The 57671-nt window shown below is 33.7% G+C and carries 56 protein-coding genes and 6 tRNA genes (1 of these 62 running past the window's edge); 17 read left to right on the top strand and 45 right to left on the bottom strand.

The window, feature by feature from the left end; all coding sequences use genetic code 11:
* From KO515_RS09740 to KO515_RS09710, 7 genes are all read left to right on the top strand, one after another.
* Window positions 1-194 carry the final stretch of an alpha/beta hydrolase family protein gene (locus KO515_RS09740; protein ID WP_215936172.1) on the top strand. The gene continues 733 nt to the left of window position 1, outside the view, so 194 of the gene's 927 nt are visible here — the last part of the coding sequence; its start codon lies off the left edge, out of view; it ends in the stop codon at window positions 192-194.
* 359 nt (window positions 195-553) lie between these two features.
* Window positions 554-1414, top strand: a complete 861-nt coding sequence (locus tag KO515_RS09735) for an SPFH domain-containing protein (protein ID WP_215936171.1) — start codon at window positions 554-556, stop codon at window positions 1412-1414.
* A gap of 3 nt (window positions 1415-1417) precedes the next feature.
* Window positions 1418-1576 carry a DUF4177 domain-containing protein gene (locus KO515_RS09730; RefSeq protein WP_215936170.1) on the top strand — a complete coding sequence of 53 codons (159 nt, stop codon included), beginning with the start codon at window positions 1418-1420 and terminating at the stop codon, window positions 1574-1576.
* Window positions 1576-2076 carry a hypothetical protein gene (locus KO515_RS09725; RefSeq protein WP_215936169.1) on the top strand — a complete coding sequence of 167 codons (501 nt, stop codon included), beginning with the start codon at window positions 1576-1578 and terminating at the stop codon, window positions 2074-2076. The genes KO515_RS09730 and KO515_RS09725 overlap by 1 nt, the downstream gene beginning before the upstream one ends.
* 10 nt (window positions 2077-2086) lie before the next feature.
* A complete protein-coding gene (locus KO515_RS09720) occupies window positions 2087-2266 on the top strand; it encodes an Arc family DNA-binding protein (protein WP_215936168.1) in 180 nt (59 codons plus the stop codon).
* Window positions 2267-2330: 64 nt separating this feature from the next.
* Complete coding sequence (locus tag KO515_RS09715) at window positions 2331-3641, top strand: DUF819 family protein (RefSeq protein ID WP_215936167.1); 1311 nt, start codon at window positions 2331-2333, stop codon at window positions 3639-3641.
* Window positions 3642-3692: 51 nt separating this feature from the next.
* Window positions 3693-4403 (top strand): DUF4369 domain-containing protein, encoded by a 711-nt coding sequence (locus tag KO515_RS09710; RefSeq protein ID WP_215936166.1) that lies wholly within the window; start codon window positions 3693-3695, stop codon window positions 4401-4403.
* Window positions 4404-4613: 210 nt separating this feature from the next.
* On the opposite strand, the gene KO515_RS09705 is transcribed toward KO515_RS09710, so the two are convergent.
* The 5 genes from KO515_RS09705 to idi all read right to left on the bottom strand — a co-directional run bounded on the left by KO515_RS09705 (window position 4614) and on the right by idi (window position 7021).
* Window positions 4614-4687: transfer RNA gene (locus KO515_RS09705), tRNA-Thr, on the bottom strand.
* Between the two features lie 71 nt (window positions 4688-4758).
* Window positions 4759-5028, bottom strand: a complete 270-nt coding sequence (locus tag KO515_RS09700; protein ID WP_215936165.1) for a hypothetical protein — start codon at window positions 5026-5028, stop codon at window positions 4759-4761.
* Window positions 5029-5110: 82 nt separating this feature from the next.
* Window positions 5111-6073 (bottom strand): type I phosphomannose isomerase catalytic subunit, encoded by a 963-nt coding sequence (locus KO515_RS09695; protein ID WP_215936164.1) that lies wholly within the window; start codon window positions 6071-6073, stop codon window positions 5111-5113.
* Window positions 6074-6083: 10 nt separating this feature from the next.
* Window positions 6084-6494 carry a 6-pyruvoyl trahydropterin synthase family protein gene (locus tag KO515_RS09690; RefSeq protein WP_215936163.1) on the bottom strand — a complete coding sequence of 137 codons (411 nt, stop codon included), beginning with the start codon at window positions 6492-6494 and terminating at the stop codon, window positions 6084-6086.
* Window positions 6494-7021, bottom strand: coding sequence for an isopentenyl-diphosphate Delta-isomerase (idi, locus tag KO515_RS09685; RefSeq protein WP_215936162.1), 528 nt, complete (start codon window positions 7019-7021; stop codon window positions 6494-6496). Before idi ends, KO515_RS09690 begins: the two co-directional genes overlap by 1 nt.
* 304 nt (window positions 7022-7325) lie before the next feature.
* On the opposite strand from idi, the gene KO515_RS09680 reads away from it, so the two are divergent.
* Entirely contained in the window at window positions 7326-8915 is a 1590-nt protein-coding gene (locus KO515_RS09680; protein ID WP_215936161.1) for a peptide chain release factor 3, read from the top strand.
* A 141-nt stretch (window positions 8916-9056) separates the two neighbouring features.
* Window positions 9057-9287: a (4Fe-4S)-binding protein gene (locus tag KO515_RS09675; RefSeq protein ID WP_215936160.1), complete on the top strand. Its 231-nt coding sequence runs from the start codon at window positions 9057-9059 to the stop codon at window positions 9285-9287.
* A gap of 306 nt (window positions 9288-9593) precedes the next feature.
* Here KO515_RS09675 and KO515_RS09670 read toward each other — a convergent pair whose 3' ends face one another.
* From KO515_RS09670 to KO515_RS09540, 27 genes are all read right to left on the bottom strand, one after another.
* Window positions 9594-9917, bottom strand: a complete 324-nt coding sequence (locus KO515_RS09670) for a DUF3467 domain-containing protein (protein WP_178984588.1) — start codon at window positions 9915-9917, stop codon at window positions 9594-9596.
* Window positions 9918-10044: 127 nt separating this feature from the next.
* Entirely contained in the window at window positions 10045-14346 is a 4302-nt protein-coding gene (rpoC, locus tag KO515_RS09665) for a DNA-directed RNA polymerase subunit beta' (RefSeq protein WP_215936159.1), read from the bottom strand.
* 103 nt (window positions 14347-14449) lie between these two features.
* Window positions 14450-18262 (bottom strand): DNA-directed RNA polymerase subunit beta, encoded by a 3813-nt coding sequence (rpoB, locus tag KO515_RS09660; RefSeq protein WP_215936158.1) that lies wholly within the window; start codon window positions 18260-18262, stop codon window positions 14450-14452.
* Between the two features lie 122 nt (window positions 18263-18384).
* On the bottom strand, window positions 18385-18759 hold the full coding sequence (gene rplL / locus KO515_RS09655) for a 50S ribosomal protein L7/L12 (protein ID WP_215936157.1): 375 nt from the start codon (window positions 18757-18759) through the stop codon (window positions 18385-18387).
* A 58-nt stretch (window positions 18760-18817) separates the two neighbouring features.
* Complete coding sequence (gene rplJ, locus KO515_RS09650) at window positions 18818-19339, bottom strand: 50S ribosomal protein L10 (protein WP_092469063.1); 522 nt, start codon at window positions 19337-19339, stop codon at window positions 18818-18820.
* Window positions 19340-19358: 19 nt separating this feature from the next.
* Complete coding sequence (gene rplA, locus KO515_RS09645; protein ID WP_215936156.1) at window positions 19359-20048, bottom strand: 50S ribosomal protein L1; 690 nt, start codon at window positions 20046-20048, stop codon at window positions 19359-19361.
* 10 nt (window positions 20049-20058) lie between these two features.
* On the bottom strand, window positions 20059-20499 hold the full coding sequence (gene rplK / locus KO515_RS09640) for a 50S ribosomal protein L11 (RefSeq protein ID WP_178984582.1): 441 nt from the start codon (window positions 20497-20499) through the stop codon (window positions 20059-20061).
* A 66-nt stretch (window positions 20500-20565) separates the two neighbouring features.
* Complete coding sequence (gene nusG / locus KO515_RS09635) at window positions 20566-21111, bottom strand: transcription termination/antitermination protein NusG (protein ID WP_215936155.1); 546 nt, start codon at window positions 21109-21111, stop codon at window positions 20566-20568.
* Between the two features lie 23 nt (window positions 21112-21134).
* The gene (gene secE / locus KO515_RS09630) at window positions 21135-21329 is read right to left on the bottom strand and encodes a preprotein translocase subunit SecE (protein WP_215936154.1); all 195 of its coding nucleotides are present in this window, start codon (window positions 21327-21329) and stop codon (window positions 21135-21137) included.
* 52 nt (window positions 21330-21381) lie between these two features.
* Window positions 21382-21454, bottom strand: a tRNA-Trp gene (locus KO515_RS09625).
* Window positions 21455-21571: 117 nt separating this feature from the next.
* Window positions 21572-22759, bottom strand: a complete 1188-nt coding sequence (gene tuf, locus KO515_RS09620) for an elongation factor Tu (RefSeq protein ID WP_215936153.1) — start codon at window positions 22757-22759, stop codon at window positions 21572-21574.
* A 72-nt stretch (window positions 22760-22831) separates the two neighbouring features.
* Window positions 22832-22903 (bottom strand) — tRNA-Thr (locus KO515_RS09615).
* Between the two features lie 71 nt (window positions 22904-22974).
* Window positions 22975-23047, bottom strand: a tRNA-Gly gene (locus KO515_RS09610).
* Between the two features lie 147 nt (window positions 23048-23194).
* Window positions 23195-23276 (bottom strand) — tRNA-Tyr (locus tag KO515_RS09605).
* A gap of 66 nt (window positions 23277-23342) precedes the next feature.
* A tRNA-Thr gene (locus tag KO515_RS09600) sits at window positions 23343-23416 on the bottom strand.
* 112 nt (window positions 23417-23528) lie between these two features.
* On the bottom strand, window positions 23529-23831 hold the full coding sequence (hpf, locus tag KO515_RS09595) for a ribosome hibernation-promoting factor, HPF/YfiA family (RefSeq protein WP_215936152.1): 303 nt from the start codon (window positions 23829-23831) through the stop codon (window positions 23529-23531).
* 74 nt (window positions 23832-23905) lie between these two features.
* The gene (locus KO515_RS09590; RefSeq protein ID WP_215936151.1) at window positions 23906-24796 is read right to left on the bottom strand and encodes a tyrosine-type recombinase/integrase; all 891 of its coding nucleotides are present in this window, start codon (window positions 24794-24796) and stop codon (window positions 23906-23908) included.
* A 127-nt stretch (window positions 24797-24923) separates the two neighbouring features.
* A complete protein-coding gene (locus KO515_RS09585; RefSeq protein ID WP_215936150.1) occupies window positions 24924-26090 on the bottom strand; it encodes an acyl-CoA dehydrogenase family protein in 1167 nt (388 codons plus the stop codon).
* A 10-nt stretch (window positions 26091-26100) separates the two neighbouring features.
* Window positions 26101-26991: a ComEA family DNA-binding protein gene (locus tag KO515_RS09580; RefSeq protein ID WP_215936149.1), complete on the bottom strand. Its 891-nt coding sequence runs from the start codon at window positions 26989-26991 to the stop codon at window positions 26101-26103.
* A gap of 16 nt (window positions 26992-27007) precedes the next feature.
* The gene (locus KO515_RS09575; RefSeq protein ID WP_215936148.1) at window positions 27008-28633 is read right to left on the bottom strand and encodes an alanine/glycine:cation symporter family protein; all 1626 of its coding nucleotides are present in this window, start codon (window positions 28631-28633) and stop codon (window positions 27008-27010) included.
* Between the two features lie 110 nt (window positions 28634-28743).
* Window positions 28744-29766: a potassium channel family protein gene (locus KO515_RS09570; RefSeq protein WP_215936147.1), complete on the bottom strand. Its 1023-nt coding sequence runs from the start codon at window positions 29764-29766 to the stop codon at window positions 28744-28746.
* Window positions 29767-29781: 15 nt separating this feature from the next.
* The gene (locus KO515_RS09565) at window positions 29782-30009 is read right to left on the bottom strand and encodes a PspC domain-containing protein (protein WP_215936146.1); all 228 of its coding nucleotides are present in this window, start codon (window positions 30007-30009) and stop codon (window positions 29782-29784) included.
* A 99-nt stretch (window positions 30010-30108) separates the two neighbouring features.
* Complete coding sequence (locus tag KO515_RS09560) at window positions 30109-31383, bottom strand: DUF2851 family protein (protein ID WP_215936145.1); 1275 nt, start codon at window positions 31381-31383, stop codon at window positions 30109-30111.
* Between the two features lie 33 nt (window positions 31384-31416).
* Window positions 31417-33147, bottom strand: a complete 1731-nt coding sequence (locus KO515_RS09555; protein ID WP_215936144.1) for a PAS domain-containing hybrid sensor histidine kinase/response regulator — start codon at window positions 33145-33147, stop codon at window positions 31417-31419.
* On the bottom strand, window positions 33141-34268 hold the full coding sequence (locus tag KO515_RS09550) for an FIST signal transduction protein (RefSeq protein WP_215936143.1): 1128 nt from the start codon (window positions 34266-34268) through the stop codon (window positions 33141-33143). Before KO515_RS09550 ends, KO515_RS09555 begins: the two co-directional genes overlap by 7 nt.
* A 398-nt stretch (window positions 34269-34666) precedes the next feature.
* Window positions 34667-35647, bottom strand: a complete 981-nt coding sequence (locus KO515_RS09545) for a PLP-dependent cysteine synthase family protein (RefSeq protein WP_215936142.1) — start codon at window positions 35645-35647, stop codon at window positions 34667-34669.
* 516 nt (window positions 35648-36163) lie between these two features.
* On the bottom strand, window positions 36164-37396 hold the full coding sequence (locus KO515_RS09540) for an ABC transporter permease (RefSeq protein WP_215936141.1): 1233 nt from the start codon (window positions 37394-37396) through the stop codon (window positions 36164-36166).
* A gap of 8 nt (window positions 37397-37404) precedes the next feature.
* On the opposite strand from KO515_RS09540, the gene KO515_RS09535 reads away from it, so the two are divergent.
* Window positions 37405-38682 (top strand): exo-beta-N-acetylmuramidase NamZ family protein, encoded by a 1278-nt coding sequence (locus KO515_RS09535; RefSeq protein ID WP_215936140.1) that lies wholly within the window; start codon window positions 37405-37407, stop codon window positions 38680-38682.
* Between the two features lie 3 nt (window positions 38683-38685).
* Here KO515_RS09535 and KO515_RS09530 read toward each other — a convergent pair whose 3' ends face one another.
* From KO515_RS09530 to KO515_RS09510, 5 genes are read right to left on the bottom strand one after another with little or no spacing between them, the layout of a single operon-like run.
* Window positions 38686-39579: a glycerophosphodiester phosphodiesterase gene (locus tag KO515_RS09530; protein ID WP_252723832.1), complete on the bottom strand. Its 894-nt coding sequence runs from the start codon at window positions 39577-39579 to the stop codon at window positions 38686-38688.
* A complete protein-coding gene (locus tag KO515_RS09525) occupies window positions 39542-40384 on the bottom strand; it encodes a sterol desaturase family protein (RefSeq protein ID WP_215936139.1) in 843 nt (280 codons plus the stop codon). Before KO515_RS09525 ends, KO515_RS09530 begins: the two co-directional genes overlap by 38 nt.
* A gap of 2 nt (window positions 40385-40386) precedes the next feature.
* Window positions 40387-40830 (bottom strand): hypothetical protein, encoded by a 444-nt coding sequence (locus KO515_RS09520; protein ID WP_215936138.1) that lies wholly within the window; start codon window positions 40828-40830, stop codon window positions 40387-40389.
* An 11-nt stretch (window positions 40831-40841) separates the two neighbouring features.
* Window positions 40842-41744, bottom strand: coding sequence for a hypothetical protein (locus KO515_RS09515; protein WP_215936137.1), 903 nt, complete (start codon window positions 41742-41744; stop codon window positions 40842-40844).
* 52 nt (window positions 41745-41796) lie between these two features.
* A complete protein-coding gene (locus KO515_RS09510; RefSeq protein WP_215936136.1) occupies window positions 41797-42291 on the bottom strand; it encodes a YkgJ family cysteine cluster protein in 495 nt (164 codons plus the stop codon).
* Window positions 42292-42362: 71 nt separating this feature from the next.
* Here KO515_RS09510 and KO515_RS09505 point away from each other — a divergent pair, with 71 nt between their 5' ends.
* Window positions 42363-43061 (top strand): class I SAM-dependent methyltransferase, encoded by a 699-nt coding sequence (locus tag KO515_RS09505; RefSeq protein WP_215936135.1) that lies wholly within the window; start codon window positions 42363-42365, stop codon window positions 43059-43061.
* Between the two features lie 282 nt (window positions 43062-43343).
* On the opposite strand, the gene KO515_RS09500 is transcribed toward KO515_RS09505, so the two are convergent.
* The 5 genes from KO515_RS09500 to KO515_RS09480 all read right to left on the bottom strand — a co-directional run bounded on the left by KO515_RS09500 (window position 43344) and on the right by KO515_RS09480 (window position 51577).
* Entirely contained in the window at window positions 43344-44099 is a 756-nt protein-coding gene (locus KO515_RS09500; protein WP_215936134.1) for a hypothetical protein, read from the bottom strand.
* A 260-nt stretch (window positions 44100-44359) separates the two neighbouring features.
* Complete coding sequence (locus tag KO515_RS09495) at window positions 44360-46024, bottom strand: amidohydrolase (RefSeq protein ID WP_252723831.1); 1665 nt, start codon at window positions 46022-46024, stop codon at window positions 44360-44362.
* Between the two features lie 168 nt (window positions 46025-46192).
* Window positions 46193-47917 (bottom strand): TonB-dependent receptor, encoded by a 1725-nt coding sequence (locus tag KO515_RS09490; RefSeq protein ID WP_215936133.1) that lies wholly within the window; start codon window positions 47915-47917, stop codon window positions 46193-46195.
* Window positions 47918-47952: 35 nt separating this feature from the next.
* Window positions 47953-48498 carry a gliding motility-associated C-terminal domain-containing protein gene (locus KO515_RS09485; RefSeq protein WP_215936132.1) on the bottom strand — a complete coding sequence of 182 codons (546 nt, stop codon included), beginning with the start codon at window positions 48496-48498 and terminating at the stop codon, window positions 47953-47955.
* A gap of 55 nt (window positions 48499-48553) precedes the next feature.
* Window positions 48554-51577, bottom strand: a complete 3024-nt coding sequence (locus KO515_RS09480; RefSeq protein ID WP_215936131.1) for a tetratricopeptide repeat protein — start codon at window positions 51575-51577, stop codon at window positions 48554-48556.
* A 281-nt stretch (window positions 51578-51858) separates the two neighbouring features.
* On the opposite strand from KO515_RS09480, the gene trpA reads away from it, so the two are divergent.
* From trpA to KO515_RS09455, 5 genes are all read left to right on the top strand, one after another.
* Entirely contained in the window at window positions 51859-52629 is a 771-nt protein-coding gene (gene trpA / locus KO515_RS09475) for a tryptophan synthase subunit alpha (protein ID WP_215936130.1), read from the top strand.
* A gap of 100 nt (window positions 52630-52729) precedes the next feature.
* Window positions 52730-52873 (top strand): hypothetical protein, encoded by a 144-nt coding sequence (locus tag KO515_RS09470; protein WP_215936129.1) that lies wholly within the window; start codon window positions 52730-52732, stop codon window positions 52871-52873.
* A 59-nt stretch (window positions 52874-52932) separates the two neighbouring features.
* Window positions 52933-53157: a hypothetical protein gene (locus tag KO515_RS09465; protein WP_215936261.1), complete on the top strand. Its 225-nt coding sequence runs from the start codon at window positions 52933-52935 to the stop codon at window positions 53155-53157.
* A complete protein-coding gene (locus KO515_RS09460) occupies window positions 53147-53605 on the top strand; it encodes a tRNA (cytidine(34)-2'-O)-methyltransferase (protein ID WP_215936128.1) in 459 nt (152 codons plus the stop codon). The genes KO515_RS09465 and KO515_RS09460 overlap by 11 nt, the downstream gene beginning before the upstream one ends.
* Before the next feature lie 100 nt (window positions 53606-53705).
* Window positions 53706-54596 (top strand): YitT family protein, encoded by an 891-nt coding sequence (locus KO515_RS09455; protein ID WP_215936127.1) that lies wholly within the window; start codon window positions 53706-53708, stop codon window positions 54594-54596.
* Window positions 54597-54636: 40 nt separating this feature from the next.
* On the opposite strand, the gene KO515_RS09450 is transcribed toward KO515_RS09455, so the two are convergent.
* The 3 genes from KO515_RS09450 to KO515_RS09440 form a co-directional block, all read right to left on the bottom strand.
* Window positions 54637-54864 (bottom strand): VF530 family DNA-binding protein, encoded by a 228-nt coding sequence (locus KO515_RS09450; protein ID WP_215936126.1) that lies wholly within the window; start codon window positions 54862-54864, stop codon window positions 54637-54639.
* 79 nt (window positions 54865-54943) lie between these two features.
* Entirely contained in the window at window positions 54944-55156 is a 213-nt protein-coding gene (locus KO515_RS09445) for a DUF6500 family protein (RefSeq protein WP_215936125.1), read from the bottom strand.
* Between the two features lie 3 nt (window positions 55157-55159).
* Window positions 55160-56452, bottom strand: a complete 1293-nt coding sequence (locus tag KO515_RS09440; RefSeq protein ID WP_215936124.1) for a DEAD/DEAH box helicase — start codon at window positions 56450-56452, stop codon at window positions 55160-55162.
* A 491-nt stretch (window positions 56453-56943) separates the two neighbouring features.
* On the opposite strand from KO515_RS09440, the gene KO515_RS09435 reads away from it, so the two are divergent.
* Complete coding sequence (locus KO515_RS09435) at window positions 56944-57642, top strand: hypothetical protein (RefSeq protein WP_215936123.1); 699 nt, start codon at window positions 56944-56946, stop codon at window positions 57640-57642.
* Window positions 57643-57671: the final 29 nt, after the last annotated feature.

Below are 57671 nucleotides of genomic sequence, written 5' to 3'. Positions count from 1 at the left end.
AAGTTTCAGTTAGTGAAGCTGAAGTTTTAAATGAAGCCCATACGGAAGCAGAACTATTAATCATTGAGAACATGAATCACGTTCTCTTTGAAATTGAAGGTGATGATTTAGAAAATTCAAAATCATACAACGAATCTTTTCGACCTATTTCTCCACAACTCATATCTGGTATTACAGCTTTTATTAAGTCTTAACGTTATAAATTCACATCATATAAAAAAGCATCTCTACTGATAACTATCAGACGTGAGATGCTTTTTCCACTTAACCAACTAATAAAATGAAAAGCATCCCAACCACGAGATGCTTTTTCTAACTAACCAACCAACGTAATGTTAAACTTTGTAGTTCTGTTACGAGATTGTAACAGGTGTTATAATCATTACAATTAGTAATATGCAAACCCTGTGCCAAACTTTATATATTATTTCTTTTTGAAAAATTGTAACAAAAAAATTTATTTGGATACTAATGAATTAAACAATATCTTTATGATATCATTTTAATATCATATTGAATTTTAAAACTGATAAACCAATTAAATTTAAAACTTATGAAAGAAGAAAAAATCATCGTCCCAGCAAATGGTTACCTCATGCTCTTTTTATTTACATTACTATTCTTTGGAAGTATTGCGCTCATACCTATTACTAAAACAGGCTGGCCTATTTTTGGAATTGTAGCATCATTAATATTAGCCTTTGGGTTTTTAATGGTACAACCTAACGGATCTAGAGTTTTACTTTTATTTGGAAAATATGTTGGTACGGTTAAAAAGAACGGATTCTATTGGGTTAATCCATTTTATACTAAAAAGAAAATTTCATTGAGAGCGAGTAATTTTGATAGCGAACGTTTAAAAGTGAATGATAAATTAGGAAACCCTATTATGATCAGCACCATTCTAGTTTGGCGTGTTCACAACACCTACAAAGCCGCTTTTGATGTTGATAATTATGAAAACTTTGTCCGCGTACAGACCGATGCCGCTGTTCGTAAATTAGCAAGTATGTATCCTTATGATAACTTTGCAGATGAAGGCGTTGATGAAGATATTACGTTACGTTCTAGTGTTAATGAAGTTAGTAACGCTTTAGAAAAAGAAATAGACGAGCGTTTATCTATTGCAGGTATCGAAGTTTTAGAAGCACGTATTGGGTATTTAGCCTATGCGCAAGAAATCGCGAATGCTATGTTAAAGCGCCAGCAAGCCACTGCAATTGTTGCTGCTCGTCATAAAATCGTAGAAGGAGCTGTGAGTATGGTAGAAATGGCTATCGAACAACTCAGCAAAAAAAATGTGGTAGATTTAGATGAAGAACGTAAAGCGGCTATGGTCAGTAACCTCATGGTGGTATTATGTGGAGACAAGGACGCTTCACCTGTTTTAAACACAGGAACTTTAAGCCATTAAACGATGAAAGAATATAAAGTAGTACAACCTAAACTCGGGTTTAGAAATCGTATTCAAAATTTTGAAGATCTGCTGAATCAGTACGCAAGAGAAGGTTGGGTTGTTAAGGATATTGGAGTTAATTGGTCGTCGGTAGTTTTTGAACGTAATAAAAACAGATAATGAAAATTTTTAAAGAAGAACAACGGTTTAATCAGTTATGGTTAATTGTAATTTTGCTCGTGTCGGCAATAGTTCCCATTTCGATTTATGTCAAGGAATATTTAGAAGATCCATCAAAAAATTCAACTTTAGAATTGTTTTCTTTAATACTCATCGTATTATTTGCTACCGGATTCATTTTTTTCTTTAAACTTACAACACGTATTGATGATAAAGGGATTCATTATAAGTTTTTTCCGTTTCATTGGAATTTAAAAAGTATTCAGTGGAACGAAATTGATAAGGCTTATGTAAGAACATATGATCCACTAGGTGAATACGGAGGTTGGGGACTAAAAGGTGGTATCCTTTGGAATAAAGCCAAAGGAAAAGCCATAAATGTTTCTGGCGATATCGGCATTCAACTTCTATTGAAAAATGGTAAAAAACTTTTAATAGGTACGCAAAAAGAAAATGAAGCTAAACACGTATTAACGACCTATTCAACGAAAATCAATTAATGTAATTAAAATGTCTAAAAAGAAAGCCTTTGCATTACGAATGAATGAAGATATGCTAAAAGCCATTGAAAAATGGGCTTCGGATGAGTTTCGTAGCACCAATGGTCAGATAGAATGGATGCTAATGCAATATCTCAAAGAACATAATAGGCAACCTAAACAAAAAGATAATTCTAAAGATAAAAAGTGATCGGAAACGGTCACTTTTTTAGTTTTTAATTTTTGTATTTTGCATTTTCTAAACTAACGCAACTATGGATAACACTCCTATTTTTACTGACGACACTATTGTATTTGGACTTTTAATGCTAGCCTTAGGATTTGTATTCATTACAGAATCAATCAAAACAGGATTTTGGGCCAAGTTTTATAAAATTGTACCAGGACTATTTATGGCCTATATGGTTCCTGCCGTTTTAACCACCACAGGTTTAATCTCACCTGAGTGGACCACCGTTTCCGATGAAGGTGTGGTAACAGAACACAGTTCTAATCTTTATTATGTTTCTAGTCGCTACTTATTACCTGCAGCTTTGGTATTAATGACATTAAGTATCGATTTAAAAGCTGTATTCAATCTCGGTTGGAAAGCATTAGTCATGTTTTTTACAGGTACATTAGGCATCGTAATCGGTGGACCTATTGCTATTTTATTAATTGCAACCGTTTCCCCTGATACTGTTGGAGGCGTTGGACCAGATGCTGTATGGAGAGGACTTTCAACATTAGCAGGAAGCTGGATTGGTGGAGGTGCCAACCAAACGGCTATGCTAGAAATTTATGGATATAACCAGGCTAAATACGGAGGAATGGTATTTGTAGATATTGTGGTTGCAAATATTTGGATGGCTATTATCTTAATCGGAATTGGAAAACGAAACCGCATCAATAAATGGTTAAATGCAGATACTTCGTCAATCGAAGAATTAAAGGAAAAAATGTCTAATTTTTCTGAAAAGGTCAAACGAAATCCTTCTCTTACAGATATAATGATTATTTGTGCCATTGCATTTGGAACTGTAAGTATAGCGCATTTAAGTGCTAATTATTTAGCACCACTTTTTGAAGCTATTGTTGCAGGAATTGAATCACCAACCACTCGAAATATATTTACATTCTTAGGCTCTAAATTTTTCTGGATGATTAGTGTGGCAACTATAATCGCTATTTTATTATCCAATACAAAAGCTAAAAATTATGAAGGTGCAGGAGCGAGTAAATTTGGAAGTGTTTTTATTTATATCCTTGTAGCAAGTATCGGGATGAAAATGGATTTAACTATGATTTTTGACAATCTTGGTCTTATTGCTATTGGTATTGTTTGGATGACTATACATGCCATACTCCTAATTATTGTTGCAAAACTAATTAAAGCACCTTATTTCTTTTTAGCCGTTGGTAGCCAAGCCAATGTTGGTGGTGCCGCCTCTGCTCCTATTGTCGCTTCTGCATTTCATCCTTCTTTAGCCACTGTAGGTGTGTTGCTCGCTGTTTTTGGTTATGCCGTTGGAACTATAGCCGCTATTGGCTGTACAATTTTAATGGAATTAGCGGCTGTTAGTTAGTAATATTAAAACTATTATAAGATATTTGCGCACCTAATTATTTAGCAAAACATGACAACATTAAACAAAGTATTAAGTCTCATAATTTTAGCAACCTTAGCCGTTTCATGCGGAAAAGATAACGATACCAACTTTACTCTTAAAGGACATATTAAAGGACTAAAAAAGGGAGTTGTCTATCTTCAGAAAGATGGAGATTCTAGTATTGTAGATTTAGATTCTATGTCTATAACTGGTGAATCAGAATTTGCAATGCACACTAACTTAGAAGAGCCTATTCTACTCTACTTAAAATTATTTAAAAATGATGGTGAAGAACATTATATTCCATTTTTTGCGGATAAAGGTGTTACAGAAATTACAACAACACTAAAAACCTTTAATTATGATTATGAAATAAAAGGGTCTAATCAACAACTCCTTTTAGAGGACTATTTAGGAGTGATGTCAAAATATAACGATAGAAACTTAGACATAATTGAAGCCAGTTTTATGGCTCAAAATAAAAATGACAGTATTGCTTTAGACTCTTTGAATAAAGTAGCTGACAACCTTATAAAGCGAAAATATGCATACACGATTCAGTATGCTATAAACAACAATGATAGTGAGATTGCTCCTTATTTAGCATTATATGAAGCACGTAATGCCAATCCGGTGTACATCGATTCTATTTATAATAATCTAAGTCCAAAAATTAAAAATTCACTTTACGGGAAACAATTAGGTGAATTTATAGCCAATAGAACTCCGGCGGAATAAATCATAGGCAACAGTCGTCTTAGGTACATTCAATCGTACTGCGCTTAAATAAAATTAAAAAAATCCAATCATAAATTATGATTGGATTTTTTTGTTTTAACGATTGAAGAATAGTCTTATTTCAATTTAGTTGAGCATCAACCTTCTGGTCCTATTTAAATTAAATAAAAAAACTCTAACTACTTTTACATAGTTAGAGTTTTAATGAAGAGCCGATGGAGGGACTCGAACCCACGACCTGCTGATTACAAATCAGCTGCTCTAGCCAGCTGAGCTACATCGGCAAAAAAATGCTTACCTTATATTCGGTAAGCGAGCGCAAATTTAAAATAGATTTTCAAATCTGCAAATCAATTTACTTTAATTTATTGATTTTTTCTATAAGACCTCTACCTTTTGTTTCAAGATCATTGTTAATTGCTTTAAAATGTGCTTTCTTATTCTCAACACTTCTATCATTTACACGAGCAATTAACTCATCAAATGTAGCGATTGCTTCATCTATAACAGCTTCACTTTCTTTTGTTGGCTTCTCAGCATTCGCAAGTTCCCAAACGTAAACTGCTTCTATAATATCTCCTAGTACGTAGTTGATATCTTTTTTTAATTCTCTCTTATTTGCCATAATAATTATTTTTAATAATAACCGCAAAAATACTAAATCCTTTTAGTTATTCGTTTGTCAATGTTACTTTTTATCTGAAGTTTTAAACGTAAACTTCTAGGAGTTTTGCGTAATTCGATTTTAATTTAAAATTTTTAATATCTGCGGGCATCAAAATCGTTTCACCCTTAGGGATTCGTTCACTAAAACCCGCTGCTGAAACTTCAACGTCTCCATCTACACACATGTAAATCATAAAAGAATCGTGTGTGTTTTCTATGTCAATTTCAGAGGTTAACTCTATAAAATTGGTTGTAAAGAAAGGACAACTTACCATGCCATTAGATACATTCTTTTCTTTTGGATAGTCGATCCTAAAATCATTCTCCATATCAAAATCAAAAGCATCTATAGCAATATCATTATGCAACTCACGTGCATTGCCTTCATCATCCACACGATCCCAATCGTACACACGATACGTCACATCACTAGTTTGTTGAATCTCTGCTAACAATACACCAGCTCCTATAGCATGAACTCGTCCGGCTTCAATAAAATAGGTGTCACCCTCTTTTACAGTATCAAAATTTAAGATTTCGGTAAGTGTATTATTTTCTAAGTGCTTTAAATACGTTGCTTTGTCAACCTCACCTTTAAATCCAACAATTAAATTCGCATCCTTATCGGCTTGCATCACATACCACATCTCGGTTTTACCAAACGAATTGTGGCGCTTTTTTGCTAATTCATCATTTGGGTGTAGCTGAATACTCAAATCCTCTTTAGCATCGATAAATTTAATAAGCAAAGGGAATGCATTACCAAAACGCTTCCAATTTTTTTCACCTAAAAAATCAGATTTATAGGTATTAACTAATTGTTGAAGTGATTGTCCTTTTAATTCACCGTTATCAACAACAGAAACATCATTAGGCACCGTACTAATCTCCCAACTTTCTCCTAGGTCTTTAGAATTAGAATCTTTATTAAAATATTGATTTAGTTTTTCACCACCCCAAATTTTATCTTTTAGGATAGGTTGGAATTTCAACGGATATAACATGTCGCTTTAATTAATTTCCCGAATAGGTTACAAAGTTACGAGGTGTTTCATACAACGTAATTTCGAGATGAAATTTCGGGTTAAGTTTTGGTTTAATTTTATGGTAAATCACCACTGCGATATTTTCTGCAGTAGGGTTGAGATCTTTAAATTCAGGCACTTCAACATTTAAGTTCTTATGATCAAAAGCGTCTTCAACTTCTGATTTAATAATATCTTTTAAAATTTTCACGTCAATAACAAAACCTGTTTCAGGATCAATTTCACCCGTGACACTGGCTATTAATTCATAGTTGTGCCCGTGAAAGTTTGGGTTATTACATAGACCAAACACGGCGTCATTCTTTTCAAAAGTCCAGTCCTTTCTATACAGCCTATGTGCTGCATTAAAATGTGCTTTTCTATGTACAGTAACCTTCATTATTGTTTATTGATATTTATGAATTCATAGAATTTTTCAAATATAATTTTGAACCAAGCTGTGTAAAGTTGTGGGTGTTCCGCAATATCTGCTTTTACAGACTCAAGTGACATCCATTTCCAATTGGCCACTTCCTCTGGATTGATGTTTGGATTATCATTATAATATCCAACCATAATATGATCGTACTCATGCTCTGTTAATCCATTGTCAAAGGGTGCTTTATAGATAAACGACGTTTTTTCTTCTAAGCTGGTCACAAACCCCATTTCTTCTTGTAAACGTCGTTCGCCAGCTTGTAAATTACTCTCACCGTCCCGTTGATGACTGCAACAAGTGTTGGTCCACAACCCAGGAGTATGATATTTATGCAAAGCACGCTGCTGAAGCATCAATTCATTTTTATCATTAAATATAAATACGGAAAATGCACGATGTAAAAGTGCTTTTTCATGCGCTTCCATTTTTGGCATTAATCCAATTTTATTATCATTTTCATCTACTAAGATGACTTGCTCTTCTATCATGCCGTAAAAATACCAAGTAAAACTTTAAAAATACATTAATGTTTTCATAAAAACTATAGAGAAGATGTTGTGAACCTTATTTAAATTTTATTCATTAATATAGTATCAATAAATCATATTTAACACTTCCTTCCTGTGTTATCATACTATTTACATTCAAAATTGAGTAAATTATTTTCAGGAATATTCTCCTTATATCAACTAAAATTTAAAACATAAATTCAATTGTTTCTTCAATATCCTTTATATCATCTATTCTAATTATCCTTAATAATAGTATCTTCGCAGTCATTTTAAATTTATTATGAGTTTTATAACAGAAATAAACAGACGACGCACCTTCGGAATCATTTCACACCCAGATGCTGGTAAAACAACATTAACGGAAAAACTACTTCTTTTTGGTGGAGCCATACAAGAAGCTGGTGCCGTAAAGAGTAATAAGATAAAAAAAGGAGCTACAAGTGATTTTATGGAAATTGAACGCCAGCGTGGAATTTCTGTAGCGACCTCTGTTTTAGCTTTTGAATATAATGGTATAAAAATAAATATTCTTGATACGCCTGGTCACAAAGATTTCGCTGAAGATACCTTTAGAACTTTAACCGCTGTAGATAGTGTTATAGTCGTAATTGATGTTGCTAAAGGGGTTGAGGAACAAACTGAAAAGTTAGTCGAAGTTTGTAGGATGCGGAACATTCCTATGATTGTCTTTATAAATAAGATGGATAGAGAAGGTAAAGACGCTTTTGATTTATTAGATGAAATTGAACAAAAACTAGGTTTAAAAGTAGTCCCTTTAAGTTTCCCGATTGGAATGGGGTACGACTTTAAAGGGATTTACAACATCTGGGAAAAGAACATTAATTTATTTTCTGGAGACAATCGAAAGGATATTGAGGAAACTATTGAGATTTCAGATTTAGCGTCACCAGAATTAGACACATTAGTGGGTGAACAAGCCGCAAATACATTACGAGAGGAAATAGAGCTGGTAGATGGCATTTATCCGCACTTCAATAAAGAAGACTATTTAAATGGTGAGCAACAACCTGTCTTTTTTGGATCGGCGTTAAACAATTTTGGTGTAAGAGAATTATTAGATTGTTTTGTAGATATTGCACCAAAACCTAGACCTAAGCATAGTGAAGAACGTTTAGTAAAACCTGAGGAAGATAAATTTACTGGTTTCGTGTTTAAAATTCATGCTAACATGGATCCTAATCACAGAAATAGATTAGCATTTATAAAAATTGTTTCAGGAGAATTTAAACGGAATACACCGTATCTTCATGTAAGACATAATAAAAAATTAAAATTTTCTAGCCCAAATGCCTTTTTTGCTGAAAAGAAAGAGATCGTAGACATTTCATATCCAGGGGATATTGTTGGATTACAGGACACAGGAAGTTTTAAAATTGGAGATACTTTAACTGAAGGCGAAATATTAAACTATAAAGGAGTTCCTAGTTTTTCACCGGAACACTTTAGATACATTAATAATGCAGACCCAATGAAAGCCAAACAGCTTTATAAAGGTATTGATCAATTGATGGACGAAGGAGTTGCCCAATTATTTACGTTAGATTTAAACGGTCGAAAAGTAATTGGTACCGTAGGAGCCTTACAATATGAAGTTATTCAATACAGATTAGAGCATGAGTATGGAGCCAAGTGCACGTACGAAAACCTAAATGTACACAAAGCATGTTGGGTTGAAACTAAAGACCAAAAGAGTGATGAGTATAAAGAATTCCTTCGTGTGAAGCAGCGTTTCCTAGCTAGAGATAAACAAAATCAATTGGTATTTTTAGCTGATTCAATGTTTTCTCTGCAGATGACACAACAAAAATACCCAAGTATTACATTCCACATGACCTCTGAATTTGAATAAGAGGTGTCGTAATTTTAATTGTAAACGTTAAAATACAGTGCGCTTTATCGAAGATTTTTGTATTTTAATCGAATATTATTTAAGTTTACTAGACTAGTAAGAGTATAAAAATAAGATTAACCCCAAACTAATCTACTTATTATGGATAATAACGAAAACGTTTTCAGTAACAGTAAGATTACTGTAACCTATGCACCTCGCTGCTGTACAAATGCAGGATTCTGTGCGAAACAATTATCAAGTGTTTTCAGAAACTCTGTGATTCCTTGGATTGATTTAGAAGGTGCCCAAACTGATGTCATTATCAATCAGATTAACAAATGCCCTTCCGGAGCTTTAAAATATCATTTAAATAAAAAAGAAGTCGCATAAATTTAAGAACTAATCATAAAAAAAGACCTTTGAACGTTTATGTATTCAAAGGTCTTTTTTGTGTCTTAATACCAATAAGAAAAGCCTATTAAGCTTGTCCTGTGGGTCCAAAATTTAATGGTATTAGATGTTGCTCGAAGAAACGTTTCGAGCAACATCCATTTTATTTTTAATACAGCAAATAAGCAGTTAAAAATTTAAGCTTGTCCTGTGGGTCCAAAATTTAATGGTATTGGAGGTTGCTCGAAGAAACGTTTCGAGCAACATCCATTTTATTTTTAATACAGAAATTAAGCAGTTAAAATTTTAAGCTTGTCCTGTGGGTCCAAAATTTAATGGTATTGGAGGTTGCTCGTAATCTTTGATTTCACCATGAGCGTTTTCAAAACGTGTGACGTTCTCACCTAAGGCTTTTAATAAACGTTTAGCATGCTGTGGTGTTAATATAATTCTAGACTTTACTTTGCTCTTTGGAGTTCCAGGCATAATGCTCACAAAATCTACTACAAATTCTGAAACAGAATGGTTGATTATTGCCAAGTTAGAATAAATCCCTTCGGCTATTTTCTCGTCTAACTCAATATTAATTTGTCCTTTTTTATTATTTGGATTGTTTTTTTCGTCTGCCATCGCAAATGTATTTACGCTTCCTTGATGAAGGAAGTCTGATTAATTATTTTTAAAAATATAAAAGCCTTCATGTAAAAATACAAGAAGGCTTTTAATTCATTTATTATTTTGAAAGAAAACTATAAAATTAGTTAAAATTCATTTCTTCTTTAGCTTTCATCATTTCATTAAACTCTTCTCTAGAACCTACGATGATATTTTCGTATTCTCTAACACCTGTACCTGCCGGAATTCTATGTCCAACAATTACATTTTCTTTAAGTCCTTCTAATGAATCTACTTTACCATTTACAGCTGCTTCGTTAAGAACCTTAGTCGTTTCTTGGAACGATGCTGCAGAAATAAATGACTTCGTTTGTAATGACGCTCTCGTAATACCTTGTAATATTGGAGTTGCAGTCGCAGGACTAGCATCTCTTGCAGTTACAAGATTCTTATCTTCTCTACGTAAGCTAGAGTTCTCATCTCTTAAATCTCTAACAGTCACAATTTGACCTGATTTTAAATTCTCTGAATCACCAGCATCTTCAATCACTTTCATTCCGAAAATCTTATCGTTTTCTTCAATGAAATCTGATTTATGAACTAATTGATTTTCTAAGAAAATAGTATCACCAGAATCAATAATTCTAACTTTACGCATCATTTGTCTTACAACAACTTCGAAGTGCTTATCATTAATTTTCACACCTTGTAAACGATATACTTCTTGTACCTCGTTAACTAAGTATTGTTGAACTGCAGAAGGGCCTTTAATATTAAGAATATCGTTTGGTGTAATTGAACCATCAGATAAAGGCATACCAGCTTTTACATAATCATTTTCTTGTACAAGAATTTGACTAGATAACTTCACTAAATATTTCTTAACCTCTCCTAATTTAGACTCAATTATAATTTCACGGTTACCACGTTTAATTTTACCGAATGAAACAACACCATCAATCGCACTTACAACAGCAGGATTAGAAGGGTTACGTGCTTCAAACAATTCTGTTACACGAGGAAGACCACCTGTAATATCACCCGCTTTAGATGATTTACGAGGTATCTTAACTAAAATCTTACCGATTTCAATTTTATCACCATCATCAATCATAATATGAGCTCCAACTGGTAAGTTGTAAGAACGGATCGTTTCACCTTTAGAATCTTCAATCAATAATGTTGGAATCAACTTCTTGTTTCTAGATTCTGAAATAACCTTCTCTTGGAAACCAGTTTGTTCATCAATTTCAACTTGATAGGTAACCCCTTGTTCGATGTTTTCATACTTCACTTTACCAGCAAATTCTGAAATAATTACACCGTTATATGGATCCCATTCACAAATGACATCACCTTTCTTAAGTTTACTTCCATTATCAACATAAATGAAAGAACCATAAGGAATATTATTTGTACTTAAAATGATTCCTGTTTTAGCATCAACCAATTTCAATTCTGAAGTTCTTGAGATCACTACATCTACCTCATTCCCTTCTTTATCTTTAGACTTAACCGTTTTTAAATCTTCAATTTCAGCAACACCGTCAAACTTCACAGTTAATTTATTCTCTTCTGAAATATTTCCTGCAATACCACCTACGTGGAATGTACGTAATGTTAACTGTGTACCAGGTTCACCAATAGATTGAGCCGCGACAACACCAACAGCTTCACCTCGTTGTACCATTTTACCAGTAGCAAGGTTACGACCGTAACATTTCACACATATACCTTTCTTAGCTTCACAAGTTAATGGTGAACGCACTTCTATAGCATCAATTGGAGACTCTCCAATTTTCTTAGCTACAGCATCATCAATATGACCACCTGCTTCTACTAATAACTCTTCAGTTAATGGGTTATATACATCATTAAGTGATGTTCTACCAACAATTCTAGCCGCTAAATTTTCAACAATTTCTTCGTTTTTCTTAAGCGCAGAAACTTCGATACCTCTTAATGTACCACAATCCTCTTCGTATACGATAACATCTTGGGAAACATCTACTAAACGACGAGTTAAGTAACCTGCATCGGCAGTTTTAAGAGCCGTATCCGCAAGACCTTTACGTGCACCGTGAGTAGAGATAAAGTATTCTAAAATTGAAAGTCCTTCCTTAAAGTTCGAAAGAATTGGATTTTCAATAATTTCTCCACCAGCAGCTGTAGATTTTTTAGGCTTAGCCATTAATCCACGCATACCTGTTAACTGACGAATTTGTTCTTTAGACCCCCTTGCACCAGAATCAAGCATCATAAACACCGAGTTAAATCCTTGCTGATCTTCACGAATACGTTTCATTGACAATTCTGTCAATTCAGCATTTGTAGATGTCCAGATATCAATAACCTGATTATAACGTTCGTTGTTGGTAATAAGTCCCATATTATAGTTACCCATAATACCATCAACTTGCTTGTTAGCTGCATCAATCATTCCTTGCTTTTCAGCTGGAATAATAATATCACCTAAACTAAATGATAATCCACCTTGGAAAGCGAATTTGTATCCTAAAGTTTTAATCTCATCTAAGAAATCAGCTGTTTCAGGAACACTTGTCTTTTTAAGAATTCCATGAATAATTTCTCTTAAAGACTTTTTAGTTAATACTTCATTTATATAACCTGCTGCTGCTGGTACTTTTTCGTTGAAAAGTACACGACCAACAGTAGTTTCAATAATTTGCTTTGTTAACTCACCTTCTTCATTAAAGTCAAAAGTTCTAACTTTAATTCCTGCATTTAAATCAACACGCTTTTCGTTATAAGCAATATTTACTTCTTCAGGAGAATAGAATGTTAAGCCTTCACCTTTTACAGTGTAGCTTTCATCCGTCTTACGTAACTTAGTCATATAATATAAACCAAGTACCATATCCTGAGAAGGTACAGTAACTGGAGAACCATTTGCTGGATTCAAAATATTATGTGAAGCCAACATTAACAGCTGACATTCTAAAATTGCTTCTGGTCCTAATGGTAAATGTACAGCCATTTGGTCACCATCAAAATCGGCATTAAAGGCCGTACACACTAATGGGTGTAATTGAATAGCTTTACCTTCAATAAGCTTAGGTTGGAACGCCTGAATACCAAGTCTGTGTAACGTAGGAGCACGGTTTAAAAGCACTGGATGTCCTTTTAAAACATTCTCTAAGATATCCCAAACTACAGGTTCTTTTCTATCGATTATTTTCTTTGCAGATTTTACAGTTTTTACAATACCTCTTTCAATTAATTTTCTAATAACAAAAGGTTTGTATAGCTCTGCAGCCATATCTTTTGGTAAACCACATTCGAATAATTTCAATTCTGGTCCAACAACAATTACAGAACGTGCAGAATAATCAACACGCTTACCTAGTAAGTTTTGACGGAAACGTCCTTGCTTACCTTTAAGTGAATCTGATAATGATTTTAATGGTCTATTAGAATCTGTTTTTACTGCAGATGATTTACGTGTGTTATCGAACAATGAATCTACTGATTCTTGTAACATACGTTTTTCATTACGTAATATAACTTCTGGTGCTTTTATCTCAACTAATCTTTTAAGACGGTTGTTACGGATAATTACACGACGGTACAAGTCATTTAAATCTGAAGTCGCAAAACGACCACCATCTAAAGGCACTAAAGGTCTTAATTCTGGTGGAATTACAGGAACAGCCTTCATGATCATCCATTCTGGTCTGTTTTCTCTGTTTAAATTTGAATCTCTAAACGCTTCAACAACTTGCAAACGTTTTAAGGCTTCAGTTTTACGTTGCTTAGATGTTTCGTTATTAGCTTTATGTCTTAAATCATAAGATAACTGATCTAAATCTATACGGGCTAATAAATCGATAAGACACTCAGCACCCATCTTAGCGATGAATTTGTTAGGGTCTGTATCATCTAGGTATTGGTTTTCTTGAGGTATTGTTTCTAAAATATTTAGATACTCTTCTTCTGTTAAGAAATCCATTTTTTGAATTGGCTCCCCTTCTGCATTCATAGCAATACCTGGTTGAATAACCACATAACGCTCGTAGTAGATTATCATATCTAATTTCTTAGATGGTAATCCAAGAAGGTAACCTATTTTATTTGGTAACGAACGGAAATACCAGATATGAGCAACTGGCACAACTAAGTTGATGTGACCTACTCTATCTCTACGTACTTTCTTTTCTGTTACTTCTACACCACAACGGTCACAAACAATACCCTTGTAACGTATTCTTTTATATTTACCACAAGCACATTCAAAATCCTTTACAGGACCAAAAATACGCTCACAGAACAAACCATCTCTTTCTGGTTTGTGTGTTCGATAATTAATAGTTTCTGGCTTTAATACCTCACCTCGAGATGCTCCTAAAACAGATTCAGGTGACGCCAAACCGATAGAAATTTTGTTAAATTTCTGCACTGTATTTTTATCTTGTCTTCTTGCCATGTTATTTTTGTTACGTTTGGGCAGCTTTTACAAACTGCCCTTAATTTTTGCGATTGTTGTACGGACACTCGCGAGTTGTCCCTACGAAATAATTTCTAATAAATTATTCCTCCAATCTAATATCTAATCCTAAACCTTTCAATTCGTGCATAAGTACGTTGAACGATTCTGGAAGTCCTGGTTCTGGCATTGGCTCTCCCTTAACGATAGCTTCGTAAGTTTTAGCTCTACCAATAACGTCATCTGATTTTACAGTAAGGATCTCACGTAAAGTACTTGATGCTCCATAAGCCTCAAGTGCCCAAACTTCCATCTCACCAAAACGTTGACCACCAAATTGTGCTTTACCACCTAATGGTTGTTGTGTAATTAATGAGTATGGTCCTATAGAACGTGCGTGCATTTTATCATCAATCATGTGACCAAGCTTAATCATATAGATCACACCAACTGTTGCTGGCTGATCAAAACGATCACCTGTACCACCATCATATAAATATGTATGTCCAAATCTTGGAATACCCGCTTCATCTGTGTAGGCATTAATTTGATCTAAAGTTGCACCATCAAAAATTGGAGTGGCATACTTTTTACCTAAATCTTTACCTGCCCATCCTAAAACGGTTTCATAAATCTGACCAATGTTCATACGAGACGGTACACCAAGTGGATTTAATACAATATCAACTGGAGTTCCATCTTCTAAGAACGGCATATCTTCTTGACGCACGATACGAGCAACAATACCTTTGTTACCGTGACGACCCGCCATTTTATCACCAACTTTAAGTTTACGTTTCTTAGCGATATAAACTTTAGCTAGTTTAATGATACCTGCAGGTAATTCATCACCAACAGAGATTGTAAACTTCTCACGTCTTAATGATCCTTGTAAATCATTTTCCTTAATCTTATAATTGTGGATTAGATCCGCAACAAGTTCATTTGTATGGTCGTCAGTAGTCCATTTTCCTGAAGTTAAATGTGTATAATCATCTACAGCATTTAACATCTTTAATGTATACTTTTTACCTTTAGGAATAATTTCTTCTCCTAAATCATTATAAATACCCTGAGCTGTTTTACCATTAACGATGTTGAATAATTTGTCAACAAGAACATTCTTAAGATCATCGAATCTGTTATCGTAAGCATCTTCTAACTTCTCGATATCTTCTTTATCTTGTGCTCTCTTACGTTTATCTTTTACGGCTCTAGCAAATAATTTTTTATCAATAACAACACCATTAAGTGATGGAGACGCTTTTAAAGAAGCATCTTTAACATCACCAGCTTTATCACCGAAAATAGCTCTTAAAAGTTTTTCTTCTGGTGTAGGATCTGATTCTCCTTTAGGTGTAATTTTACCAATTAAGATGTCTCCTGGCTTGATTTCCGCACCGATGCGAATCATACCATTTTCATCTAAATCTTTAGTTGCTTCTTCAGAAACGTTAGGAATATCATTAGTTAACTCTTCGTTACCTAGTTTAGTATCTCTAACTTCTAATGAATACTCATCAATATGAATCGATGTAAATACATCTTCTCTAACTACTTTTTCAGAAATTACAATCGCATCCTCAAAGTTATACCCTTTCCAAGGCATAAAGGCTACTTTCATATTTCTACCAAGTGCTAATTCACCATTTTCAGTTGCATAACCTTCACAAAGTACTTGTCCTCTTTCAACTTTATCACCTTTCTCAACGATTGGCTTTAAGTTAATAGACGTACCTTGGTTTGTTTTTCTGAACTTTACTAAAGGATATGTCTTCGTATCACTGTCAAAGCTAACCATTGCAGCTTCTTCAGTACGTTCGTATCTAATCGTAATTTTCTGAGCATCTACATATTCTACAGTACCAGCTCCTTCAGCATTTATTAATACTCTAGAATCTGATGCTACTTGACGCTCTAAACCAGTACCTACGATTGGTGCTTCAGGACGTAATAAAGGTACAGCCTGACGCATCATGTTAGATCCCATCAATGCACGGTTGGCATCATCATGTTCCAAGAATGGAATTAATGAAGCTGAAATCGATGCAATTTGATTTGGTGCAACATCAGTATAGTTGACACTTGATGGTTCAATAACAGGGAAATCACCTTCTTGACGAGAGATAATTTTATCTGCTAATATTTTACCGCTATCATCAACTTTAATAGTTGCTTGTGCGATTAACATATCTTCTTCCTCTTCAGCACTTAGATATGTCGGTGTATTTTGAATATCTACAACACCATCTTCAACTTTACGGTATGGAGTTTCGATGAATCCCATAGCGTTCACTTTCGCGAAACAAGATAAAGAAGAAATTAAACCAATGTTTGGTCCTTCTGGTGTTTCAATAGGACATAAACGCCCATAGTGTGTATAGTGAACATCACGTACTTCGAAACCTGCTCTTTCTCTAGATAAACCACCTGGTCCTAATGCTGAAAGACGACGCTTATGCGTAATCTCTGCAAGAGGATTCGTTTGATCCATAAATTGAGATAACTGATTTGTTCCAAAGAACGAATTAATTACAGACGATAAGGTCTTAGCATTAATTAAATCAATTGGAGTAAACACTTCATTATCACGAACGTTCATACGCTCACGAATAGTACGTGCCATACGTGCTAAACCAACACCAAACTGAGACGATAATTGCTCACCTACTGTACGTACACGACGGTTAGATAAGTGGTCAATATCATCAATCTCTGCTTTAGAGTTGATAAGCTCAATTAAATATTTTATGATCGTTATGATATCTTCTTTAGTAAGCACTTGCTTATCCATTCCGATATCTAACTGTAATTTCTTATTCATTCTGTAACGCCCAACTTCACCTAAAGAGTAACGTTGGTCAGAGAAGAATAATTTATCAATAATACCACGCGCCGTTTCTTCATCTGGCGGCTCAGCATTACGTAATTGACGGTAGATGTGCTCAACAGCTTCCTTTTCAGAGTTTGTTGGATCTTTCTGTAATGTATTGTGAATAATTGCGTAATCTCCTTGTTGCGCACTTTCTTTGTGTAAAAGAATCGTTTTTACTTCCGCTTCAAGAATTTCTTCAATATTGTCTTTGTCTATGATGGTGTCACGATCTAATACAATTTCGTTACGCTCAATAGATACAACTTCACCTGTATCTTCATCAACGAAATCTTCGTGCCATGTATTCAATACACGTGCAGCTAACTTACGACCGATAACTTTCTTTAATCCAGATTTTGAAACCTTTACTTCTTCTGCAAGGTCAAAAATCTCTAAAATATCTTTATCACGCTCAAAACCGATAGCACGGAAAAGCGTTGTAACAGGTAATTTTTTCTTTCTATCAATATAAGCATACATTACTTGATTGATATCAGTTGCAAATTCTATCCATGATCCTTTGAAAGGAATTACACGAGCAGAATACAATTTCGTTCCATTAGCATGGAAAGACTGGCTAAAGAATACACCAGGTGATCTATGTAATTGAGAAACTACAACACGTTCTGCACCATTGATACAGAATGTACCACTCGGAGTCATATAAGGAATTGTACCTAAATATACATCTTGTACAATTGTTTCGAAATCCTCATGTTCTGGATCCGTACAGTACAACTTCAATCTTGCTTTTAAAGGCACACTGTATGTTAATCCTCTTTCGATACATTCTTCTATTGAGTATCTTGGTGGATCTATAAAGTAATCTAAAAATTCTAATACGAATTGATTACGCGTGTCTGTTATTGGGAAGTTCTCCATAAAGGTGTTGTACAAACCTTCAGTACCTCTTTCTTCTGACTTTGTTTCTAATTGGAAAAAATCCTGGAAGGATTTAATTTGGATATCCAAAAAGTCTGGGTAATCTGTCCTATTTACAATAGAAGAGAAATTAATTCTTTCAGCCTTTTTTGCTAACATTGATGAACGAGATTTTATTAAAATAAAAACTAAAAAATGTATATAACGTTTATATACACAAAAGGGTTTAGGTCTTAGAGTACGACTCTAGACCTAAACCTTGTATTGTTGAATGAGTAAGCTTATTTAAGCTCAACCTCAGCTCCAGCGTCTTCTAATTGAGATTTTAAAGCTTCTGCTTCATCTTTAGAAACACCTTCTTTGATTGCACTTGGTGCATCATCAACTAAACCTTTAGCTTCTTTTAAACCTAAACCAGTTAATTCTTTAACTAATTTTACTACAGCTAGTTTAGAACCACCTGCCGCTTTTAAAATAACATCAAATTCAGTTTGCTCTTCAGCAGCTTCTCCACCACCTGCAGCTGGACCTGCCATAGCTACTGCAGCAGCAGCAGGCTCGATACCGTACTCATCTTTTAATATTGTTGCTAATTCGTTAACTTCTTTTACTGTTAAGTTAACTAATTGTTCTGCGAAATCTTTTAAATCTGCCATTTTTCTATTGTTTAATAATGTGTGTTATAATATAATTTTCTATTGTGTAATACTAGTATTATCCTTCTCTTTCGGATAATGTTTTAACGATACCTGCGATTTTTCCACCACTAGATTTAAGTGCTGAGATAACGTTCTTAGCAGGAGACTGTAGTAAACCTACAATTTCACCAATAAGTTCTTCTCTTGACTTGATGTCTACTAATGCATCTAATAAATCGTCACCAATGTAAACAGACTCCTCAATGAAAGCACCTTTCAATAAAGGCTTTTCAGATTTTTTACGGAATTCTTTAATTACTTTAGCTGGTCCATTTCCTGTTTCAGAATACATTACTGATGTATTGCCTTTTAAAGTTGTAGGTAAGTCACCGAATTCTCTATCCGATGCTTCCATTGCTTTCTCTAAAAGTGTATTCTTTACAACCGCTAATTTTATATTAGCTTTAAAACAGGCTCTTCTTAAGTTTGAAGTTGCTACTGCATCTAATCCAGAAATATCAGTTAAATAGATATTTGTATTATCTGCTAATTGAGCAGTCAACTCTTCAATTACTTGGGATTTTTCTTCTCTTGTCATAATATTCTAAGTTTAACTACTATCCTATTTTTGTATCAACTGATATACTTGGACTCATTGTACTAGACATATAAATGCTCTTTACATAAGTTCCTTTTGACGCAGTTGGTTTTAACTTCATGATTGTAGATAATAATTCTTGAGCATTCCCAACAATTTTATCGGTAGAAAACGATGCTTTCCCAATAGGTGCATGTACTATACCTGTTTTATCTACTTTAAAATCTATCTTACCAGCTTTTACTTCTGCAACTGCTTTAGCTACATCCATAGTTACTGTACCAGTCTTAGGATTTGGCATAAGACCTCTTGGTCCTAATACTCTACCTAATGGTCCTAACTTACCCATAATGCTTGGCATAGTAACGATAACGTCAACATCTGTCCAACCTTCTTTTATTTTCTGTAAGTATTCATCTAACCCAACATAATCAGCACCTGCTTCTTTAGCCTCTGCTTCTTTATCTGGAGTTACAAGCGCAAGAACCTTCATATCTTTACCTGTACCGTGTGGTAATGAAACAACACCACGGACCATTTGATTGGCTTTACGTGGGTCTACACCTAATCTGATTGCTAAATCGATAGAAGCATCAAATTTTGTGTACGTAATTTCTTTTAGTAAAGCTGAAGCTTCTTCTATAGAGTAAGTTTTGTTATTATCAACCTTTGCTCTTGCTTCTTTTTGCTTCTTTGTTAATCTTGCCATTTCTAAAAATTTAGTTTGGAGCTTCTCCTCCTTTAACAGTGATACCCATAGATCTTGCAGTACCGGCAACCATTTTCATAGCTGATCCGATTTCAAAGGCATTTAAATCTACCATTTTGTCTTCTGCAATTGCTTTAACTTGATCCCAAGTCACTTTTGCTACTTTACGTCGGTTTGGTTCTCCTGATCCTTTCTTTACTTTGGCCGCTTCTAATAATTGTACTGCTGCTGGTGGCGTTTTGATTACAAAGTCAAATGATTTGTCTTTGTAAACTGATATTGCCACAGGTAAAACTTTACCTGCTTTATCTTGTGTTCTAGCATTAAACTGCTTACAGAACTCCATGATATTAACTCCAGCGGCACCTAAAGCGGGTCCTACCGGTGGCGATGGATTCGCAGCACCTCCCCGAACTTGTAGCTTAACTACTTTGTCTATTTCTTTTGCCATTTCTTAATGTTTATTACGATTACCTATATTGGAAGCATAGATAACACGCTCTTTATGTAACAATTATTATACTTTTTCTACTTGCATATAACTTAACTCTAATGGTGTTTTTCTTCCAAAAATCTTTACCATCACCTCAAGCTTACGCTTTTCTTCATTAATCTTCTCAATTGTACCATCAAAACCATTGAATGGACCATCGATAACTTTAACAGTTTCACCTTTTGTAAACGGAATCGCAACATTAGCATCTGCCTCTACGCTCAACTCATCTACTTTACCTAACATTCTGTTAACTTCAGATTGTCTTAGTGGTACAGGATCACCACCTTTTGTTTCACCAAGAAACCCAATTACATTTGTAATCGATTTAATGATGTGAGGGATCTCACCACTTAAATTGGCTTGAACCATTATATAACCAGGAAAATATACTTTCTCCTTGTTAATTTTTTTTCCGTTACGGATTTGAATTACTTTTTCGGTTGGAACTAATACTTGATCTACGAAATCTTCTAAACCTAATCTTGAAATTTCATTCTCGATATAAGCTTTAATTTTATTTTCTTGACCGCTTACCGCTCTAACAACATACCATTTTTTATCAGACATAATCTCTTCTTCTTGTATAATTGTTAGTGTATCATATCAAAGTAAGCTCTTACTGCTCTACTAAAAACAGTATCCACTCCCCAAATAGCTAAAGAAAATATAATTGAAAACACAGCAACAATCACTGTTAATTTTTGAGCCTCTGGCCATGGTGTCCATGACACATTATTCTTTAACTCTCCAAACGATTCTTTTATATATGTTATTAATCCTGCCATTTGATTATTACTTTTATTAGGATTAAGAAAAATAATCCGTTTATTTTATTTGCACGGGTTGAGAGACTCGAACTCACGACACCTGGTTTTGGAGACCAGTGCTCTACCAACTGAGCTAAACCCGTATCTAGAATTTACTCTATACATCCAATTATAATAATCGGAAGAGTAAAACCTGTAAACAATAATCAAGGCGTCCCGAAATATCGAGACACCTTAATTAATTATTTTAATTATATAGCTTAGTCTAAAATCTCAGTTACCTGACCTGCACCAACTGTTCTACCACCTTCACGGATAGCGAAACGTAAACCTACGTTCATTGCAATTGTGTTAATTAAGTCAACAGTAATTGTTAAGTTATCACCAGGCATTACCATTTCAACTCCATCAGGAAGCGCAATGTTTCCAGTTACGTCAGTTGTACGAACGTAGAACTGTGGACGGTAGTTATTATGGAATGGAGTGTGACGTCCACCTTCTTCTTTTTTAAGGATATAAACCTCTGCTTTGAATTTAGAGTGTGGTGTTACAGAACCAGGCTTAACGATTACCATACCTCTTGAGATTTGAGACTTCTCAATACCTCTTAATAAGATACCAGCGTTATCACCAGCTTCACCTCTATCTAAGATTTGACGGAACATTTCGATACCAGTAATAGTAGAAGTTAATTTCTCAGCTCCCATACCAATAATCTCAACAGGATCTCCTGTGTTAGCTACACCAGTTTCAATACGACCAGTTGCAACAGTACCACGACCTGTAATAGAGAATACATCTTCAATAGGCATTAAGAATGGCTTATCCATATCACGAACAGGCTCCTTAATCCAATCATCAACAGCATCCATTAATTCCATAACAGTGTCAACCCATTTTTGCTCACCATTTAAAGCACCTAAAGCAGATCCAGCAATTACAGGTCCATTATCACCATCATATTCGTAGAAAGACAATAAATCTCTAATTTCCATTTCAACTAATTCAAGTAACTCTTCATCATCAACCATATCCACTTTATTCATGAATACAACGATACTTGGAATACCTACCTGACGCCCTAAAAGGATGTGCTCACGAGTTTGTGGCATTGGACCATCTGTTGCAGCAACAACTAAGATAGCACCATCCATTTGAGCAGCACCTGTAACCATGTTCTTTACGTAATCCGCGTGACCTGGACAGTCAACGTGAGCGTAGTGACGATTAGCAGTTGCATATTCTACGTGAGAAGTATTAATTGTTATACCTCTTTCTTTTTCTTCTGGTGCGTTATCGATTTGATCGAAATCTCTCGCTTCAGATAAACCTGCATCAGCTAATACTTTAGTAATAGCAGCAGTTAAAGTTGTTTTACCGTGATCTACGTGTCCAATAGTACCAATGTTTAAGTGTGGTTTTGAACGATCAAAAGTTGCCTTTGCCATGTTTAATTTATTTTAATCTTAATTATATTATTAGTGTTCAATTATTATTCTAAAATGTATCTTAGAAAAAAGAGCCAATGACGAGAATTGAACTCGTGACCTCTTCCTTACCAAGGAAACGCTCTACCCCTGAGCTACACCGGCATTTCATTTACGACTACCGATTGTATAGATTTACGAAGTGAAAATCACGCGTCTTAATTCGCAAATTTTAGAGCGAGAGACCGGGTTCGAACCGGCGACATTCAGCTTGGAAGGCTGACGCTCTACCAACTGAGCTACTCTCGCATTTCTTAATTAATCTTACTTAATTAATGGTTTCAAAATTTCAAATTTAGTTAGCTCGCCAAGCGCACTACCTAAGTCATCTCACTAATTTTTAACTTTTAGCTTTGCAAAGATACAACTTTTACTAACTAATCGTAAAAAATTTTGTGGGGAGAATAGGATTCGAACCTATGAAGACTTAGTCAGCAGATTTACAGTCTGCCCTCGTTGGCCGCTTGAGTATCTCCCCAAAATTTTAAATTCAATATTTCAATTTTATCCGTCCTTTTTAAAATCTAAAAACAACTTCTAAAAGAGCCGATAGAGGGACTCGAACCCACGACCTGCTGATTACAAATCAGCTGCTCTAGCCAGCTGAGCTACATCGGCTTTTTCTTACTTTTTTAAGCTAAAAAACTAACCATAAAAAAGCCCGCTATTTCTAACGGACTGCAAATGTAAGATATTATTTATTTAATCAAAACATTTTTTGAAAAAAATTTCAAATATGTGATCTTAATTTTTCTTTTCGTCTTTTTATTTGTCGTTCTAACGACGCAATTGCAACGTCAGCACCTTCTTCAAAGGATTTGCATTGTTTCTTCACTATAAAGCTATCGCCTGGTACACTCACTTTAGCTTCGAAAATTTTATTTTCTTTATCACTTGTATTTTCTACTTTTAAATATACATCGGACTGAATAATTTTATCATAAAACATATCTAATTTATCCATTCGTCTCTGAATGAACTCAATAAGTTTGCTATCAGCTGTGAAATTAACGGATTGTGTGTTTACTTTCATTTAGTTTCTTTTAAGTTAAACATAATGGGGTAGGTCATTTAATCTATCCCTAAATTTTAAAAGTTAAGCTAGGCTTAACGTTGATTTCTTGGATGCGCTTTGGAGTGCACTTTTTTTAATTCGGCTATACTGTTGTGTGTATACACTTGAGTTGCTGCTAAACTAGTATGCCCAAGAAGTTCTTTTATTGCATTTAAATCAGCACCTTGGTTTAATAAGTGCGTTGCAAACGAGTGTCTTAATACATGAGGGCTGCATTTTGCTTTCGTAGATGCCATACTAAAATACTTATTTATTATTCTGTAAACAAGCTTTTCGTAAATTTTAAGACCTTTTTTAGTTAAAAACAAAAACGTTTTATCTTCAATATTATTTAATTCACTTCTATATCTTAAATAGTGTTTTAAAGATTTACTTATAGAATCTATCAAAGGAACATATCGCTCTTTATTACGTTTGCCTATTACTTTTAATTGATTGTTGCCTATATCGATATCAGACAACTTTATGTTTACAAGTTCTATACGTCGAATTCCGGTAGCGTAAAACAATTCAATAATTAAATGATTTCTAGCACCTTCAAAATCTTCTATACCAATAGCATCGTCTAAAACTAACTTTAATTCTCGTTCCGAAAACGGCAATTGCACCTTCTTCCCTACTTTTAAAGCTTTGTGCTTTTTTAAAGGATTAGCATCAATATCTTCAGTTTTGAGTAAAAATTTATAATAAGTATTAAGCGACGATACTTTTCTATTGATAGTTCTGTTAGAAATTTTACGATCTACAAGCGTTACAATCCATTGTCTAATCTCAGAATAACCAACTTCGGCTACAGTTACGGAATTATGATGTTTACTTAAGAAGTCTTGAAAATTTTCAATATCGCGAGTATAAGCTAATACCGTATGCTTAGAATAGGATTTTTCTAATAATAAATAATCTGAAAACGATTTTAGCGACATGATGCTTGTTTGATGAATTCTAAATATAACTATTAACTTCAACTAATATTGAATAAGAGCAAAAAAAAATCCTGCCGATTAGCAGGATTTTAAATTATATAATTTTACTAAACCATTACAGCTTTCTCTAAGTTGCAGGTTTATAGTCTTTCTTATCAATTACCATCTTAGCAATTATTTCTTTTAATATCTCTGAGGTTCCGCCACCAATTGGACCTAATCGGCTATCTCTTGCCATTCTTGCTAATGGATAGTCTTCCATGTAACCGTAACCACCTAAAAATTGAAGACACTGATAAATCACATCATCTGCCATTTTCGTTGACTGTAATTTAGACATTGTTGCTTCCTTTACAACATAATCTCCCATATCCAAACGTTTTGCAACGTAATAGTTAAATTGCTTACAAATTTCCATTTGAGTTTCGCAATCCGCATAGGTGTGCCTTAACGCTTGAAATTTATCTATAGTGCGACCAAAAGCTGTTCTTTCAGACATATATTCTTTTGCATACTCTAGTGCATATTCCGCTCTTGCATGTGAATTAATACCCATAATTAAACGTTCTAGTGCAAAATGCTGCATGATATAAGGAAAGCCTAGATCCTCTTTTCCCATTAAATTAGAAGCAGGAATCACTACATTATCAAAAGCAATTTCACCAGTATCGGAAGCTCTCCAACCCAATTTATCTAATTTAGTTGCAGAAATACCTGGGGTGTCTCTGTCCATAACAAAAATACTTATGCCTTTGTTTCCTAATTCAGGACTTGTTTTAGCGGCAACGACTAAATAATCGCTGTAAATACCATTGGTAATAAAAGTTTTAGAGCCGTTAATCACATAGGTATCACCTTTTTTAACGGCTGTGGTGCGCATACCTGCAACATCACTTCCACCAAAAGGCTCCGTAATGCAAAGACAACCTATAGCATCTCCCAATGCGCTCGGTGTAAGATATTTTTCTTTTTGCTCATGACTCCCTTCTTTATTAAGGTGTGTCATAGCTAAATAGGCATGTGCCCACATTGCCGCTGCAAAACCACCAGAGTTAATGCGCTGCATTTCTTCTAGAAAAATTACGGTATAAAATAAATCTAAGTCTAACCCACCATAAGCTTCAGGTGTTGCCAAACCGAAGTAGCCCATATCTCCAAATTTCTTCCAGATGAAACGTTCTATTTGACCCGTTTCTTCCCATTTATCAATATGTGGCACGACTTCCTTTTGTAAGAAGCTTCTGAGACTTTCCCTGAACAAATTGTGCTCTTCTGTGAAATATAAATTAGACATAAGTTAGTGTTTATTTAAGATGCAAATATAACTTAATTATATCGAATTTTTTGATTGGAAAATCCTCGACTTTTGTTAATTCTTCAACAGAATTAAAGCCATCTCTTAAAGTTCGTTCTTCAATAATATGGTGTGCTATTTCATAATCTATATATTGAATTGTGACTAATTCGTCTCTGGTTGCCGTGTTAAGGTTAAAGGTTTTTATTGCTCTTGGTGTTTTAACCGTGAAGTCATTTTGAATACGCTCAATAACCTCTGGAGACAGTCCCCAAACTTCAGAAAGTTCTATATCTGAAACAAAACCACCATTAAATTTATCACGATAAGCAATAATACGTTCAGACAGTTTTTCACCTACACCATATACTTTTCTTAGTTGTACTGCTGAGGCTGTATTTAAATCTATTTTTTGATCAAATGATTTTGGTTCTTTAGTGCTAGCATAGGAATTTGAAAACCCTTGAGACTTCGGTTTTGGATTAGTTACCCATTCTGGAAACTTGAAATATAAAGAAACTGCTTCTAAAAATGAATCCGAAACTTTAGTCACCTCCTGAAACTGCTTGGCAGAATTGACCCATTGATTTGATGCTCTAAATTTATGAAGCCTATCAATTTCTTCAGTTGTCATTCCTAAAGTGTAACCTTTATAATCTGTAATATAATTAGGATTAAATGGATAGATTTTTGGTGTTCTGCTTTCTATTTCAACTAAGCGAAGTGAATCCAATTCTTTTTTAAAAGCGTCTAATTGATTTTGATTTTTAGTAATATCATCATTTGAAATTGTAAAAACATTTGGAGCAAACCAATACACACATTGTAGAACCACTACAATTGCCACCAATAAAAAAATCCCACTCCGTTGTTTATTAGAAAACTGGAAATGGGATTTCATATTAATTTATGTTTATTTATAGAATTTCATTTAAATCTTCTGCGCCATCTTCAATCGCATCTTTCTTTACATTGATAGCTTTGTAGTATTTATTCAATTCCTTTTTAATGATAGGCGATAGTATAATAACACCAATAATGTTTGGCACAACCATAGCAAAAATCATAGCATCAGAGAAATTAATTACAGCACCCAAACTAATAGATGCACCAACTACCACAAAGAATAAGAATAATACTTTATAAGCTAAGTCTGAGACTTTACCTTTTCCGAATAAAAAGACCCAACCTTGCATACCATAGTAAGACCAAGAGATCATCGTTGAAAACGCAAATAATATAACTGCAATTGTTAATATAATTGAGAAATGCGGAATTACAGAATCAAAAGCTATAGCCGTAAGTTCAACACCTTCTGTTATTTCAACACCATATTCCATAAATTGACCATCAAAATTAGTGATCACAATAACTAAAGCTGTCATTGTACAGATTACAACAGTATCTACAAACGGTTCTAAAAGCGCCACAATTCCTTCAGATGCTGGATATTTAGTACGTACCGCAGAGTGCGCAATTGCCGCTGAACCAACACCTGCTTCGTTAGAAAATGCCCCTCTTCTAATACCTTGAATCATTACACCAACAAGTCCACCTGCGATTCCTAATCCTGAAAACGCTCCTTCAAAAATCAATGCAAAAGCATCATCAATTAAGGTAAAATTAGCACCTAAAATTATCAGTGCTGCCAATACATATATACCTGCCATAAAAGGTACTACTTTCTCAGTCACCTTAGCAATACGCTTTATACCTCCTATAATTACAACAGCAACAAGTGCGGCCATAACTAGGCCAAAATACATACCTGCATTTGATGCAGGATCTAATTCAAATAACTTAACAAACTGAGCAGCGGCTTGGTTGGCTTGAAACATATTTCCACCTCCAAAAGATCCACCTATTACAAATATGGCAAACAAAACGGCCAATACTTTACCAAAACCACCCATACCTTTGGCTCTTAAACCTTTGGTTAAGTAGTACATTGGACCACCATAAACGGTACCGTCTTCTCCAACATCTCTATATTTTACACCCAATGTACATTCTGCAAATTTTGAAGCCATACCAAGTAAACCTGCCACAATCATCCAAAATGTAGCACCAGGACCACCAATAGATAAGGCTACAGCTACACCCGCGATATTACCTAATCCTACAGTTGCAGACAAAGCTGCTGTTAAAGCCTGAAAGTGTGACACTTCTCCGTCAGCACTATCATCTTTAATTGTTTCAATTATATTTTCACCTTCATTTGGTGTACTATCACCATATAAGGTATCTGCTCCATGTTTCTCAATATCTTCATACTGACCTTTAACAACTCTAATAGCCATTCTAAAACCAGTAACATTGATAAATTTAAAATAAATAGTAAAAAATAAGGCACCTCCAATTAATACAATAAGTACCCAAGGAATTTTATACGTTTCCGAAAATGGAATTTCATAAAAAATTGCATCCACAAACCAACCTGTATAATCCTTAAAAATGACATCAATTTTTTCGGAAGTTGTTTCTTGTGCATAGTTTATAAGCGGTAATACTATTGCAAAAATTGATAGAAGATATTTCTTCATAAGTTAGTGTTGTTAGTTAGTTTTTTGGTTTAATTATAATTTTTAAAGTTGACAAGATGCAAAAAAAAAATGAGCCAATAAAGTATCGGCTCATAAAATCAATGTTTAGACTATTCAATTTTATACATAGAATTTAATTTCATAATCTGTTCTGGTCGTCCTAACACGATAATTTTTGACCCAGGAATTAGCCTTGTATCAGCTTCTGGATTCACAACATATTCTCCTTTATCGTCTTTGAAGCCTATAACCGTACAGCCCGATTTCTTCCGTAAATCTAAGTCTCTTATCGTTTTAGCTTCTTGCGTATTGTAAAGTAACTCTACATTTACTTCCTCAATATTAATATTGCGTTCGCCAACGATACCTAGGTTATCTATAAATTCAACTAGGTCTGGAATCACCACTAAGGATGCCATATGATCACCACCTATTCTATCTGGTAAAATTACGTTATTTGCTCCTGCAAGTTTTAACTTATCATAAGAAGTTTCCTCAGAAGCCCTACTTATAATTGTTAAATTAGGATTAATTTGTCTCGCAGATAACACCACAAATAAATTGTCTGCATCGTTTGGCAGAGCACAAATTAAAGTACTAGCATTGTTAATACCTGCTGTTATAAGCACTTCATCTTCGTTAGCGTTTCCTAATACAAATGACATGTCATTATCTTCAAACTTTTCAATGACTTCCTTATTGCGTTCTACAATAACAAAAGGTTTATCATAAGCTAATAATTTCTTTGCTGCTTGCTTACCATTACGACCATACCCACATATGATAATATGATTTGTCATAGCATCTATTTTCTTTTGCATTTTACGTTGTTTTATATCTTCAAAATTATTTCTACTGAGAATATAATCGGTTATGATAGTAATAGCATAACCAACAATTACGACACTAGCTAAAATTAAAAAAATAGTAAAGATTTTTGATTGTGGATCTAACGGAATTACTTCAGCAAAACCAACTGTGGTCACCGTAATTACAGTCATATAAACAGCATCTAACCACTGATATCCTGAAATGAACCTATACCCAAAGACACCAATACAAAGCAATAAAAACAACATCATTATCGCTGTGTAAATCTTAGACCTGTAAAGTCTTAAAAACGGATTATCCATGGTGCTACTCTAAAATTATAAATCGAAGACCGAAGACCGTTTGGTATACACAATATCCTTAATTCGCATCCAAAAGGCTAGGAATACATATAATGCAAAACCAAAACCAACGGTAACAAAGGTGAGATACATAAAAGAAGTTCTTACAATTTTGGCTCTAATACCCAAACGATCTGCTATACGTTGACAAACGTAATAACCTCGTTTTTGAAAGTATAATAGTAGATTGTAAGATCTATTCATGAGTTTGTTTATTGTATTTTAAAGGCCACATGCTACATCCATATACTGATAGCAATAAGTGTCCCAACCTAGTTATGGATGTTTCATACCGCAAGTTAGTTAATTTTTCACGATTAAGCTATTGCCAATAGCACATTGTAAACATCTATTTTTATCACAATACTGTTGCTTTAGCTGCAATAAAGCTTGAGAATTTAATGCATGTGTATCAATTTTCTTTAAATCTTGAAATTTAGAAACTACGCTATTAGTCTCTATTTTTATTTCTTTTATAAGTTGAAAAATGATATCCTCAACAGATGTTCCTTGTGATTTCGCATAACTAAATTTTAAAGGGATAAGCGTATTAATGATTAATAAATCTATAAACGCCTTAGTCATTATTTTCTGAGCTTTTTTTGAAGATTTTGCGAAGGTATAATGCGTCATCCAAAACTGGGTTACTCCTTTGTTGAAAAATTCATAAAATTCATCACGTGTATGTAACTGCATTACTTTTGAAAACAAATTTTGTTCTAAAGCATACAAATTCGCAAACTGCGATAAGCGTATGGTTGGAAAATTTGGTGGTCGTAATCTAAAAAACTGTAGAGGTAATACAGCACTATTATCTAAGTTAAACTTTTGTTTTAAAAAAACATATCGTTGCTTTAGGTCCTCTACATAAATATCTTCAATTGTATTTTCTTCTAACAAACCTGATTGTCCAAAAAACAAGGCTTCTAAGTTTAAAACATCATTTTGTAATTTTCTTATTATTGAGAAATCAAAAGAATTTGCCAAACTTAAAAACGGAGCACCATTGACTTTGAGACCGAAGTTTTTTAATAGCATTTTAAAAAGTACAGCCTCCCAATCGTTATTAGAATATTTTAAAAATTGGCTGATAGCTTCAGACTTTTGTTCTAAACGTTCTATAAACAAACGTTCTAACCAATTATTAAATAGAAAATCAGCAATACTATTAAAATCGGATTCACAATTAATCCAAGATTTAGATTGCATCAATTTTTGATACTGATGGATTAAGTTTATATCCACGTAGTGTTTTAGTTCTAGTGTTGGAATCTCTGAATTATCTTTTCTAAAAATTTCGGTATCGTGCTCCCAAACCACATGAAGAATGACATTGTCGTATGCTTTATCAACTTCATGATTATGCACATACCAATCCGATGATTTTATATGAATTTCTAAATTACCAGCCCAAAGCTGGTTAGCGATACTTAATTGCGAGTTGAAGAAATCTGGACCAGAATTGTGATTGTGTTGCCCTAAATTGATAATACTAATCGGTTCATCATTTGTAGTTTTTAACACAGACGAATCGAAGGCTTTATGTTTCCAGATGTAGTGAAGGAACTCTTCTTGCATCCTCTAAAATACTAAAATCTTAGATTATAGCCGCTATCCTACTTCCTGTTTTTTAACACTGTAAAAACTCAACAACTCATGTAGTTCATTAACGTTGAATGGTTTACTAAGATACCCGTTCATTTTATAACGTTTTGTTTTGTCTTGAACTTCTGATTTAGAAAAAGCTGTTAATGCAATAATAGGGATTGTAGATTTACCGATATCAACCATTTTTCTAATAACTCTTGCGGTATCATATCCATTTAATATTGGCATTTGTAAATCCATTAAAATGAGATCAAAATCTTTATGATGATATATATCTAATAATTCTTGCCCATTTTTTGCTATCTCGTAGTTGATTTCCCACTTATTAAATAACTTTTTTAGTACTAAAGCATTTATATTATTATCTTCTGCAACGAGTACATTTAAAGCAATCGGATTCGTTTTTGCTATTTGACTTTGTTTTAAAACATTGACATTATCTGAATTTTTAAGCGTAATATCAAACCAAAAATATGATCCTTCTCCTTCTTTACTTTCTAACTGAAGACTTGTTGCCTGAATACTTAATAATTCTTTACTGATATACAATCCAAGTCCTGATCCACCATATAACTGAGACGTGTTGGCACTAGCTTGCACAAAACTTTTAAAAATATCTTTTTGTTTATCGTAAGACACTCCAATACCAGAATCTTTTACGCTAAATCTAATTGAGGTTGCTTCTTTGTTAATATTTAATAATTCAATCTTAAATACAATGCCTCCTTCATGTGTGAATTTAAACGCATTGCTCAGTAAGTTTTTTAATACTTGAGATAATTTTAAGCTATCTCCTTTTAAAACTGCTGGAATACTGCTATCTAATATGGTTTCAAAACTTAGGTTATTGTTAATAGCCGTATGTTTAAAATGTAGCTGAATATTTTGAATTAATTCTGAAAGATTAAAATCAGTTTCAACTAATTTAACTTCATTAGATTTAAATTTGTTGAGATTTAACAAGTCGTTAATTAAAGCTAATAAATGCTCACTAGAATATTTTAATACTTGAAGGTTTTCTAATTGTTCTGGCAAGAACTTTTCCATTAACAAGATATCAGACATACCAATTACAGCATTTAACGGTGTTCTGATTTCATGAGACATTGTAGATAAAAATTCGTCTTTAGTTTTATTTGCGTGATTTAATTCAATCTCAGTTTCTTTTAATTGGGTAACGTCTGTCATTGTACCAATGGTGCCATTAGCAATGCCATCATTATCATAGGTTAATACTAAACGTACTTGAACCCATACTTTTTCGCCAGTAGATTTAAAGAATTTTAATAAGGTTACAAAATCATCATGGTGTTCAGAGAAAAAGTTTTGAAGTCTTAAATTCTCATCCTTATTAATACCAACTAAAAACTCTCTATAATTTTTATTAATGGCTTCTTCAGCCGAAATCCCTAATAAGTCTTTACAAGCTTTATTTAAATATTTAAAGTTACCACTTAAATCGGTTTTAAAAATGACACCTTCAATAGTATCTACGATGATATTTATTTCAGATTCAGCTCTATCCACTTCCGATTTTAAAGACTGGTTCGCTTTATAAAGTTCTTTAGAACTTTCTTCTAAGATAATTTCAGTATACTTAATATCTTCATCATAGCCTTTATAAGCATCGTCAACAGCATTGAAAAAGTCTTTAAATTTTTCAATATCTGCATCGTCAAAACCCGCTTTAGCGATTTGCCTCTTTAATAGCCTATGTTGATTTTTGTTTAACATTCCGAAAATAATGTAATGGTTATGGTTTGATTGTGAAATTTACATGGTGCAAATTCTCTAAATGGTCCTATTTCTCCATAGGAGTAAACCCCAGTAATTTTTGGTTTTTCTCCTATAATTTCTCTTACGACATCAACCTCCTCTTCTGCTAGTTGCTTAAGCATTTTCCGTCTGCCTGCACAACTTATTAAAATGGCTAATTCACCTTTTTCCTGAATTTCCTTAGAGGCCTCGGTAGCCGAACACTTTGCGCCTTCAATTAATTTATCTACATTAGAATTCATTAAGCGCACTAAGGCGTCTTTTGGTATTCTATCAGTAAAGGTTAAACTTTGCTGCGCTTCGTCTATATTAACAACTGTTCTAATCACCGGTTCATCAGTTTCGTCAACTCTAATGCTTAGCGGAAAACGCAACGTGGCACTAGATTCTTGTGATACAATATCACCCAAAAACGATTTATACACTTGTAGTGCTGGCAAGCCATCTAGTTCGTAGAGTATATTATGATCTGATTTGGTTACCAAACGCTCAATCCCAAAGCCTTCCCAACCACTTTTAGAACTGTAACCCACTTTTAAATCGTTGCCATATAATCCTAAACCAACGACAATTTTATCAGAAATAAGTCGATTAGCGATAACAAATGTTTCATTAAAATCGAGACCATCTGCGGCTAAACAGCCCGTAACTCCAATCTCTGGCAGTACGCTTCTTATGCCAGACACCAATTCAGATCCATTAACATTAAGCCCGTCGCTAAACAATAGAATATGCTTTAGATTATCTGTATTTAATTTTTGAGCTAAACTAACACCTGTAGTAAAGCTTTTATTGCTATCATCTATATCAACTTTCTCTAGTCTATGTTGTGCTTTTTCAAATGTAATTGCCGTTAATGATACAGATTCGTCAGCAACCGAATTTCCAGATATTTCACCAGCGGTAGAACACCCTAAAAGTTGTGCATTAGGATACGTTTCTAATAATTGATTAACCAGATTTGCTTTGTCTTTAAATTTAGGAGATACAAACAATAAGATTAGGTTAGGCACAACCTTAATAGTGGTTATACTATTATACCACGTTTCATTTTTTAGAGATAATTGCTCTACAATCATGCTAAGTTCAGTTAAGTTAGGATAGGGCAAACGCAACTAATCGGTAAAATCTACCATTTAGCGAATATATACTAAATTATTGACATTTTCTTTGTAAGAATCTACTGAAAACACAATAATCCTAATAAAACAAAACTTACGAACTGATTAACAGCATCTTACACAAATGAATGGCAATTAATTTATACGACACCAATCGACATCCTAAGATTACATCTTGAAATTAAATTTGCATAACCAGAATCAATGATGAACGAAACCTAAAAGCTTTGAGTACATAAATCTTTCTCACCTTGTAATAACAGTACTAGTTAAACAAAAAAAATCCTGATCATAACATCAGGATTTTTACTTTAATAAAATAGATTCCTGCCTTTGCAGAAATGACAAGTCATAACTTAATCTATATAGCCCTTTTCACGCATCCAATCGTCATTAAACATTTTACCCACATAACGACTCCCATGATCATGAAATAAAACCACAACCACATCGTCTGGTTTAAAATGTTCCTTTAATTGCAACACTCCTTTTATTGCAGAACCTGCAGAGTTTCCTAAAAACATGCCTTCTTCTTTGGCCAAACGTTGTGTATACACACAGGCATCTTTATCTGTTACTTTCGTAAAACCATCGATTAAACTAAAGTCAACATTTTTTGGAAGAATATCTTCACCGATACCTTCGGTTACATAAGGGTAGATTTCGTTCTCATCAAAAATTCCTGTTTCATGGTATTTTTTAAATACCGAACCGTAGGTATCCACTCCCCAAACTTTAATATTAGGATTTTGTTCTTTTAGGTATTTACCAACTCCAGAGATAGTTCCTCCAGTTCCCACACCAACTACAAAATGCGTTATCTTACCATCAGTTTGTTCCCAGATTTCAGGACCAGTACTTTCGTAATGTGCTTTGGTATTACTTGGGTTGTCATATTGATTAACATACCAAGAGTTTGGTGTTTCTTCGCCTAAACGTTTAGACACTGAATAATAACTTCTTGGATCTGTAGGTTCTACATCTGTTGGACAGACAATAACTTCTGCTCCAACGGCACGCATAATATCAACCTTTTCCTTAGATTGCTTGTCTGCCATCACAAAAATACATTTGTAACCTTTTACAATAGCTGCTAATGCCAATCCCATTCCTGTATTTCCTGAAGTACCTTCAATAATAGTTCCTCCTGGTTTTAAGCGTCCATCGGCTTCCGCATCTTCAATCATCTGCAAAGCCATGCGGTCTTTAACAGAATTCCCTGGGTTAAATGTTTCGTATTTAGCGAGTACTAAACAAGGTAAGTCTTCCACTAGTTTATTCATTTTAACTAATGGTGTATTACCTATGGTACCTAATATATTTTCTACGTAATTCATTTCTATTTCTTATTGTTTATAAAAGGTGAAATGTGTTCGCCCTTAATATACCCCTATAATTATTACTCCTTTTTTTATTAGGCTCGGTTCACAGTTCTTTTTTTGAAAGTGCAAAGTTACGCTAAATGTTGCGTTTTACTAATTTTGAAATTATTAATGTTTTGTTATTAAAAATAGGAAGTTTTTACACAGAGTTCCACAGAGAAAACATAAAGATTCACAGAGCCATTGTTTTAAATTATAAACTAAATTATTTTGATTATAAAATGTGTGCAAAGGCGCTGAGAAGCAAAGTTTAAATACTTAAGTTGTTTCGCGGAATTTTATGGAGAATACGCTAAGATTCACGGAGAGTTTTTATTAAAATTCAGATTAATTCTTCTAATTAAAAAATCTCGTAAAAATCCTAATTTACAAGGGATAAAAAATGTTCACAAGCATCGGTAAAGAACAGCATCTCATTTTGAAAAATTTAAACGTCTTAACGAAAATCAATCAACTAACTCTAAGGGCTTTTTAATCAAACCGAATCGCTTTTACTGGAGAAATCTTAGAAATAATGACTGAAGGAATTAATAACATTAGTAAACAAGCCACAAATGTGCCAATGTTTAATATAATGATATAATCCCAACTGATATAAACCGGTGCATTATTTACATAATACGTATCTGGATTAAGTGGGAATAGTTTAAAATATTTCTGAGCAAATAATAACCCTAAACCGATTATATTTCCCCAAAGTAAACCTAGACCGATTAAGTAGGATGCATTGTACAGAAAGACTTTTCTAATCGTCCAATTAGAACTTCCTAGCGCTTTTAGAATACCAATCATTTGAGTACGTTCTAAAATTAAAACCAATAAAGCGGTAATCATATTAATACCTGCGACAATAATCATAATAGCAATAATGCCATAGGTATTATTGTCAAAAATCTTAATCCATTCAAAAATTGCGTAGTATTTTCTTGTAATAGATCTTGCATTCATTAAAGATGGCACTGTCTTGTAGACCTCAAGCGTCTTTTCTTCAATCTGCGAGAAATCATCAATAAAAACTTCAAAACTTCCTATTTGATCAGATTCCCATTTATTGAGTCGTTGCACATGTCTTAAATCTGCAATACAAAATTTTTCATCGAGCTCTTGAAAACCAGAATTATAAATCCCAACAATTTCAAAACTCATAATACGAGGACTGTCATTTAAAGGATTCCCGAACAAGGTTTGAAATTTATCACCAATATTAAACCCTAAACGATTGGCTAAATAACTAGAGATAAGAATGTCTTCGTTGCGTTCTTTTGTATAATCTGGAAGACGGCCTTCAACTAAAAACTCTTCAAAATAATCCCAATTATAATCCGGTCCAACGCCTTTAACAACAACTCCTTCAAAATCTGTTTCAGTTCTAATTACAGCAAATTTTTGAGCAACACCTTGGATGTGTTTTATACCTTGAACATCTTTAAAATTTGGATAAAATTCTTGATTAATAGAAATGGGCACTTGCGATTCGTCGGATGCATTAGTATCATAATTGGTAATTTCTATATGACCGTTAAATGCTACAACCTTATCTCTAATCTTTTGTTGCAAGCCAATTCCTGTCGCAATAGCAATCAGCATTACAATAATCCCAATTGCAATTGCTGCGATACCAATTTTAATTATTGGTGCCGATACACTACTTTTATACGTTTTATTGCCAATTATGCGTTTAGCTATAAATAACTCGAAATTCACTCTTAGATATGCTTTTAAAGGTTTTCAAAAATACAGTTTTATTCTCTATAATTATTGGGTTTTCCGCTGTAACATTTTCCTGCGGAAATAATATAAAACAAGATGCCGGAAACACAAAGCTTGATACTTTAGCGTTAAACGACCTTTCTGGAACTTTACATGCAACAAATGAAATAGACAAACCTATAATTGTTGGCGCTAATAGAACCGCACAATATTTACCAGTATTAAAAGGCAAACGTGTTGGTGTAGTTGCCAACCAAACGAGCGTGGTTTTTAAAGCTGCGGGACAAACACATATCGTAGATTCATTATTACGTTTAAATGTAAACATAAAAAAAGTATTCTCTCCAGAACATGGGTTTAGAGGTACCGCAGATGCTGGTGAATTGGTAAAAGACGGTAAGGATACTAAAACAGGTCTAGATATTTACTCCTTACATGGCAAACATAAAAAACCGAATGAAACTCAGCTCCAAGATATCGATATTATGGTTTTTGATATTCAAGATGTTGGTGTCCGGTTTTACACTTATATTTCTACATTGCATTATGTAATGGAAGCTTGTGCTGAGCAAAATATTCCGCTTTTAATTTTAGACCGTCCGAACCCTAATGGCAATTATGTTGATGGCCCTGTTTTAGAAAAAAAGCACAGTAGTTTTTTGGGTATGCATCCAATTCCTTTAGTTCATGGTATGACCATTGGCGAATATGCAAAAATGATTAATGGAGAAGCATGGTTAACCAATGGAGTTACCTGTGACATTACCGTTATTAAAATGGAAAACTACAACCATAATAGAACCTACAGCTTGCCTCTGCGACCTTCACCAAATTTACCAAACGACCAATCTATAATATTATATCCTAGTTTAGGTTTATTTGAAGGCACTAATATCAATGCTGGTAGAGGAACTGAATTTCAGTTTCAACGCTACGGAGCTCCATTTTTAGACAAGAATCATTACACCTTTAATTATTCTCCCGTTCCTAACTTTGGATCTAAACACCCAAAACATGAAAATGAAATTTGCTATGGAGTTGATTTATCTAAGATTAATGCTGAGCGTAGATTTACTTTAAAATATATTATGGATGCTTACCATAACGCTACGGATAAAAGCAAAGTGTTTAATACGGCCAATTTTACAACGCATGCCGGAACTGATAAATTACAAAAACAGATTGAAGCTGGATTAACGGAATCAGAAATTAAAGCCACGTGGAAAGACGATTTGGAAGCTTATAAGAAAAAACGTCTCAAATATATAATGTACAAATAAGCGCTACTTCTTTAAAATTTTAATGAGCTTATCGGGATAGTCTGTAATAATACCATCAACCTGCCAAGATAGCATTTGTTTCATGTCTTCTTCTTTGTTAAGTGTCCATGGAATGACTTGAAAACCCTTAGCCTGATAATCCTTAACCGACTCTTCTGATAATAATTTAAAATAGGGACTTATTATTTCAGGTTTAAAGGATAACAGTTCAAGTTTTTCACCAATAGTTTCATTATCTTCAACTAATAAAGCCACTTCCATTTTTGGAGATTGATTTTTTATTTCTTCAAGAATTACCACATCAAAAGATTGGAGATTCACTCGACTTAGCATGTCATTCTTTTCAATTTCGTCTAAAACCAATTTTACGTATGCTTCTGGCCGTGGTGTAAAAATGCCATAATAACTAGGCTCTGATTTAATTTCAATATTAAACATTACATCAGATGTCTTCGCTTTTACTAAATCGAAAACTTCAGATAATAATGGTTTGTAGGTCTTTTGTTTTTCTTGCTGAGGATACGTTGGATGAAATTTTGAGCCACAATCAAATTGTTTAATCTCATCATAACTCATGTTATATAAATTATAATCTTTTGCTGAATTATTTGGAAGCGTTTCACCTTTAGGAGTTAAACAAATTACGGGATTCATAAAAGGTTCATGAGAGACCACAATTTTAAGGTCTTTGGAAACTACAATATCCAATTCTAAAGTATGTACCCCCAAATCAATGGCTTTTTCAAAAGCGGGCAAGGAATTCTCAGGAAGTAAACCTCTGCAACCTCTATGTCCTTGAATATCCACCTGTTTTTGAGAATTGCAGCTCATACATAGTAATATTAAAACAATGCAGACACTAAATTTCTTCATCTGTTGAAAGTGTTGGTGTTTCATATTTTTGGAATGGTTGTTTTAGTAACTCTTTAATGTTTCCATTTTTAACTTCATCCGGAAACACATCGACTCCATAAATCAAATTTTCTCGTTCCATGTACATGTAGGTTCCAAAAATCCGATCCCAGATACTAAAGATATTCCCAAAGTTAGAATCGGTGTATGGCAATCTATAATGATGATGTATTTTATGCATATCCGGAGATACAATAACATAGCTTAATGCTTTATCTAAACCTTTTGGCATTTTAATATTAGCATGTGTCAATTGTGTAAATACAAGAGACAGCGCTTGGTAAATCATCACCAAAGCAATAGGCGTACCAACAATAAAAACACCAAGTAACGTAAATGAAAACCGAATTACACTTTCTATTGGGTGATGCCTATTTCCTGTGGTTGTGTCTACACTGTGATCGGTATGATGTACAATGTGTACCATCCAAAGTGGTTTTACTCTATGCTCTACATAATGAGCTAAATAGGCGCCAAAAAAATCGAGCAATACAACTCCTAGCAAAGCATATAACCATAACGGCATTGGTGGCAACCAGTTTATAATTCCAAAATTATTTGCGGTAACCCAATCTGACATCCATAACAATAAAAACGCCAAGGCGAAATTTATAATAATCGTGGTCAGCGTAAAAAACAGATTCGGAACCGCATGTCTCCACTTTTTATACTTAAACTTAAATAATGGAATACCCCCTTCTAATAACCAGAAAAAAGTAAGACCTCCAACAAGAATAAGACTTCTATGAGAAGAAGGAATCGTTTCAAAGTATGCGATAATGTCTTCCATATTTAATGCTCGTATGAATATTCCCCTAGTAAATCAATGCTATTATTGCCATTATCAATATAGGTTTTAATGACTAATGAGGTATCGTTCAGCTCAATTATCTCCCTCTTAAGGTTGGGGTCTTCAAAATCAAAAACAGTAAGGTTTGTACCATCAACAATAAGTTCGCGAGTAAGCTCGTTAGGTCTATAAAAATTACCATTTATGGTATAAGTTCCTGTAAATTTATAAGTATCTGGTTCTGAATCATCACAATCTACGGCTCCTGATCTGAAACTTTCATAGGTTCCATCTGCATCTAAGAACAAACTATTTTGCTCTTGACATAAACCTACGCGATACCATTGACCATATAATAGATTTAAATCGAGACTTGTAGAACTATCATCATCCGATGAACAGTTAAATACAAATACCAACACTAACAGAATAGTCGTTTTTTTCATTATTATAGAACTTAATTACGATTCAAATTAATAAGTAATTGCGCTTTCTTCAAATTTACTGAAGAAATTTTAGATTCCCATAAAGCTGCGTTAGTTACATCGTTTAAAATTTGATATGCCGTATAATACAAAAACGCTATAAATGACTCATTATTTGGCTCTATGCTTTCCGCATCTATGCGTTTTAATTGTCTGAGTACTTTTTTTGGTCGTTTTAAAATTAAATACTGTTGAAGATCTAAAAGGGCTACACGTTGCGTTAACCCCAACTGATCTTCGGTTGGCTGCGTGGCGATAAATTCTGTAGCTTCATTTAAATAAATAATTCCTAAATCAATAAACTCAGATCTAATATAATCTTTCATATACAATGAAAAGTCAAAATATTTTGAAGCTAAATAATAGGCCGAATAAAAATCTTTTTTCGTCTTATACCCAATTAACTCAGTTGAAACAAACTCAGTATTTAAAGCATAATTATTAATTATAGTTGTGATATTTTGAAAACTCTCTGGATCACTGGACACATTTAAAATGTTACCATTAACATCCATTATTTTTATAGAATCATCATTAAACTTATTAATATACTTTTGTGATCGCTTATACTTTATTTCACCATATAAGTCTGCATATTTATACTCACTAACAATTATCGGTACGAAATGTTCCCAGATTAAAGGACTTATAATCTCACTTTCAAACAAACTTTCTATATAAATAATTTTACCATTCTCATCATTGGCTAATACCCCATAAGGATATTTGGTGCTTTCTTCCCAAACCATCAACACCATTTTGTTTTGAGTTAAGGCTAGTTTTTGAGCTATATCTAAATTGGTCATCCATGCTTGAGAATACGATAGATGGAAAGCAAATAACAGAAATAGGACGTTAATAATAAATTTATTCATAGTCTTTTTTTAATTCAGTTAAGCATCAAAAATTATTCCGAAGGCAGACTTATTATAACGGAATTCTCTTTTTCATTTCCTCTACAATATTATATGCTGCTGGACAAATAGCAACATTCTTCAACGTTAGGTTAGAAATTTGCTGAAACTTTTTGCGATCTGTATGCGGAAATTCACTGCATGCTTTTGGTCGCACGTCATAAATTGAGCAGTAATTATCGGCTCCTAAAAATGTACATGGCACAGATTGTAACACATAATCGTTTTCTTCATCCAAGCGCAAATACGTTGCAATGAATTGTTGCTCTTTCATTTTAAAGAACTTCGAAATCCGCTGAATGTCTTTTGATGTAAATAAAGGTCCTGTTGTTTTACAACAATTTGCGCATTCTAAACAATCTGTACGTTCAAACTCCTCCTCATGTAACTCTTGCATTAAATAATCCAACTGCTTTGGCGGTTTCTTTTTTAGCTTGGTGAAAAAGGTTTTATTCTCCTTATGCTTATCTTTGGCAAGCTTAGGAAGATTATTAATTTGATCTTGCATAACACAAATTTAATTAAAGTTCTCGATACAATTTCGATAAAAATGGAATTCACTCGAACTAATGAATAACTATGAGTAAAGATCTCTTTGGAAAAGCATTATTAGATTATCAGAATGACAATTATTCTGAGGATATCATCACATCTACAAATATTTCAGATGAAGACTCCTTACCGCTTCCTTATTTATTTAGACGTTATTCTGAAATGCCTAAACTAGAACAAACCGCGTTGCAATTAGCAAAAGGAAAAGTGTTGGATGTGGGGTGTGGAGCTGGAAGTCATGCGTTATGGCTGCAAGACAAAGGTGTTACTGTAAAAGCGATTGACAGCTCAAAAGGTGCGGTTGAAGTCGCACTGAAACGTGGTGTTACAAATACTGAATTAAAACCTCTTTTAGAAGAAACAGAGACTTTTGATACCATTTTACTATTGATGAATGGTACTGGGATTTTTCAAGAATTATCACAAGTCGCTCACTATTTGAAGCATTTGAAATCACTTTTAAATCCTGATGGTCAAATTTTAATAGACTCCTCAGATATATCTTATATGTATGAAGATGACGATGGCGGCATGTGGCTAGACCTCAACCAAGGCTATCCTGGGGAATTAGATTATTTTCTGTCATATAAAGGCGAAAAAGAAACCCCTATGAAATGGTTGTATCTCGATTTTGAAACGTTGAAAACAGCGTGCTTAACCATTGGTTTAAAATGTGATAAGGTTATAGATGGTGAACATTTTGATTATTTGGCAAGACTCTTTTAGTGGCTATTTCACAAAGTTACTCGGAGGTTCACAGAGATACACGGAGAAAATAATTATCGGGCAGAGGTGCGGAGGCGCAAAGTTTTAGTAAAACTCTGCATCTCTTCCTAGAATTTATTGATTCTAACAATCAATTTCCGCACGATTACTACAAATAGCATTCTATTTTTTTCCACATGAGTATTTGCAACTCTACGACGTTGTGAGTCAAAAATCGTCTATTACACTTTACCGAAAACAACAGTCCTTATATCTTTATAAAGAAGAGAACATTTTAATTAGTTAGCGAGGATATTTTTCAAATAAACGTAACGGCACTCTATATGAAGCGTAAGACCTCACTTGCTCATTTAAATACTGACCTGGTTGCCATTTTGGAATATTATGAAGTTTCTCTAACAGCACTTCATTAAACAGAGTTTCAGAAGTCTTTAAATTTTTAAATTCAATCTCTGTAATAGTTCCATTTTTTTCTATATTGAATGAGATAACACAATAATCATCAGTGTAATAATCATCTTTTTCAAATTTAGCAAATCCTAAAAACCTTAATAAATCTTCATCTTTTCCTTCAATTAAAAATTTTGGTTGTTGATGGAGCATTGATGACCAATAAATTTTACCCGAATCAATCTTAGGCTTAATTTCTTTTATAAATTCCTCTGTATTTCTAAATTCTTGTATTGCTTCCAATTTGGATAACTCAAATATATCATTGCCATACCTTTGATAAATAAGTTCTTCGATCTTTTCCCTGTAACAATTTGAACCTTCTGTAACAATGCAACCATCAAGACTTAGAATTATATTATAATTTTCGATTAAATGGTTCCTGTAAAATTGATTAAAACCATCTACTTCTATAATAGATATTAAGCCATAGGAAATAAGTTCGTAATTACCCTCGCCAGCATCTTTAATAGCTTCTGCTATTCCATCTTCACAGGAATATACTCTATAATTTAGTGAGCTCTTTTTGGCTTTGCATGCTGTAAAAAACAAACCAAAAATGACTACAAATAAACATAAATATTTCATTTAGATTGAACGGAAAAATTTTATCATTTATTGCACTACAACCTCTACCGTGTTTTATCTTTTTAATCTAGATCGTTAGCAATTTTTATTGAGGCTATTTTAGCTTATGACATGGAGATAAACAAAGGTGTACAGAGACTCATTGAGTAAACAATTTTCACGCAACATAGCATAGGCGCAAAGTTATTTTAGAAAATTGCGCTATATTTTTTTGGATTTAAGTCTTAGCGGCTCTGCGACTTTGCGAGCTTCAAACTTCATTACTGCACCTCACCACCAACCACAGTCGTTAACACCTTAATATTAGGAATCTGCTTGGCATTCACCGTCATAATATCTTTATCCAAGACAATAAAATCGGCGAACTTCCCAACTTCAATACTTCCTTTTTCATCCTCTTCAAAATTAGAATAGGCCGCCCAAATTGTCATGCCTCTTAAGGTTTCTTCTCTAGTTAATCCATTTTCAATCTGAAAACCACCTTCAGGAAACTGTTTTAAATCTTGTCTGGCAACAGCAGCATAAAATGTTAAAAACGGACTTACTTGCTCCACAGGAAAATCAGTTCCTAAAGCGACTTTTCCGTAAGCTTCCAACAATTGCTTGTAGGCATAAGCTCCTTTCATACGTTCTGCTCCTACTCTATCTTCTGCCCAATACATATCGCTAGTCGCATGGGTTGGCTGAATAGATGGCATTACATTTTTATACAACTCAAAATCTTCTGGTGATACAATCTGTGCATGTTCTACTCTCCAACGTCGATCTTCTTTTCCTGCTAAAACTTTATTATAAGTTTGCAATACGGCATGATTTGCTGAGTCTCCAATCGCATGTGTATTCATTTGAAATTCGGAATTTGCAATACGCTCTGCGGACTGACTTAATGTTTCTAAATCTGTAACCAATAAGCCTAAATGGCCTGGTTTATCAGAATATGGTTCTCTAAGTATGGCTCCTCGAGACCCTAAAGCACCATCGGCATAAAATTTAAAAGAACGCACGTTTAGTCGGTCGGTCTTAGTAATCCCTTGATTTAAAAAATAATCTAAATTATCTTCAGAAGCAGATACCATCGCGTAAATACGCATTTTTAAATCACCTGTGTTTTGAAGACTGTCAATAATTTCAATCGCTTCTTTCGTTAATCCCGCATCATCAACAGTGGTTAAACCCAAATCGAAACATAATTTTTGTGCTTCTAACAAGGCATTCGTCATATCTGCTCTAGACGGTATTGGCCAATGTTCCATCACTAAAAATTCAGCATTATCAATGAGAATACCTGTAAGTTCACCATTTTCAATCACAACTTCACCTCCTTCAATTTTACTATCCACAGTAACACCTCCTAAGTCTAATGCTGCTTGGTTGACCAATAAGGCATGGCCATCAATACGCGTTAAAGCCACTGGAGTGTTTGGGTATAATTTATCTAATAATTTTTTATTTGGGAACTGTTTGTCTTCCCAGTCGTTTTGGTCCCAACCTCTTCCTAAAATAAAATCATTGTTGTGCTTATTTTGAAAATTCAACACGCGTTTCATCATTTCCTCAAAACTTTTAGAACCAACCAAATTGGCGACTTGCTGATTAAAACCTAATCCTAAAAAGTGGCAATGTGCATCTATAAATCCCGGAACAATGGTTTTACCATCTGCATTTAGTGTATCGTTGGCTTTGTACGTCTTCTCTATTTCGGAGGTATTACCTACGGCAATGATTTTTCCATCTTTAACAGCAAATGACTCTGCTTTACTAAAAGCATCATCAACCGTATAGATATTTGCATTAGTGACGATTAAATCTACTTGTTGTTTATCCTTCTGACACGCAAAAATGGTAAGTAACGTCAGGATTATGAAAAGCTTTTTACTCATTGTAATTCTATTATCTTTTATGTACTCTTGGACTTTCGATTTCATTCTTAAAATTTTGACTATTAAAACTTCTCGATACAATTTTATAAAAATAAAATCACTCGAAGTGACGAACCATGTAAAAATAAGAAAAGCGCTCCGAATTGGAACGCTTTTGTCGTATAAGGTCTTTGCAAGCTAATATACATTATGAGATTCCTACTTTCGTAGGAACTAGAAATCAAACTGATAAGTGGCTCCTGCAAGTACTTGAATACCTTGCACTGGGAAATTTAACCAACGTTCGTAATTTTGACTTGCGATATTATTAGCCTTACCAAAAACAGATAACTGATCGTTTATTTTATAACCGACATGGGCATTAATATCAAAGTAACTATTTAAAGATACCGTTTCAACCGTATTATTCAATGGATTTAATTCATCTACAAATAGTCTCTGATCTTTACGCTCACCTACAAAGAATAAACTTGATCCCGCAAACCACTGTTCAGAAATTTGATAATCTAAGAATAGAGAGGCTTTTAGATCTGGTAAGTTCCATGCTTCAGATTGATTATCTGTATTGTACGCAAAAAACTCTCCTTTTAAACCTAAGGTGAAATTTCTATTAAAATCTACATTCAATTCACCTGCTATCGAGAAGGTCGTAACATCATCATAAGTTACGTTGAATGAATTTCCATACTGATATTCCGTTAGTGGATCATTTGAAGCCGGATTTGATTTATACAAGGCTTTATTCTTTTCTGAGGCATAGTTCGCTTTTAAATTGTAACCGATACTATTTGTCAGTTTCCCTTTTACACCAACAAACGTTGTATACTGCTGATCGGTTGGCGTAATGAATAAAGACGGAGACACAAATGGATTTTCATTTACGAAATCATAATAAGAATTCTGGATTAAATCCCCTTTGAGTCCACCAAAAGCAATTAATAACTCATCAACTAAACGGTAAGATGCTTCAATATTTGGATAGATAAAAAACTTACTCTCACTAAACTCTGTATCATTAAGATAGACTAATTTAACACCTAAATCTAAGGTTAAATCATCTTGAGTCATTTGGTAAGACGGTGCAAATCCTAATGACACATTTCCATAATTAATTTCCGCTGTATTTTCTAAATTTCTATCGAACGTGCCACCAATATAATCGACTGAAAGTTCTGCATTAATAATTTCATCTTGAATAGGAAAATCAAAACTAGTTTTAGCAACTAATCTATTTTCTCCAGAATCATGATTATCGCCAAAACGTCTAAATCGAAGGCTTGCATCTTTTACAATAGCATCTTCAAAATCAATTTTACCACCAACGTACAAGTCATTATAGGTCTGGCCAGCATCAATATCATCTAGATCATTTTCTAAATAATAATCTTGTGAGACACCATACCAATTATAGGTTTGTAAATTGAATCCACCATCAACTTGCCACGTAAAATCCCGATCACTTTTTTTATAGTAAGCGTTCAGCTTCGTCTTAGAAAAATCATCATCCAATACCAAATCATCGATTCCTCCTTGTGACGAATGGTGACTAAAATAACCACCAACATTCTCATCTCTACTTAACTCATAGTTAAGATAAACTTCACCCAAAATAGTAGTGTATGATCCAAAACCTAAAGAGGCATAATTATCATACAATTTTATAGCTTTAGCCTTATCTACCGTTGCCGCTTTTCCTTTGGCTGGTGTAAACGTGGATGCCACAGGAATGGAGAAAATATTATACTTAATTTCCTTTTTCTTTACCGCATTGGAGTCGTTTAACTTAGGATTATCCTTAATCTTAAAGGCATCCGAAATTGTTGGAGTATATGGTTTTATAACATTAACCGTTTGGTCTGCTATGGTGTCTTTTTCTTGGGCATAACTTATAGTTAAACTCAAAGAGAAGATTGATAAGATTATATATTTAATTTTCATGTATATTATTTTGATTTGATTGAAACTATCTAACTCTATAAACCAGTTAATATCTGATCGAATTCGCCTGGCTGTAAGGGGTCACATTCTGCAAAATTTTGTTCAATAGAAGGATTATTAGTGAATAAACAAAAGAGACCTGATTTTTTGAATGTTTCCTCATTTTCTACAACAATTTTGTATTTATAAGTTCCATCTGCTAATCCATCAACTCCAAATTGACCTTGAGTTTGAACAGGAAATAAATTATTAAAACCAGAACCATAATCTGTACTTTGAAAAACAACCTCATCATCAATTGAATAAATAGTAACCTCATGATTATTATATAATTCAATATTTTCTATTGGAAAATAATCATTGACTCCGTCTCCATTTGGCGTGAATATATTATCAGCTATTATTTCACCTTGAGATTGATCTAAATTGTCCACATCTTCACCAAATGAGGTCAATCCTGAACAACAACCCGAAAACACATCTTCTTCTAGAGGTGTTTCGTCGTCTTCTCCACATGATGTTAGTGTAAATGTTAGTAATAAGATTGGAATATATAATGTAAGTTGTTTTAGTTTTTTCATTACTTAAAATTAAGTTGTCGAATTTCAACTCTGAGATACCTGCTTTCGCAGGCACTTAGTTATCGTCTGTTTCGATTGATGAATTCGTTTTGGCTTCCTCTACTTTTATTTTATCTAATTCTGTTTTTGCTTCATTGACAACATCCGTAAAATCTGGGAAGTTGCTCACTACACTTTCCAATATGTATGTTGCTTGGAACGCATCCCCTAAAGCATAAAAATTCTTAGCCATCACTACCAAACCTTTGGCACTATACAATTTATAACTACCATAATCCTTAGCGAGTTTCTGAATAGTTGTGTTAGAAGCTTCGTAGTCTCCTGCCTTGTTTTTAAAATAACCATTGTAGTAAAGTGCTTCTGCAGCAACACTTCCTGTAGCAATTTTTTCAACCTCAGCATATGCGGTTTTCGCTTTATCCTCGTTTCCTGTTTTAATCGCTGAACGTGCAATGATTAATTTAGCATCGCTTTTAACTTTGTTATCTAATTTTGGATTGCTCAATACTTTTTCAGCATAGCTTTCAGCTTTTACATAATCTTCCGTTTGATAATAAGCGTTCATTAGGTTAGATTGTGCATAGATGATATTCTGCGGATAATCGGCCTCTATTTCTAATCTTTGTAATACTGGAATGGCTTTGTCCCAATCCGATTTACTTAAATAAATTTCACTTAATTTAATTATAGCTTGTTCTGTGTATTCAGATTTTGGCGACTCTACAACCGCTTTGTAATGGGGTTGTGCATTATCGAATAAATTTTTCTTGTAATACAACTGCGCGATATAGAAATGCGCTTTTAAATTATGAATCCCCTTAGGAAACTGATTTAAATACGTATTAAATTGACGAATAGCCTTATCCGTATCATTATCTAAATATGGCTTTTCTGCCGCTAAATAAGTTGTATTATCTAATTCTACATCAGAAATTTCAACGTAATCTAAAGTTCTTACCCAAGTGGCATACTCATCTACTTTACCTAAATCGATATAAATTAAACGTATGGTTGATACCGCCTGAACAGCCTCACCAGAACCAGGAAAGTCCGTCGCTACTTTTTTGAATTTTGTCAAGGCACGTGTATTATCATTCCCGTTATAATACACTAAACCTTGACGCAATAATGCTTTAGACGTGAATGCGCTTGTTTTGTATTCAGAATTTAAGCGATCATACATTTGCATGGCTTTATCGGTCTCGTTAGATTTCACATACGAATTAGCTAACTCGTACATGGCATCATCACGTAAAGCTGATTTTGGATACGTGTTTATAAACGAATTTAATGCCGAAATTTTATCGGAACCACGTCCTAAATAGCCTTCACTCATAGCTACTTGAAACGCGGCATAATCCGATTCAATTTCATTAATCTGAATGGCCTTTTTATAAGCCGCAATAGCATCATTATATTTACTAGACACAAAATAACCATCCGCTAATCTCAAATACGCATCATTTTGACGCAATCTGTCAGTTGATTTATTTTGAATGAATTTTTCAAAATAATTGGAAGCGTTTGTATAATCCTTCAACTTAAAATAGGTATATGCTAAGTTGTAGTTTAGATATTCATTTTCTGGTAAACTTGAAGATTCACTAAACCCATCAAACTGTTTAAAACCAATTAAAGCTTCGTTGTAATTGGTTAAATTGTATTCTGTTTCCGCTTTCCAGAACGTGGCTTTAGCAACAAACATCGGGTCTCTTGGCTCTTTAAGTGATCCATTAAAAAGCGTTAAGGCTTCGTTGTACTTATTCTCATTATACAATTCTACAGCTCTAAAAAAGGCTACTTTTTGGTAAGCCGCTTTATTTTCAAAACTATTTTTACCTTTTAAAAGTTCTAAGGCTTCCTTGTAATTCTTAGACGTAATATAAGAGTCGATTAATAAGGTTTCAACTTCGTCTTTATAACTCGTGTTTGGGTATTGCTTTAAATAGCCCGTTAAAACCTGGGGTACGGATTGGTATGGATTTCCAATATCATAACTAATCTTCGCATAATTTAACCACCCATCTTCTTGAATTTTTAAATCATAATCCATTTGTGATGCATTTCTAAATGCGTTTAAAGCTTCTGGCTTTTTATCTAAATTAATATAACTCTCACCTAAATGGTAGTATGCATTCTGAGCTACAGGATTATCTCCTCCTATAATTTTATTGAACTCTGAAATCGCACTTTCAAAATCATTTTGTTTGTAATGCGCGTAACCCAATTGGTAATAATCGGTATTATTCCATTTTCGGTCTTTACCCTTATAGTCTTTTAAGTAAGGAATGGCTTCTGCATACTGTTCAAGATTAAAATAACTTTCACCAATAATTTTTGATAATTCAGACCTTTCCGCTGCATTACTTTTAGGTAATTGTGCTTCAGCAAGTTCAATGGCCTTTTCAAACTTTCCTAACTTAAAATTTAAGTCGGCCTGATAATAGGATAACTTCTCTTTATACTTTTCATTATCGCTCACTTGGTCAAAATACTCATTTGCTGTATCATAATCATCACCTTGATACGCCATAAAACCAATATAATACTTGGCTTGCGAACCGTATTCTTTTGAATTAATCACACGGTTTAAATACTTAGTCGCTTTCTTTTCATCTTTTGTTGAATACAGCGTATAACCATAGTTAAAATTAAAGCGTTCTTTTTCGGCCACAGCCATATTTCGTTCATCAACTCTATCGTACCATTTGCGTGCGTAGGCATATTTACCATTGTTAAAATAATAGTCTGCTACATCTAAAAATGCGGTATTCTTTTTTGTACTGGTCGGATAATCTTCCACAAAATCCGTAATAAGATCATCCGCATTATTCTGGTTTAAACGTACCGCACAATTGGCAATATAATAAGCACAATCAGACTGAATTGTGCTATCATCTGTACTAAATTGTACATCGTTAAATAGTGATTGTGCTGCCTTAAACTGATTATTATTATACAACGTTAAGGCTTTTTGATAATCCTGTAAATCATTCGTATAGATCGCCGATTTTTGCGCCATACCAACGGAAGAAATTATAAGAAAAACGATGATTAACTGTCTTTTGAAGTACATCATTTGATAAGTGTTTTATTGATGATTTTATGTTGATACAAATATAATTCAATACCAAATCTATAACGATAGAAATTGGTTATAATTATACACGGAGTTATTAAAATAAAGTTGGCTGTGTTATATTGTCATTATTAAATAGTGCGTTTTAAGAGATTACGAGATTGAGTGATTTCGTTTTTATGTTGCTATGAAATCCTAATATCTCTCAGTTTTTCCGTAAATTGCCTGCTTATTTAGCATCAATTACCCTGATAACATTTCAGACTAACAAAACCTATATTTTGAACAGAATAAATCAAAAACTAGACCAAAACAATAAACTACTGTCTATATATTTCACAGCAGGCTATCCAAAGATTAACGATACGGTTACTATTATTGAACACCTTGAAAAAAGTGGTGTTGATATGATAGAAATCGGATTGCCTTTTAGTGACCCTTTAGCTGATGGCCCAACCATACAAGCGAGTTCTACTGAAGCTTTAAAAAATGGAATGACTTCAGAATTGTTATTTGAGCAACTCAAAGACATCAGAAAAACAGTGTCTATTCCGTTAATCATCATGGGTTATTTTAATCCGATATTGCAATATGGTGTTGAAGCCTTCTGCAAAAAATGCCAAGAGATTGGAATTGATGGACTTATTATTCCAGATTTACCTGTTGATGTATATCATTCTGACTACAAATCTACGTTTGAGACGTATGGTCTCATCAATGTGTTCTTAATAACTCCACAAACGTCAGACGAACGTATTCGTTATATTGACTCGGTGTCTAACGGATTTATTTATATGGTAAGTTCAGCTAGCGTCACAGGAAGCAGTTCTGGTTTTGGAAATGAGCAAACTGATTATTTTAAACGTATTGCTGATATGACATTAGATAATCCTCAAATTGTAGGTTTTGGTATTTCAAATAACGAAACCTTTGCCCAAGCTACGCAATACGGAAAAGGAGCCATAATTGGAAGTGCATTCATTAAACATTTAACGAATAAAGGTATAGACTCCATAGATCAATTTGTCAATCTTATTAGAAGTAAATCTTAAAGGGTTTTAACGTTTTAACCTTCGATTTTATGACAACCTTATGAGTCCTTACAGCTATAATTCCTTATAATATTAAAAGTGAACAAAAAATTATAAAATTATGGGAATTATTGAAGATAGAAAGAAATTTAAAACAACGAAAGAGCAAACAAATCCTACAAATTTGACTGCTAATGTCAATCAGAAAACAAATGAGTTTGACATTGATAAAAAAACTATAAAAAGTCAGCAATCAAAAAAGTAAGTGCTGAAAACTAAATATTATAAAGTCTATTCATATCTTTGGATAGACTTTTTTATATGATGAAATTACTCAACGATTGGAAATTAATAATCCTACTCTGCCTAACTTTAGGTTTAGCTCCATTCTTTCCCGAACCGCATATTATAGGTAAAATACGATGGATTGCAGGTGGAGCCAATGGCATGACTATGAAAGATTGGTTTGATGTTGTATTTCACGGATTTCCATTTGTGCTATTACTAAGATTAATTATTATAAAACTTACTCGCAAAAATGCCGCTTAACATCGTTCTCATTGAACCCGAAATCCCAAATAACACTGGTAATATTGGTCGTTTAGCATTAGCTTCAGGATCTACATTGCACTTAGTAAAACCTTTTGGTTTTGAAATTGACGACAAACGTTTAAAACGTGCAGGCCTTGATTACTGGCAACATTTAGACGTTATCTATTACGATAACGTGGAAGACTTTTTCATGAAAAACAAAGATGCTAAAATGGTGTTTTTATCTAGTCATGGCACACAGAGTCATTGGGACATTACATTTGAAAATGACATGTTTTTAGTTTTTGGAAAAGAATCTGTGGGGTTACCCAAACCACTCATTGAGCGTCATAAAGCACAACTTTTCAAAATTCCGCTATATAGCGAGGCCATAAGAAGTCTAAATTTAGCCAATGCTGTAGGCATCATTGTATATGAAGGCCTACGCCAAATTAAAAATAATTAAGGGTTTTAACTTAACACTTAAAATAAACTGTAAATAACTATCCCAAAATAATTGAGTTTTAATTGGTTTTTGTAACTTTTACTGAACAAAAACGTAACATTTGAAACACTCTAAAACATATAACTTTTTTTCTGAATTTGGCCAAATCACCTTAGGCATCATTTTAGCTAGTATTGGTTTAAAAGCTTTTTTATTACCCAATGGTTTTCTAGACGGAGGTGTAACCGGAATAGCACTACTTGTTAATCGGCTACTTGGTATCAACATTTCAGTCTTACTTATTATATTTAGTTTACCATTTTTAATTCTTGGATATTATACGGTATCTAAACGCATTGTGATAAAATCTATTCTTAGTATTCTTGGTTTTGCGTCATTAATTCATTTTGGGAATTATGACACAATCACAGACGACAAACTACTTATTTCAATTTTTGGCGGCTTATGTTTAGGTGGAGGTATTGGCATTGCCATTAGAAATGGATCGGTTTTAGATGGCTCGGAAATTTTAGGTATCTATCTTAATGACAAATTTGGTCTCAGTATTGGTAAAGTCATTCTTATGTTCAATATTGTGCTATTCAGCATCACAGCTGTTGTTGTTTCCGTTGAAATTGCGCTCTACTCTATTCTTACCTATATTGTCACCGCCAAAGTAACCGATTTAACCATTGAAGGTTTTGAGGATTTTATTGGGGTCACTATCGTTTCAAATGAATACGTTGAAATTAAGCGCGCCATTATGATGGAATTAGGTGTTGGCCTTACCACTTACAAAGGGTCTAAAGGTTTTGGAAGTTCTGAGCCACAGCAAGATTTTGATATTATTCACACCATCATTAATCGTATAGACATCAAAAAAATGCATCGTATTATTGAAAATATCGACGACAATGCTTTTATTGTTGAGTTTGATGTTAATAATGTTAGAGGCGGAGTGTTACGACATTATATAGATAAGAAAAAAGGGAAAACACTACATAAACTATAACGCTATACAACTGCTGTCATTTTAAATTTAAAATAAAAGATTATTTTTTATTCTTTTTTAAATAATCCAAATACATCTGTTCCACCTTAGTTCTTGCCCAAGGTGTACGTCTTAAAAACTTTAAACTCGATTTTACAGATGGATCGTGCGTAAAACAGCGAATATTGATCTGATAACCCATATATTCCCAACCATAATGCGCTTGTAGATCAGTGATAATCTGTTCAAGCTTTACTCCGTGAAGTGGGTTGTTGGGTTGTGATGTCATAATTCTGTCATTCCTGCAAAAGCAGGAATCTGTTTTTTTTTTATACTTAAGTGGATTCCTGCCTGCGCCGGAACGACAACTAATTCTGGACTAGCTTCTTAATCTTAACTGCTTTTTCAAAATGATCTAACTGATGGGTTGCTATCCACCATGTTGCAGCTTCCATTAGTAATTGTGGATTATCATTTTTGTTTTTAAAAAACGCATAAAATGAAATGCCAACATTTGTCCCTTTTTGAGCTATCTTTTTATCGCAAACGTCAATGATTTTATCTTTTAAAGCTGATGTCATTACTTAGCGTTTGCTATCGTTATTTCTATTACGATTTCTGTTTCTATTCTTATTTCGGTCTGAATTTGAACCTTTAGATTTGCCGGAATTAGAATTATTAGAATTTCTACGTCGTCCTTGATTTCTATTCTGTCCTGGTTTTATCGGTTGGGTTGAAGCGTTAGGATCGGGTTCAAAACCTTCAAGGATTTCGACTTCAATCTTCATATCAATTAACTTCTCAATATCACGCAAATACGTTGTTTCATCTGCACTCACTAAAGAAATAGCTTCTCCACTCGCCCCCGCTCTACCTGTCCTACCAATTCTATGTACGTAGTCTTCAGAAATATTAGGCAATTCAAAATTAATAACATGTGGCAGTAATGGAATATCTAAACCTCGTGCAGCAATATCAGTAGCTACCAAAACTCTAACCGAACCATTTTTAAATCCAGCTAAGGCTTTTGTTCTCGCACCTTGACTTTTATTACCATGAATCGCAGCTGCTGTAATACCAGCACTAATCATCTTTTTACAAAGTTTGTTGGCTCCGTGTTTGGTTCTATTGAACACGAGTACTTGTTTCCAATTTCCATCAGAAATTAACTTAATAATTAAGCCTGTTTTTTTGCCTTTAGCAACTCTGTAAACCTTTTGTTCAATAACTTCAACCGCTGTGTTTTCTGGAGTCGCCTCAACTTGTACTGGATTATTAAGAATTGAATAGGCTAATTTCTTAATGTCTTTAGAAAACGTTGCTGAGAACATCAAATTTTGTCGCTTAGCTGGCATTAGTTTCATAACGCGTTCAATATCACGTAAAAACCCCATATCTAACATACGGTCGGCTTCGTCTAAAACAAATATATCCACTTTATTTAAGGATAATACTCCTTGATTCTCTAAATCAATTAAACGGCCTGGAGTGGCCACTAAAACATCAACACCCTGACTTAATTTATTGACTTGCGGTTTCTGGTTGACTCCACCAAAAATAACGGTACTTCTAATGTTTAAGAACTCGCTATACTCTTTTACATTCGCAAAAACTTGTGCTGCCAACTCACGTGTTGGAGTTAAGATTAACGCTCTAATAGGCCTGTGCCTTTGGGCTGTATTATCGGACAACAAGTGAAGTAATGGCAGTGTAAAACCAGCCGTTTTTCCGGTTCCGGTTTGTGCTGAAGCTAAAACATCTTTTCCTTCTAATACAGGAGGAATGGCTTTTGCTTGAATTGGAGAAGGTGTTTCGTATCCTTTTTTCTGGATAGCTTTAAGTAAAGGCTCAGATAGGCCCAAAGATTTAAATGACATATATAAAGTTTATGAAGCAAACTCTATAATTTATTATTCCGTACTTGAAATAGTATTTAGGTCACTCCTTTAATTTGGCGCGAAGTTACAGCTAATTTCTTGGGAGATTAAGATATTGGCAACTTATTATGAAACACGTCTGTTCAATAGGCTATGACATACAAGTTTTATGAATAGCGAATGGCCTGCTTATGTTGACTAAAAGCGTAGTATAATCTTAAAAGGGCAAAAACTATTAACACATGACCCTCAAAACTTTTACCTTGTTTTAGGTTATTTATCTGTTATCTTTACAAGACAACAGTAACTCAAAAATTCTCATACCCTGATGTATTTGCGGGATATCGCTAATAAAAGTTACTATATAACTAGTTGGCAGTAATTTGACCAAATCGAATGAATTGATATTTAAAGATTAAATGAAAAACCAATTTTTAATTTATTTCGCCATAGTTCTAACATTTTTCGCTTGTAACAAAAAAACAGACGAATTGAAAGAAATGAACTCATTTTTAAAAACAAATTTTGAGTTTAATAATAGAATTTTAAAATCAGAGAGAAGAGATTATCATACTTTAATTCAAGAACTACCTTCAGTAAAAATTGATGAGCTTGATAAATTGGATTCACAATTTGATTTATTAATATTCAAAATTGACAGTTTAATTTTGACTGAAGAAGCTGATATAGATAAAACAATTTCAGAATCAAATCATATATTTAGAAAAGCTAAGGAAATCGTAAAAAACATAACACATTATTCATTGGAAGAATTTAAAAAACCAAAAACAAATTCCAATGAATTAATTCTAAATCATTTAAAAAACAGACTTGTTATAGCAATGAGTAACGCCTTTCAATATGCGAATGGATTTACTTTAACATCACCAACATATACGAGAGGTATCGATAGTATTATAGCCAGCAAAACTGAAAACGGAATTAAACTTACTCTAACGTCTAAATATGGACAATCTGTACCTGATAATAGAGACATTATTATCAACAGTATTAATTTTAATGGACAAGAAAAGAAAATATATTACAAATTAAAAGACAACTATTCTTTCGCAGATATTGAATTTGATTCTTTAGAGAGTGGAATATATAAAATAAGCGGAATTTTAAAATATTATGAAAGAAGTGGAGAACTTGAATCTTGGTTTGAAAAAGAATTTGAAGTTGAATAAAAACTACTGGCAACAAAGAACTGAGATAA

It is taken from the genome of Winogradskyella psychrotolerans, assembly GCF_018860545.1.
GTDB classification, from domain to species: domain Bacteria; phylum Bacteroidota; class Bacteroidia; order Flavobacteriales; family Flavobacteriaceae; genus Winogradskyella; species Winogradskyella psychrotolerans_A.
The sequence above is the reverse complement of the archived record's forward strand: the minus strand, read 5'-3'. Positions and strand labels throughout refer to the sequence as shown.

Bases quoted from the DNA above. Each gene is read 5' to 3' on its own strand.
- KO515_RS09510 (WP_215936136.1), bottom strand. From the start codon at position 42,291: ATGCAAGATCAAATTAATAATCTTCCTAAGCTTGCCAAAGATAAGCAT.
- KO515_RS09585 (WP_215936150.1), bottom strand. From the start codon at position 26,090: ATGTCTAATTTATATTTCACAGAAGAGCACAATTTGTTCAGGGAAAGT.
- KO515_RS09490 (WP_215936133.1), bottom strand. From the start codon at position 47,917: ATGAAAATTAAATATATAATCTTATCAATCTTCTCTTTGAGTTTAACT.
- KO515_RS09710 (WP_215936166.1), top strand. From the start codon at position 3,693: ATGACAACATTAAACAAAGTATTAAGTCTCATAATTTTAGCAACCTTA.
- KO515_RS09440 (WP_215936124.1), bottom strand. From the start codon at position 56,452: ATGTCATTTAAATCTTTGGGCCTATCTGAGCCTTTACTTAAAGCTATC.
- KO515_RS09695 (WP_215936164.1), bottom strand. From the start codon at position 6,073: ATGTTATATCCGTTGAAATTCCAACCTATCCTAAAAGATAAAATTTGG.
- KO515_RS09670 (WP_178984588.1), bottom strand. From the start codon at position 9,917: ATGGCAGACGAAAAAAACAATCCAAATAATAAAAAAGGACAAATTAAT.
- idi (WP_215936162.1), bottom strand. From the start codon at position 7,021: ATGATAGAAGAGCAAGTCATCTTAGTAGATGAAAATGATAATAAAATT.
- rplA (WP_215936156.1), bottom strand. From the start codon at position 20,048: ATGGCAAGATTAACAAAGAAGCAAAAAGAAGCAAGAGCAAAGGTTGAT.
- KO515_RS09555 (WP_215936144.1), bottom strand. From the start codon at position 33,147: ATGTTAAACAAAAATCAACATAGGCTATTAAAGAGGCAAATCGCTAAA.
- KO515_RS09690 (WP_215936163.1), bottom strand. From the start codon at position 6,494: ATGAAGGTTACTGTACATAGAAAAGCACATTTTAATGCAGCACATAGG.
- rpoC (WP_215936159.1), bottom strand. From the start codon at position 14,346: ATGGCAAGAAGACAAGATAAAAATACAGTGCAGAAATTTAACAAAATT.
- KO515_RS09480 (WP_215936131.1), bottom strand. From the start codon at position 51,577: ATGATGTACTTCAAAAGACAGTTAATCATCGTTTTTCTTATAATTTCT.
- KO515_RS09580 (WP_215936149.1), bottom strand. From the start codon at position 26,991: ATGAAATCCCATTTCCAGTTTTCTAATAAACAACGGAGTGGGATTTTT.
- KO515_RS09495 (WP_252723831.1), bottom strand. From the start codon at position 46,024: ATGAAATCGAAAGTCCAAGAGTACATAAAAGATAATAGAATTACAATG.
- rplL (WP_215936157.1), bottom strand. From the start codon at position 18,759: ATGGCAGATTTAAAAGATTTCGCAGAACAATTAGTTAACTTAACAGTA.
- KO515_RS09520 (WP_215936138.1), bottom strand. From the start codon at position 40,830: ATGAAAAAAACGACTATTCTGTTAGTGTTGGTATTTGTATTTAACTGT.
- KO515_RS09735 (WP_215936171.1), top strand. From the start codon at position 554: ATGAAAGAAGAAAAAATCATCGTCCCAGCAAATGGTTACCTCATGCTC.
- KO515_RS09570 (WP_215936147.1), bottom strand. From the start codon at position 29,766: ATGGATAATCCGTTTTTAAGACTTTACAGGTCTAAGATTTACACAGCG.
- KO515_RS09485 (WP_215936132.1), bottom strand. From the start codon at position 48,498: ATGAAAAAACTAAAACAACTTACATTATATATTCCAATCTTATTACTA.
- KO515_RS09500 (WP_215936134.1), bottom strand. From the start codon at position 44,099: ATGAAATATTTATGTTTATTTGTAGTCATTTTTGGTTTGTTTTTTACA.
- KO515_RS09505 (WP_215936135.1), top strand. From the start codon at position 42,363: ATGAGTAAAGATCTCTTTGGAAAAGCATTATTAGATTATCAGAATGAC.
- rplK (WP_178984582.1), bottom strand. From the start codon at position 20,499: ATGGCAAAAGAAATAGACAAAGTAGTTAAGCTACAAGTTCGGGGAGGT.
- KO515_RS09465 (WP_215936261.1), top strand. From the start codon at position 52,933: ATGAAATTACTCAACGATTGGAAATTAATAATCCTACTCTGCCTAACT.
- KO515_RS09700 (WP_215936165.1), bottom strand. From the start codon at position 5,028: ATGGCAAATAAGAGAGAATTAAAAAAAGATATCAACTACGTACTAGGA.
- KO515_RS09725 (WP_215936169.1), top strand. From the start codon at position 1,576: ATGAAAATTTTTAAAGAAGAACAACGGTTTAATCAGTTATGGTTAATT.
- KO515_RS09450 (WP_215936126.1), bottom strand. From the start codon at position 54,864: ATGACATCACAACCCAACAACCCACTTCACGGAGTAAAGCTTGAACAG.
- KO515_RS09730 (WP_215936170.1), top strand. From the start codon at position 1,418: ATGAAAGAATATAAAGTAGTACAACCTAAACTCGGGTTTAGAAATCGT.
- KO515_RS09445 (WP_215936125.1), bottom strand. From the start codon at position 55,156: ATGACATCAGCTTTAAAAGATAAAATCATTGACGTTTGCGATAAAAAG.
- KO515_RS09545 (WP_215936142.1), bottom strand. From the start codon at position 35,647: ATGAATTACGTAGAAAATATATTAGGTACCATAGGTAATACACCATTA.
- KO515_RS09460 (WP_215936128.1), top strand. From the start codon at position 53,147: ATGCCGCTTAACATCGTTCTCATTGAACCCGAAATCCCAAATAACACT.
- tuf (WP_215936153.1), bottom strand. From the start codon at position 22,759: ATGGCAAAGGCAACTTTTGATCGTTCAAAACCACACTTAAACATTGGT.
- KO515_RS09525 (WP_215936139.1), bottom strand. From the start codon at position 40,384: ATGGAAGACATTATCGCATACTTTGAAACGATTCCTTCTTCTCATAGA.
- KO515_RS09590 (WP_215936151.1), bottom strand. From the start codon at position 24,796: ATGTCGCTAAAATCGTTTTCAGATTATTTATTATTAGAAAAATCCTAT.
- KO515_RS09535 (WP_215936140.1), top strand. From the start codon at position 37,405: ATGCTTTTAAAGGTTTTCAAAAATACAGTTTTATTCTCTATAATTATT.
- nusG (WP_215936155.1), bottom strand. From the start codon at position 21,111: ATGTCTGATAAAAAATGGTATGTTGTTAGAGCGGTAAGCGGTCAAGAA.
- rplJ (WP_092469063.1), bottom strand. From the start codon at position 19,339: ATGACAAGAGAAGAAAAATCCCAAGTAATTGAAGAGTTGACTGCTCAA.
- secE (WP_215936154.1), bottom strand. From the start codon at position 21,329: ATGGCAGGATTAATAACATATATAAAAGAATCGTTTGGAGAGTTAAAG.
- hpf (WP_215936152.1), bottom strand. From the start codon at position 23,831: ATGAAAGTAAACACACAATCCGTTAATTTCACAGCTGATAGCAAACTT.
- KO515_RS09575 (WP_215936148.1), bottom strand. From the start codon at position 28,633: ATGAAGAAATATCTTCTATCAATTTTTGCAATAGTATTACCGCTTATA.
- KO515_RS09715 (WP_215936167.1), top strand. From the start codon at position 2,331: ATGGATAACACTCCTATTTTTACTGACGACACTATTGTATTTGGACTT.
- KO515_RS09560 (WP_215936145.1), bottom strand. From the start codon at position 31,383: ATGCAAGAAGAGTTCCTTCACTACATCTGGAAACATAAAGCCTTCGAT.
- KO515_RS09515 (WP_215936137.1), bottom strand. From the start codon at position 41,744: ATGAATAAATTTATTATTAACGTCCTATTTCTGTTATTTGCTTTCCAT.
- KO515_RS09680 (WP_215936161.1), top strand. From the start codon at position 7,326: ATGAGTTTTATAACAGAAATAAACAGACGACGCACCTTCGGAATCATT.
- KO515_RS09720 (WP_215936168.1), top strand. From the start codon at position 2,087: ATGTCTAAAAAGAAAGCCTTTGCATTACGAATGAATGAAGATATGCTA.
- KO515_RS09675 (WP_215936160.1), top strand. From the start codon at position 9,057: ATGGATAATAACGAAAACGTTTTCAGTAACAGTAAGATTACTGTAACC.
- KO515_RS09470 (WP_215936129.1), top strand. From the start codon at position 52,730: ATGGGAATTATTGAAGATAGAAAGAAATTTAAAACAACGAAAGAGCAA.
- KO515_RS09565 (WP_215936146.1), bottom strand. From the start codon at position 30,009: ATGAATAGATCTTACAATCTACTATTATACTTTCAAAAACGAGGTTAT.
- KO515_RS09530 (WP_252723832.1), bottom strand. From the start codon at position 39,579: ATGAAACACCAACACTTTCAACAGATGAAGAAATTTAGTGTCTGCATT.
- rpoB (WP_215936158.1), bottom strand. From the start codon at position 18,262: ATGTTAGCAAAAAAGGCTGAAAGAATTAATTTCTCTTCTATTGTAAAT.
- KO515_RS09550 (WP_215936143.1), bottom strand. From the start codon at position 34,268: ATGATTGTAGAGCAATTATCTCTAAAAAATGAAACGTGGTATAATAGT.